Here is a 57,671-nt window from a genome sequence, read left to right as displayed (position 1 = left end):
GACATTCCTAATTGGTTTGACAGCAAGCATTTAACGGGTATGTTACGCGGTATCGAAAAAGAAGGTCTGCGCGTGAGGCCTGATGGTTACTTGGCTCAGACGCCGCATCCAGCCAAACTTGGCTCAAAGCTCACCCATCCGTTTATCACGACTGATTATTCAGAAAGCCTACTTGAGCTAATTACCGACCCTAAAACCTCACCAAAAGAGACGCTAAACATGCTGCGTCAGTTGCATGTATTGGTCTATCAAGCCATGCCTGAAGGTGAGCTGATGTGGCCACTGTCTATGCCTTGTATGCTGTCATCGAATGACGAAGACATCCCACTGGCTGATTATGGTAGCTCTAATACGGGCAAGCTCAAGACGCTATACCGTAGCGGGCTTGGTATCCGTTATGGTCGTCGCATGCAAACGATTGCAGGGTTACATTACAATTTATCTTTTGGTGATACGCTCTTTGAAACGTGGCAAGCGCAAGCCGCAACGGCACAAGAGCAGACGCTGACAGAATTCAAAAATGAAAAGTACTTAGGGCTTATCCGTAACTTTAAGCGCTTGACCAGCCTTGTGTTGTATTTATTGGGTGCCAGTCCAAGTGTATGCCCTTGTTTTGTTGCAGGGCGTGAGCATGATTTAGAACTGCTAAACGACTCAACCTATTATAAGCCTGCCGCCACCAGTCTACGTATGGGCAAGCTTGGCTATACCAATAGTGTGCAAGAACAGCTCGATATTCGTTATAACTATCTGCCAGAGTATGTCGATGGGCTGCGCCGTGCGATTCAGACACCGCACGAAAGCTTTGCAAAGCTTGGCTTAGATGATGCCGACGGCAATCCTATCCAAATCAATAATCATATTTTACAAATAGAAAATGAATACTATAGCCCTATCCGCCCAAAACAAATCGCGATGAGCGGTGAGACACCGACAGAAGCACTGGAGCGTCGCGGTATTGCTTATGTTGAGTTCCGTGCCATCGATCTAGACCCTTATAGCGATGTCGGTATTCGTCTATCTAGCGCTTGTTTCCTAGAGGTCATGGCGCTGTACTGTTTGCTGAGCGACTCACCTGATCTGCTACCTGAGGAAGAAGAAGCCCTAGCCATCAATCTTGAGCGTGTGGTAAACGAAGGTCGCCGCGAAGGCTTACACATTATAAACAACGGCGAAGAGCAACTGCTTGAGAGCTGGATGCTGATGCATTTAGAGCGTATGCAGCCATTGGCAGCGCTGCTTGATGCTCATTATGGTGGCAACGACTACCGTGCAGCAGTCGCTTTAATGCAAGGCAAAGCAGGACATTCTGAATCGACTATTTCAGCACAAGTCAACTCTGATAGTCAACGTTTAGGCAGCTTATGGCAGCTTGGCTTTACCTTGGCACAGCAGCATCGAGAGTCTTTATTACAGCAGACGCTTAGTCCGAACACCCAAGCCAAATACGAAGTATTGGCAGAAAAATCGATATTACAGCAAGCTGAGATTGAAAAAGCCGAAACTGAAGACTTTATGGAATTTTTACAGCAATATCGCTAAATTTTGCCCACTAAGTTCTTTCCGCCACTTAGTGTATAAATGACTATTTTATAAGAGTAACCGCCCGATGCTAAAGCTGACCACTTACCGCAATTTGCAAATATTTTTGGTGATAATAGCCGTAATAGGTATGAGTTTTGCGCTGTTTTTTTTACAGCGCTATATGGGTTTTTCGCCTTGCCCACTGTGTATTTTTCAGCGTATTGGTCTCATAATAATGGGCAGTTTTGCTTTGATAGCGGCGTTATTCAACCCTAAATCTAAAGCGGTTAGATTGGTATTGTGGCTTGGTAGCTTAGCGGGTATCGGATGGGCGACTGCAGTGGCCGGACGTCATGTTTGGCTACAGCATCTACCTGCCGACCAAGTACCTTCTTGTGGTCCAGGGTTGGATTATTGGTTAGATACGCTACCGATTTTACAAGTATTTAAAGAGGTTTTTGCAGGTTCTGGCGAATGTGCTTCTGTTGATTGGACATTTATGGGACTGAGCATTCCTGAACAATCTTTGATTCTATTTAGTCTACTATTGGTGGTACACGGATTAATATTATGGCGCATTTTACGACCTACTACCCCTAGCCATCTGGCTTAATAGCGAATTATCATTTACGTCGTCTTTTGCTATACCCTTTATCTAAAAGGACAGGCATATTTTTTAATAAACGTCTGTTTGTTAAAAAATACCATTAAGCAGCTTTGATAATTTTTATTCGTCATACCTATCAGTGTTAAAAAATTATGCTTAGATCGTGGCTAGACTAATCATAACAAAAAGGCCACAGAAATATCTTTAACCTTTGATATCTTGACACAGTTTATTTGCGTTTTTATTGGCTAAGATGCTTAATATCCGTGACTGATTGGCGATAGGCTACAGATAGCTTATTGTCGCCGCCAAATCTCAAATAGTGCGTATCATCTGGCAACTTTTGAGACATTGATAATTCTATACATCCTATTATCTTTCCTTTTTGACAACAGTATTGAGTTGCCGATAATATAGATAATCTTTCGAATGGCTATTTAAAAAATTGTTTTTTGGTGTGACCATGATATATTCTGTGCCTACTTGCTCTAGCACGCTAACCATCCTCAAACGTGGCGGTCATTGTTTGCTAGCGCTTCCCCTTTGTGTGCTGCTCATCGGCTGTGATAGTGCCTCGTCTAACCAAGATAAAGGATTGACGACTAAGATAGCCTCTATCGATTATGTAGAAGAGAACAGCTCACAAGTTGCCGCAGAGAACTTGGAAGAAATCAATCTGTTAAGTGCTGGTAGTAAGCTGGCAGTAGCAGAAGGACAATCGCTGATTGCGGCTGCCCAATCGAGCAATGATGCACATATACATCAATCGTTGACATACTCAAAGTCGCATAATAGTATTTTACAAGCCACGTTAATGGGCGACTATGGCGGCATGGTACCCTGCAATTCTTGCGACAGCACCGATATTACATTGAATTTATTTGCTGATGGTTCAGTGCTCAAAACCAGCATTTATAACAACCCTGAAATGCCTCGTCTGCCCCTAATTGAGTCTGGTGTTTATCGTCAAGACAATGATACGATTACGATTGTCTATGAAGAAAAAAACATTGAGGCCTATGATATTCAGGACAATCATCTTGTCTTAATGGATGAATATAAAAATCCTAACAACGACTATACTTTGTCGCGTAAATAACCAAGCGGCGGCATAAAGTATTAGATACTTTAAATCTAATGATGCCAAACACGCCAAACCATCTGTTGAACAACGCCTACTTACTGGGCGTTTTTTATTGGTCATCATGCGGTGTTTACTTTACAATAAGTGCTTGTTTTCGACGCTGCTACTTGGCGACCGTATGCTGTTTTTGTGACAGAATATAGGGTCGAAGCAGTTTAAAGTAAGGGTAAGGCAGCCGAGCGCAAATAGTACGTTTGGTACATAAAGCGCGGTTAACGCCGTAACCATTTATAATACTTTAACTATCGCCAAGACTGATGATCATTAGGTTGAGTGTATCCTAGAATAAGCCACGGTTAATATCGGTGACTTTTGGGATAATACTCCATTTTTATTCTTTTAATTTAAGCTCGTACGGAACGTCTATGCATATTCATATTCTTGGTATTTGTGGTACTTTTATGGGCTCACTGGCTCTATTGGCACGCGAGCTTGGACATACGGTCACGGGCTCAGATGCCAACGTTTATCCGCCGATGTCTACCCAACTTGAAAACGCGGGCGTGACCATTGAGCAAGGCTATCTGATAGAGCATTTACAACCAGCACCAGATTTAGTCGTCGTTGGTAATGCCATGAAGCGCGGTATGGATGTCATCGAATATATGCTGGACATAGGTCTACGCTATACCTCAGGGCCGCAGTTTTTATCTGAGCAAGTATTGCAATCGCGTCATGTGATAGCCGTTGCCGGTACTCACGGTAAAACCACAACGACGACCATGCTCGCTTGGATACTACATTATGCCGGTATCGATACTGGGTTTTTAATCGGCGGCGTGCCACTGGTTGATACCACTGATGCGCATTTGCAACAAGTCTTCGCTCACAGCAGTTATTTGGGTGCTGACAAAATTGATAATGACGATTCGACAAATACTGGCTATTTCGTTATCGAAGCGGATGAATACGATTCTGCGTTTTTTGATAAGCGCTCAAAGTTCGTTCATTACCGTCCGCGTACGGCTATTTTAAATAACCTTGAATTTGACCATGCGGATATTTTTAAGGATCTTGATGCTATTCAAACCCAATTCCATCATATGGTTCGCATGATTCCAAGCACTGGCAAAATCATTATGCCCACAGCGACTGCCAGCTTAGAGGAGACGTTAGCGAAAGGGGTTTGGACACCCGTTTGGCGGACAGCAGTACTGGACTCAGCGGCACATAATACCCATGCAACAGACGAGCATTTAAGAGATAGTAGCGATTGGCAAGCTGAACTTATCAGCGCAGATGGTGGTCAATTTGCGGTCAGTTTTGTGGCGGATACTGCTGACAAAGAAGCCACGGGAGTCGTCGATTGGTCGATGAGCGGCATTCACAATGTAAATAATGCCTTGGTTGCTATCGCAGCAGCTTATAACATCGGCGTCAGTGTTAAAACCGCTTGCGCGGCGTTATCAGCATTCGCTGGCATTAAACGTCGGATGGAGTTGATTGGCGATGTCAATGATATCTTAGTCTTTGATGATTTTGCCCATCACCCTACGGCTATTACTACTACCTTAGATGGTGCAAAGAAGAAACTGGCGGACAGACGCATTTGGGCCATTATTGAGCCACGTAGTAACACCATGAAAATGGGTGTTCATCAAGACAGCTTGGCTGAGTCCGCAGCTCTCGCCGATCATACCTTATGGTATGAGCCGACAGGACTAGAATGGGGTCTAAAAGAAGTCATTGAAAATGCCAATATCGCAAATCCTAACATGGGCAACCAACAGGTGCTCTCTAGTATCGATGCGATCATCGAGCATATCGACACGCATGCAAAAGCTGGTGACGCTATTGTGATTATGTCGAATGGGGGTTTTGAAGGTATTCATCAACGCCTGCTAACTGCACTACATAACAAAGCTACGTAATAAAGCTACGCAGCAAATGATTTAGCTGGTCTAGATCTGGTGTTGAACAAGAGCGTTGCTTGTCATAAATAAGCAACGTTTTTTTATGATCAAATTTTTTGATTACTATAGGGAATATCAGTATTAGGGAGCGTCGGTATTCAAAAACCATTTAATATATAAACGGCGTTTTCGACTTCACTACCTTTGTAACCTTTCATTTACCTATCCTACCTGCATATTAGCAAATCTACGGTTTTCCTCACATAGCTCATACACTGGTAACATTTCGCGCTTACCTTTGCGCCTATACAGTGCTTACAATGGACTTATCAAAATTAGCAAACCATTATAAATGATAATAAATTAGGAGAATAATATGAGCTTTATTTGGATGATTATTGTAGGTCTGGTTGCAGGTTTATTGGCACGAGCTATCAAGCCAGGTAGTGACCCGATGGGCTGGATAATGACGATTGTACTGGGTATCGTTGGTGCTTTAGTAGGTGGCTTCTTGGCTAGTCTTATCGGTATCAATGCTGATGGCGGATTTACTGGTTTGATCTTCTCAGTAATCGGTGCGATCATCCTCTTGTTTATCTATGAGATGATTATGAGCAAACGTGGCGTATAATCTTTCATTTTTGGTCAGACGCTTTAGTTGTACAAAGTGACTTTATTTATTCAAAAGTGACTCTATTTACCCGATTGAGACCACATACCATCTAGCTTATATAAATCGAAAAGCCTTGCGAATTGCAGGGCTTTTTTATGACTAGAATAAAAGCGACCACTTTTATTTTTTACGATGATAAAAAGCAATAATTGCTCGAAAGTATTGATAAGCATTACTTTTGTCCCCATTTATCTTATAATATCAACCCTATTTTATCCTTATCACTGAGGTGAGCATTATGGCTTTACTCCCTATTTTAAATTACCCAGACCCACGCCTGCGTACCATTGCTAAGCCTGTTAAGGAAGTGACTGCTGAAATCAAAACCTTAATCGCTGATATGATTGAGACAATGTATGATGCACAAGGCATCGGTTTGGCAGCGAGCCAAGTGGATCGCCATATTCAGCTCATCGTCATGGATCTGTCTGAAGATAAAAATAGCCCTAGAGTTTTTATCAACCCAAAGGTGACACCATTAGTAGAAGACAAACAGCCCTATGAAGAAGGTTGTTTGTCCGTACCTGAGGTCTATGACAGTGTTGAGCGCCCGAACAAAGTGCGCATTGAAGCCTTAGATGAGAATGGTCAAAAGATCGATGAAGAAGTAGAAGGCTTACTCGCGGTATGCATCCAACATGAAATGGATCATTTAAATGGGGTCATATTCGTCGATTATTTATCACGTCTCAAGCAGACTCGTGCGCGCGATAAAGTGCGTAAAGTTATTAAAATACGCGAAAAACAAGGCGAACAAACGGCGGATAAACAGCCGCAGCCCACCCATTCTTAGTCTACTCATCACCTAAGCTATTTTTACGTCATTTAGTCAGCATGAATATAAGATATTATCACCTGTGAGATGCGCGATGATAATGACGTGATGCGAGCATTTACTCTTTAACACATACTGTCTCTACTAAAGGTTTACTACCATGACCATGATCAAAATTGACCAATATTTTGACCCTGCCGGCTGGCAGAAATTCACCCAAGCTGCTGAAGGTCGCGAGACGCCATTTTTGGTCGTGGACCTTAGCCGTATCAAAACCAAATATCATGAAATGGTTGGGTTTTTTCCCAATGCAAAAATCCATTATGCAATGAAAGCCAGTCCTGCTGTTGAAGTGATTAACTTGCTTGCTGATCTTGGTTCAAACTTTGATTGTGCCTCCATCTATGAGCTTGATCGCGTACTAGACTGCGGCGTTGAGCCATCGCGTATCTCTTATGGCAATACCATCAAAAAAGCGGAGCATGTCAAATATGCCTTTGAAAAAGGTATTGACTTGTATGCGACCGACTCAGAAGCTGATTTAAAAAATATTGCCAAGCACGCCCCTGGTTCAAAAATCTTTGTGCGTATCTTAGTACAAGGGTCAGAGACTGCTGAATGGCCATTGTCTCGTAAGTTTGGTTGTCATCCTAATATGGCGATTGAGCTTTTGATTCAAGCTCGTGACTTGGGTCTAGTACCTTATGGCATCTCATTCCACGTCGGTAGTCAGCAAAAAGACGTTGCCGCTTGGGATGATGCGCTAGCAAAGGTCAAATACATGTTTGATTGGATGAAAAACGAAGAAGATATTAAGCTACAAATGATTAATTTGGGTGGCGGCTTTCCAGCCAACTATATCAGTGAAGTGAACCCTATAAAAGTCTACGCTGAAGAGATTACTCGTTATTTGACAGACGACTATAGTGAAGAAGACATGCCTGAGATTATCCTTGAGCCAGGTCGTTCATTGGTTGGCGGATCGGGCGTATTGGTCAGCGACGTGGTGCTTATTTCACGTAAGTCACACACAGATTTAACACGTTGGGTCTATACCGATGTGGGCTTATTTCAAGGCTTAATCGAGACGTTAGGAGAGGCCATCAAATATCCTGTGTATACGCCTAAAATGGAAACGTCAACCAGCGAAGGCACGGTAGTACTGGCAGGTCCCACATGTGATTCGACCGATATCATGTATGAAGAAGCGGGCTATCAGCTACCACAAGAGCTGGAGATTGGTGATAAAATCTTTTGGTTGACCACTGGTGCATATACTAATTCGTACTCATCTATTGAATTCAATGGTTTCCCACCGTTAGAAGTGATCTACGTTGACTAATCTGCAATAGATTATTGTCAATAAAAAGGCGCGATACTGCTCATCACAGTATCGCGCTTTTTTATACCAAAAATAATATGAGTCAATGCAAGGCTACTGCACCATTATCCAAATTGGTGTGTTTTTAGTGCTATCAATGGCACCATTGCTACCATAACTTGAGCGTTGATTTTGGCTATTTTGAGAGATTTGTCCGATAGTCACCCATTGTCCACGTGGGATAATAATGGTCGTGTCTAATCGCTGACCTTGAACAGCATGATTACTATTTTTCTGAGAAGTTGAATAGGAGCGTGCGAGTTTTTCTTCAACTTGGGACAATGTTACTTCGACTTGGCCAGTCGGTAATAGCCTTGGCGTAACGGCGATGCCTTGCGTCGTTGGTAGCAATACCTGCTGCTGAATGACAATCTGTGCTGACGGACGGTTATAATTTGTATAACTATTGGCATCAGAGGTTTGATTCAATGCGTAAAGCGTCCCTGTGCTGATACTGGCGGCACTACCTGACAAGGTTTGTACTTGATATAAATTATTTGTTTGCTGTTGGCTATTGCTCTGATGAATAATCCCTGATCCTTGAATACCACGATTGCTAATAATGACCTGCCCCTGCTGAATATTACCTTGGACGCTGCTATTATTGCCAACACGCACAGCGACCGTCAATGCCTGTGGCTGACGATCAATCTGAGTCAATAACTGCTGTACCGCCTGATAATTAGCAGCTGTCGTGTGCAACACTAACTTGTCTTGATAGGTAGTAACCGTACCGCCATCACGACTATTATTCAGTTGCTGACGAACGGCAGGTAATAATGCATCACCGCCATAAGTGTCGATGACGTAGGTTTGAAAAGTCGCAGCTTGTGCGACTATTGGCACTACCGTCAAACTTAGGGCAAATGCTATTTGGCTAGCGTAAAGCGTGCTTTTGCTAGGTTTGAGTGTCGTGACGCTGTTGGCAGCTTTGATACTTCTGGCAACCCTGACAACAGCCACAGCGCGACTAAAACTCGCTATTAGATTCTTGCTAAACTTATCCATGTCTAACTCCTAACAGTCATTCCGCTTTATCAATAAGCCATCCTCAGCAGCTACTAAACAACAAGCAAGAAACTTTAATCATTCAAATCTTACTCTCTCAAAAACTAGTCATTTAAACCCAACACATCTTGCATATTATATTGCCCGACTTCTTGTTTGATAACCCAAGTCGCGGCACGTACGGCACCCGCGGCAAAAGTCATACGCGCGCGGGCACGATGGGTAATTTCAACCACCTCACCATCGGCAATAAACATCACGGTATGATCGCCAATGATTTCACCACCGCGAATGGCATGAATACCAATAGTACCTGCTTTACGTTCCCCCGTTTGTCCTTCGCGGCCATAAACAGCAACGTCTTTTAGATTCTGTCCGCGAGCTTCTGCGACGGCTTCTGCCATCATATATGCTGTGCCTGATGGCGCATCGATTTTATGCTTATGGTGTGCTTCGATGACTTCTACATCGGCATCCTCACCAAAGGCCTTCGCTGCCATGCCGAGTAACTTTAATGACAGATTAACGCCTGTTGAATAGTTACCGGCATAGACAATTGCTATTTTCTCGCTGGCTTTTGCCAATACTTGCTCTTGCTGATCATTAAAACCTGTCGTACCAATAACCATCGCGACATTGTTTGCAGCGCAAATCTGCATATTTTGCTCAGTGGCATCAGGCAAGCTAAAGTCAATCAGTACATCGATGTCATTAATGACGGCTTTTAAATCATCGACAATTTGCACCTCTAAGCGACCGATAGCAGCAACTTCGCCAGCATCCGCGCCGACAAGGCTTGAGCCTTGACGTTCTATCGCGGCATTTAATATTGTTTGCGAGTTGTCTTGTACCGCCTCTATTAGCATACGCCCCATACGACCACCAGCACCAATCACACCAACTTTAATGGCTTGTTTTTTTGTTTCCTGACTCATATCTTTACCTTAAATGCTTTATATTTAGCGGGGTTATTTTTGGATGTCATTTATCGTAAGTTTAACAAATATCACTGCATGAGTGGTTTTTTATAAGTACAAGAAAAAGCCCAAAGGTTTCACATGAAACCTTTGGGCTTACTTTAAGTATAATTATTTAGCGATAGTCATTGTTAGTCAAACAAATCGCCAATCTTTTTAAAGAATGATTTTTTGTGTGGCGACTGCTGATGCTTACTATCACCGTCGAGCGTATCTTGGAACTGGCGCAACAGGTCTTTTTGCTCGCGAGTTAAGTTCACTGGGGTTTCGATAACCACACGGCAAATCAAATCACCTTTCATCGTGGTGCGTACTGGCGTCACACCTTTACCGCGCACACGCAGCAACTTACCACTTTGCGTGCCTTCTGCAACCTTGATTTTTACTTTACCATCTAAAGTTGGTATCTCTACTTCTTTACCCAATGCCGCATCAGTGATGCTAACGGGTACGTCCATATATAGATCAGCGCCTTGACGGGTAAAGACGTTATGCGGTTTCACGCGTACTTCAACGTATAAGTCGCCGTTTTGGACACCCGCGCCGCCCGCTTCACCTTCGCCTGCTAGACGGACGCGATCACCATCATCAACACCCGCTGGGATAGACACTTCTAGCGTACGTGATTTGTCTTTAACGCCATTACCATGACAGTCAGAGCACGGATTTTTGATTTGTTTACCAGTGCCGCCACAATGTGGGCAAGCCTGCTGAACAGCAAAGAAACCTTGCTGCATACGCACTTGACCTTGTCCATGACAGGTCTGACAAGTCACGATATCAGAGGCATTTTTTGCACCTTTACCATCACAGGTGTCACATGGAGCCGGAGCAGTAAAGCTGATTTCTTTTTTGCAGCCACGTACCGCTTCTTCTAATGTCAGCTCAATCACATAACGCAAATCTGAGCCACGGCGCGAACGTCCACCGCCGCCGCCGCGTGATTGACCAAAAATGTCGCCAAAGTTACCGAAAATGTCGCCGAAAATATCTTGGAAGTTGCCACCACCTGCACCGCCAAAGCCGCCGCCACCCATACCGTTTTCAAAGGCTGAATGACCCATGCGATCATAAGCAGAGCGCTTTTCTTCGCTGCTTAGTACTTCGTAAGCCATGGATGCTTCTTTGAATTTATCTTCAGCATCTGGATCATCAGAGTTACGGTCAGGGTGATATTTCATAGCCAGCTTGCGGTAAGCTCGCTTAATTTCTTTGCTTTCAGCGGTCTTGCTCACACCTAATACTTCATAAAAATCGCGCTTACTCATGGGCTCTCCTATCGTCTTTACAGTCCACCGGCCAGTCGATTCAGTAGTTCTAGTCAACCACCACCTTAATACGACTCACTATGGCACTTAAAGGTTTCACATGAAACATCATAAATAGTGAGAGAAAAGAGGTGATACTGCTATGAATCTTACAAGCGAATACGGCGGGATGCTGCTTAGCCAAATCAATTATTAAAAGTTTGCGCTATTTATGGAGATGCTATGGTGATTTATCAAGCGCTTAAGGAGGAAAGTATCCACTATAGTGCGCTTGGCCATACAAAAAGGTTTTATTAAGGAATGAACAAAGTTTTTCATACCTTAAAAAGGCTCAGCCATGCTAATATTTATCGCTATATTCTTGGGGGTTTAGATTTATACTCACCATTATTAAATTTGCCCATCATTAAGTTTTTGTTTTGCAATAAGGTATTGATTTTTATGAAAAAGCTGATTATTTTATTAATCATCATTGCAGTCGCTGTCTATGCAGGCTCGCCTTATTACAGCGCCTATCAGCTTAAAAATGCCTACGATGCCAAAGACGGCGCGACCATCGCAGCAGCGATCGACTATGAGCAAGTGCGACCCAGCATCCAAAACCAACTAACCAGTCAGTTTACGGCGACTATGGCCAATTATCCATTGGTCGCTGAGCTGGGCGGCGAACCATTGACCCAAGCTGCCAATAGTTTTATCACGCAGGCGGTGAATGGGGCTATAACGCCACAAAATATCGAAAAAGTCATTAATACCCAAGGTCAAGCCAACACCGCGACCAAAGAGCTGGCCGCCGCATGGGCAATCGCCAGTAATCAAGTCGATCTCAAAAATTTGATTCAAAATCTTATCATTCAGCGCGGTGATGTAGATGCAGTGGTCAAAAGCCAAATGCAGCAAATCATGAAAAAACAAGCTGCGGAATTGGAGCAACAGGTAGCGCAAGGGTCTGACAGTGATAAGCCAACATTGGGCTATTGCGGTATTAATTGCTTCAATATTAGCGGTCAGGTAAAAGGTTATCCGCTCACCATCGAGATGCAGCGTAACGGCTTAATTGATTGGAAAATCGTTGATATGGTGTTGCCACAATAGACTTGCTATCATTGACTTTTAGACACAATAAAAAAACCGCCCCATCAGTTATGTTCATAGGGCGGTTTTTTAATAGTCATTGATTATGCGTATATCATGTATATCTTACGTCATATAAATATCAAGGTTATACGGGTCAGGCGATAAAAACGTTAATAATCTACTCTACGCCCAAAAACTCTAAAAACTCTGGACTCTCAAAGCTTGCTTGATAAAGCACACCATCTTCACGGTAGATAGCAGGCGTTGCCATCACCGCAAGCCCTGCTGATTTTTCACGATTGGGCGTCACATGATCGACTTTACAGCTTGCTGGTGCAGGTGTCATCTCACCCTGCAGCATTGCTTTATCAAAAGCGTTGCGGCGGCTGTCCTCGTCACCTTGGCACCAGATGCCACGCATTTGCTCAGGGGACTGTTCGTATATCGGATAACCAATGGTTTTGACCGTCACACCTTTGGCATTAAGCATCGGTAGCTGCTGATGTAAGCGGCGGCAGTAAGGGCAATTAACATCATTGGCCACATAAATAACCGCTCTCTCAGGACTGGTCGCTGGATAATTAATCAGTTGGCTTTCATCTAAAGTCGCAAACACAGACTGATTTTTACGCTTTTCAAACTGCTCATCGAGTCCGATAAATTGACCATTTTCGATGACAGAGACCTCGCCATCAGTAATATATTGCGCATCATCCGATAGTAAAAAAGGCACGCCTTCTAACGTCGCACCCCAAATCACACCGGGTACTGCGGTATAAAAGAACGGCGTTTTAGCGCTCATGTTTTTCAGCGCATCCATATTTGCCAATATATCGGCTTTGACACTAGCACTGACAGGCTTGCCTGCCTGCGCACTGGTGCTACGCGCTGGTGTCTTGGTGACTACACGCTTGCTTGGATTCTTTTGTAGTTCGCCTTGAATAACATAGTTACCATCTTCAGTGATATGCAATGGCAACTGCCCCGCCAAATTGACTTGATACATATTGGGTAAGTTGGAAGGCACAATAGAGCTGATTTGTGTTTTGATACCTGCCTGAGTAAGCAATTGGCGCAAGCGACTGTCCACAGATTTGCTAACGCTGCCAGCAGCTTTTGTATTTTGCATACTTTGGCTGGCTTTTTGGTTAGTAGCGGCAGTATCACTAGACTGAGCACAGGCGGTGGTTGCCAATAACATAGCGCCAATTAAACTGGCAGATTTTAATAGAGATGAGTTCACAGAGACAGTCCTATATGATTTTAACAACGGCCGCTTTTAATAACAGCGATTTTCAGTAACCACAATTTTTAATAACTTTCTTTTTTAATAACTTTCTTTTTTGATAACCTTCATTTTTGATAATAGCCGCTTTTAATAAAGGTAACGATATTATGTAAAAAAATAGATTAAAAAAGACAGTCAGACTTTAGCATAAGGAAGACTCTTGCAAAGTAATAACGGTTCAATTTTGCAAAACTGCTACTGAGCTTTAAGAGATAGGCAACACAGTGTGCACGCAAGACATAACAGTCTAAAAGTAATAAATAAAAACTACGGCCAAAAAAAAGCAGCACACATGAAGTGGCTGCTAATTATTGTAGAACGCTATCTTTAAAGGTTTATTCTAATACTTAACAAAACGTAAATTTAGAATTTGGCGACTTCATCGGCAGTTAAGAAGCGACTATCGCCTTTTTCCAAACCGTCTAAATTAATGTGACCGATACTGGCGCGATGTAGCTCGGTGACTCGATTACCAAAATAACCCATCATACGTTTTACTTGATGATATTTACCTTGCTCCAAGGTCAGACGCGCATGCGTTTCATCGATGAACTCAAGAGTTGCAGGCTTGGTCTCTTCGTGATCACCTTCTAACAAGATGCCTTCAGCCACTTCTTTAATCGCGTTCGCCTGAGCGTCGCTATCCATCGCCTCTGCTAAGGTTAGCTCATAAACCTTGGCATGCTCATGTTTAGGACTGGTCACACGATGTAGCCAACCGCCATCATCACTGATAAGCAAAGCGCCAGTGGTATCGACATCAAGTCGTCCGGCGATGCGTAAACTGCCAAGCTCTGGTACGGCTATCAGCTCAGTGACAATTGGGTACTCTTTGGCTTTTAGCGTACACTCAAAGCCTTCAGGCTTATGCAATAAGATATAACGATTGCCCGTCGCGACCGACAGTGGCTCGCCACCCCACATCACCTCATCATTGACGATATCGACATGCAAACCTGGATCCTTGACGATCTGCTCGTTTACCATGATCTCACCGGCATGCATAATTTTTTTGGACTCTTTACGTGACAACTCAGTGGCTTTACTAATAAATTTATCTAGACGCATACTATTTACTACCATCCGTTTTATGATACCTACTTTACCGTAGCAGCTAACGACACCAGTACTCGCACTGAGCTTGTCCGCTATCTTCATGGGTCAGAAGTGGTACTATAATAAAAAATTAAATGAACACTGCGCCAAATACGGACGACAGTGAAAGTTAGACCAGTTTACCATATCCAACCTAGACCTGATGAAATATGAGCTATCAAACGCTAAAACGTGCTGTCACTGCGCGCTTAGAAATTAAAAAATCCGAGTTTATTGCTTACGCTTATCCTGTAACCTCACGTGAGCAGGCAATGTTTCACGTGGAACAACTACGCGAGCAATATGCCGATGCGCGGCACCACTGCTGGGCGTATATCGTTGGTGACCCCAATAACACCACCAGTGCTGGCTTTGATGATGATGGCGAGCCAAATGGTACGGCAGGTCGCCCGATATTAAATGTCCTGCAGCATAAATTAATCGGCAATGTCATTATCATCGTGGTGCGTTATTTTGGTGGTATCAAGCTGGGGGCTGGCGGTCTCACTCGTGCTTATGCAGGCGCAGCGCAAGCAGCAGTCGACCAGATGATATTGCTGCCTTATGTGCCGATGGTGCAAGTGCAGATATTGGCAGAGTTTGCCACCGAGGCACAATGCCGCTATGTGGTCGAAAGTTTAAATGGCAGTATCGATGATGTTGCTTATAGCAAACAAGTGACATTGACCGTGACGCTTGCTGAGGCAGATATCGATAGTTTAAAAGAGCGACTTGCGATGGATGGGCGGGTGTTAGCGTTGCCATAAATAACTTAAGTATTTTAAGTAACGTCATTTTAAGTAACGCTGTTTTGAGTAACGCTATTCTGGGTAACCATGCGTTCACTGATAATCATTGGTTTTGACCACTGCTAACGCTATGATAAGACATTACTTTTTAACTCTAATAAAATAAGACCTATCTATGTCATCTTCAAAACCGAACCAACCCTTCTCGCCAGCGCCTTTTAAACCGCCCTTTTGGCTGACCAATCCGCACTTGCAAAGCATCTTGCCTAAGTTTTTTGCCCCGAAAGCGCCTATTTATCGCCGTGTGGTCGAAAAAGACTCGTTGGATGAAAGTGATATTGCTTATGACTTTTATGATGCGCAGTTTGTCAACACAGCAGAAAATGGCGAGCTTGAGCAAACACCTTTAATCGTGCTATTCCATGGCATGGAAGGCAGTAGTGACAGTCATTATGCCCGTGCTTTGGCGCATCAGATGCACGCACAAGGCTGGCACTTTGTCGTCGCTCACTTTCGTAGCTGTGGCGGCATTCCTGCTAATGGTAGGGTTTTTTATAATGCGGGTGATACCGATGAAGTGCATCACGCGCTGCAAAACCTAAGTCAACAATACGCCAATATTTATGCGGTTGGGGTGTCACTGGGCGGTAATGCCTTGGCAAAATACATGGGCGAATATGGTGACAAAGCACTCTGCCAAGGCGCTGTGGTCATCTCCGCTCCCGTCGATATGTCATCGGCAGCGCTTAGTATGCACAGCTTTTTGAGCCATCGAATTTATACCCCTTATTTGCTCAACCCAATTATCAAAAAAGCCTTAGCTAATGACATTACTCAAGATGAGATCGACTCGATCAAAACCGTCAATCGCATCAGTGACTTTGATGATATCTTTACCGCGCCGCGTCACGGCTACCGCTCTAACAATCACTACTATCAAGCCTCATCAGCCCTGCCTTATTTGATAAAAGTGACAAAGCCTTTATTACTCATTAGTGCCAAAGACGATCCTTTCCTTGGTTTTACCGCCACGCCAAACGATGTGTCTAACAGTGTCACTATTTTAGACACTGAGCATGGTGGGCATGTGGGCTTTATTCGTTATCGCTCTGATAAAGACAAATCACCTCATCTTTATAAAAAATCAAGATTTGATATCAACTGGATACCCGAAACCGTCACTGCTTATTTTAACCATATTGGCGTACCATCTAACATCTAAAAACTGATAATTTTGCAAACGTTAACCCTAATATTTGACCTTTTGAGATTGCGCTTATGTATCCATTTATCCGTTATGCCAGTACCATCGCCCGTGCCGCGCTAGAAGTAAAAAAAGGCAATACATTGACGTTTAAGGATACCAGTGAGATTCAGTTTCGCTGTCGTCTGACAGACATTGATAATTTTCTGGAGATGAATAACGGTCGTGTATTCACGCTGTATGATTTGGGGCGTATGGATTTTGCGGTACGTAGCGGGCTTGGCAAGCAGCTGCTAAAACAGCGTTGGGGTTTGGTCATCGCTGGCAGTACCATCCAATACCGCAAGCGTATTCGTGCCTTTGAAAAGGTCACGCTAAAAACTAAAATCGTCGGTATCGATACGCGCTGGCTCTATATCGAGCAGTCAATGTGGGTCAAAGGTAAGCCCTGCTCATCTGCGCTACTGCGTACGGGTGTGACCAAGGGTGGTCGGGTGATCGACACGGCACAAGTACTGGCAGCATTGGGGCAGTCTGATTGGGAATTACCGCCAACTGGCTATGTCGCCGAATGGATAGAGAGCGACCGTGATCGTCCGTGGCCACCGCAAGGTTAGAATTTGTTATCTAACGTTATTCATAAGTCACAACCCAGCAACCTTATGGCTACTATTTACTAACAATACATTATATAAATAAATATAATAAATGTTAGGATAGTAGTGAGCATCATACTCAGCTCAACTAAATACTATCTAATTAAAATAGTCTTATAAGGAGAATAATATGGCTAACACGACGGATTATGCCGGTACGTTATTTGATAATAGTGAATCAAATCCAAGCAAAATCACCTTAGCATTTACTATGGCTGGCGTGGCACTTAAAAAAGGTCATTCTGCCTCAGTGATATTGATGGTGGACGCAGTACATTTAGCATTACCCAACGCATTAGATAAGGTCAATATTGGCGCGCCATTTGAACCTGCGGGCGAATTGTTAGAAGCCTTTATCGAGAACGGCGGTCAAGTATTGGTTTGCGGTGCGTGTATGAAGCACAACGGCGTGGAAGAATCAGACATCGACAAGCGCTTTGAAGTGATTAGCGGTGATGATGTGGTTGAGCTGCTGATGAATGCGAAAGGGTCGTTGCAGTTGAATTAAGTTTTTTTCATAGTTCTAACACTGAGTTAGTTCTCTTAGCTGTCTTTTTGACGGCTTTAGGGACTGACTCTTTTTTTTGAAAATTTAATAATATTTCATAAGATTCACTATAGTCAGTCCTAAATAAAAAAGATACGCATATGATCATGCAGTAATGGCATACATTTTCCTTGCTTGCTGTGCCTACGTAGACAGAGGCGGCGCAAAATGTACGCCAGTATTGCTGTATCTCTTTTACAGTGGATCTACTATAATTCATAAGCTTCACTAATTAGGTATATACAAGTTGCCGACCTTAGCTAGAACCTATGGTTATGAATGGGTAGAAAGTAGTAAAGTGATATGAGCTATAGTATATTTAGATTCCATTTTCTTAGGTTTTGGCCATATCTATAATGAAGATTAAATCAGCTAACGTTTTCCTTAGTTTTCTTTTACCCGCTATGCTTTTAACAGGGTGTTCAGAGCTTTCTACAAATACCAATGGATATATTACTAATGAAAATAACAAGCCTTTCTATTTGGAGTTTGATAGTAGTAAAGCAGATAGCCTTAATGTAATAAAATATAGTCAACTGACTACTGATACATTCAAACTATTTTGTGGGAGTGATGCTTTTACTACTTTACCTAATTGGTCAATATATGATGGCGAGCCTACGGAGTCGATTGCAAGTATCGATATCTCACATATATATTTAACCTTCGACGATAGAGAACGCTTACAAAGGCTACTTCTTGTGGAAACTGTCGATACTAAGGACGAACAAAAACAAGTATATGATAAAGCCAAAAAATATCTCGACCAAAACTATAATCAAACTAAATCACATCCATTACGCACACTAAACATGACTACTAATGAAGTGGTTAGAAGTGATAGAGATAACTCTTATACTGGTTGGGTCAGCTACGATGTTGTTTCTTATAAGACTAAAAATGGTTATATTAGTATAAATAAAGGTTCGGTAGGAGCTGTGGTACCTCCTTCAAATATACAACCAAGTACAAATGGACTATACAAAGAATATATTAGTCTTGGAAATAAGCTACCTAAGTGGGAAAACGATGATTCAGAGCTTTTAGATGTAAAAGTTAGATATTTTTCAAATTCGTTTTCAGATATGTATGACAAAAAATGTAGTTGATTCACTTAACTACAATTCCGTAGCCAAAATCCAATCCTTCTATTCAGCAACTAAATAAACACTATCCAACACGCGCACCGCCTACCTCTGCTACAGTAAGTCATGCAAATATCCTAATAAAAAGGAGCCATTCATGAGCTTACTCAATACGCTTAACCTAATCTATCCGATCATCCAAGCGCCAATGGCAGGCGGTGCTACCACCCCTGAGCTGATTGCAAGTGTCAGTAACTTTGGTGGACTGGGCTCATTAGGCGCTGGTATGACCGCGCCAGACGTTTTGGATAGCCAAATCAATACGATTAAAACCCTGACCGACCGTCCTTTTATGGTCAATCTGATGGTGTTATCTGAGCAGGAGTCGAGCAGCTTTGATACCGCCATGCCTACTTGGCTGAGTAATTATTACCAAGAGCAGAATATAGAATTTACGCTACCCGAACGTCCAGCACAGAGCTTTGCTGAGCAGTTGCAAGTCCTCTATGACAATCCTGTACCTGTCGCCAGTTTTACCTTTGGTATTATCAGCGCCGAGCAAGTTCAGCGTTTACAAAGTATCGGCACGCGAGTCATCGGTACGGCAAACCATCCATTAGAAGCCAAAGCATGGAGCGATATTGGTGCAGATGCGGTGTGTGTACAAGGGGTAGAAGCTGGCGGTCATCGTGGTGGTTGGTTGCCACAAAGTGAAACCGATCCATTGGGATTATTGACACTGATTAGTCAAACGCGTGCTTGCACCGATATTCCGTTAATTGCAGCGGGTGGCATTATGACGGGACAGGGTATCAAAGCGGTACAAGCAGCAGGTGCTGAGCTTGCGCAAATGGGAACGGCGTTTTTGACTACAGATCAGTGCGGTATCAATGATACGTATAAGCAAGCACTCATTGATGCCAGTCAAAGTAGACGCAGTACTGAGACGCGCTTAACGCGACTGTTTTCAGGCAAGCTTGCGCGTGGTTTATTAAACAATTATCTGCGTGATTTTGCCCAATTTGAGAGCGCAGATGCGCTACCGCCCTACCCGCAACTCAATGCCATGACCAAGTTTATGCGGGCGGATGCGACCAAGCATTTGGACGCCGAGCATCTATCACTATGGGCAGGACAAGGCGTCACGTTGGTCAGAGACGAAAGTACAGACGCCTTGCTAACGCGATTAATAAAAGATTTGTGAGTTACTGACCCTTAAGCGTTGCACGAAATTCTTTGTAATCACTGGCCGTCTCTTTTACTGCCTCGACCATCGGCACATGACCGACCTCAGACATCATAATCAGCTGTGCTTGCGGCATCAGTTTGGTCATGATGGCGGCAGTCTCAGGCTTAATAATTTTATCCTCAGTGCCCCAGACGACGAGCGTGGGTATATCGCGCTGCGCGATGACTTTGGCACGTGCTTCCACATTGTCTGCTGTAATCTGCTTGAGGATATTGGCGTGCAGATCTCGGTTGGCGATATTGGTCTGCGCAAAGACGGCTTGCACGGTTTTGGGAATATAAGGCGGCTTGTACATCACGAGATTATACAAAGCAAAATAATCCTCTGTGTTTTGGACCAACAGCGGGCTGTTGTCAAAGCTATCATCATCAAACCTGTCTTTTGGAAACCCTGCTGACCAAAAACCGCCACTGTCGAGTAGCCACAAGCTTTTGACGCTATCAGGATACATGGCGGCATAAGCAACACTGATGGCACCGCCCATTGAGTTACCACCGATATGAATATGAGACGCGACCCCTTTTGCCTGTAGCAGCTCATGTAAACGCTGCGCCTGAGCGTCGGTACGATAGTCAGCTTGCGGCGGTTTACTGGATTCACCAAAACCCAGTAAGTCTGGAATGATCAGATGATAATCGCTCAGCTCTCTCGCGATACGGGTAAAGTTGTCTTTGTTTGCCCCAAACCCATGGATGAGCAGTAACGGCTCGCCGTTGATATTGCCACCTTCTAGATAGGTCATGGTATCGCCAGAGGCCAGCGTCAATACCTTTTTTTCAAGCTTGGCTTTCTTTCGCTCGAACTGTATCAGCTTTTGAGTGGCATTCACCGCAAGCTTATTGAGTGCGGTGGTGCAGGCTATGATGGAAAGACTAAATAGGGCGACAAGGCTTAAACGTTTTAGTGTCATCGAAACATCCTTGTTAGAAATACAGCCAATCCATTATAAAAGCGTTACAGCGTTAACCTCGCTTGAAGTATGACATGTACATCTGAACTCGGCTGCCTTGTACCACTCTTACATTGGATCAACTATAGTATAAAAAGTATTTACGCTATGATTCTAACGATAAACGCTGCTTCATATTTATAAATCTATTACTTTGTAGTCAAATCAGCGTCATCCTTTTCAGGGTTTTTATAATAATCAGGATTTTATAATTAGTAGAAGCCGAGATAGCCTCACATAAGACCCAACATCAAAAGGAAAATAACAAAGTTAGTAACACATTTAGTACTAGGGCTTATGTCAGCACGTGGTTTGCTTACCGTTCTAATAAAAATGGCACGGGCATTGTCATTTATAATAAGCGTTTTTATTCCATGAATCCTAAGTCCGTTATCTAGCATCTTTATTAGGAAGCATTTTTATAATAAACCGAAGCCCACTTGAATGGTGCAAAAGGAAAGACATTGAGCAACACAAGTATTGCCACTGACAAAAGGCGTGACCTCACCGAAGGGTCGATTGCCAAAACGATGCTCCTATTTGCCTTGCCAACCCTTGGATCGTCAGCGCTACAGTCGTTGAACGGCTCCATCAATGCCGTCTGGGTGGGGCGATTTTTAGGAGAAGAGGCGCTCGCTGCGACAGCGAATGGCAACATTTTGATGTTTATACTCATCTCTTTCGTTTTCGGTTTTGGTATGGCTTCTACTATTTTGATTGGTCAGGCCATGGGCCGCCGTGATGAGGCTATGGTCAAAAAAACCATGGGAACAGCGCTTGGGAGCATTATTCCGATCAGTATATTGGTCTCGGCAGTAGGATGGATATTTGCCCCGATGCTACTTAATCTGCTAGGTACGCCGCCAAGCGCTGTAGACCTTGCACTAAGTTACCTGCGGATGATTTTTGTTGCGATGCCCGTCACACTCACGTTTACGCTGATAATGATGGCACTGCGCGGGACAGGCGATTCTACGACGCCGCTTTGGTTTATCATTATATCGGTGGCTCTTGATCTGATTTTGACACCGACACTGATTTTGGGTTTAGGACCCTTTCCCGAATGGGGCATATTTGGCGCAGCCTTCGCAACAGCCACCGCAAATACGCTAGCGCTTATTGGCATGGTCGTCACCATGTACCTACGTGGCTCGGTGCTAACACTTAAGCTGCCAGAGCTGCGCTTTTTGCGTGTAGACCGAGAAATACTAAAGTCGATGTTGTCAAAAGGGCTGCCGATGGGCCTTCAGATGATCGTCATTTCTTCGGCGGCATTGACAATGTTGTCGCTGATAAACCGCGAAGGTGTACAGACCACAGCTGCCTATAGCGCCACCCAGCAACTTTGGACATATGTGCAGATGCCTGCAATGGCGCTAAGTGCCGCAGCCAGCGCGATGGTCGCACAGAATATCGGTGCCAATCAATGGAGTAGAGTCTCAGGGATCACACGATGGGGACTCATCTTTAACGTGATATTGACAGGCGCAATTATCGGGATACTGACCATTTTTGATGGAACCATTCTGGGCTTGTTCCTTGGTAGTGACAGCGAAGCGTTGCCAATCGGACAACATATTCAGTCAATGGCGACATGGGGCTTTGTCTTTTTTGGGATAGCGCAAGTGCTGTTCGGCACCATGCGGGCGAATGGCTATGTGATTTGGCCGCTGATCGTCATGGTGATTTCGATGTACCCGGTGCGCCTTGGGTTTGCTTTTGGGCTTTACCCACTACTGGGAGAAGATGCGCTTTGGCTGTCGTTCCCAGCAGGCATGGTAGCCACCGCGCTGATGGGGGCAGGACTATATGTGCATGGCGGATGGCGCAAGGGTAAAAAATTGGTCGCAGAAGAGGCTGCTCAAGGGGCTGAGGGGTATCGCGCACATGGTGGTACCTCTGCATCGTGCCGTGATATTGCACCGACGACTGTGTGGAAACTGTTCCCTTTACGCCGTATTACAAGGTTACATCGACGACTTCGCAGACGACTTTATAGGCACCGCATGATCAAGAATAATAAAGGATAATAGCTTGGTTATATACGCTTAGCTTGATGGCTCTTGATCATTACGGCTTTTGTTAATCGGTATGGCGAATAAACTGTCCATAATACTTACTTATTACCGCATATACTAAATCCAGTGATAAGTAAGCCAGAGGTTGACATAACTTTGGCATATCAAAAAGCACCGTATGTAAAAATCTTTGCTGGGCTAAGCGTTGACTGGTAAAACATTACAACGTTGTATCAGCCAATAAAAAATCTACTGCGGCGGCGGCATGAATCGCTGTGGTATCAAATACAGAGATCGGGCTGTCTGCTTGCGTGATCAATAGACCAATCTCAGTACAGCCTAGTATCACGCCCTCTGCTCCTTGCTCAGCAAGTCCGTTGATGACATCGATATAATATTGGCGTGAGCTGTCTTTAAAATCACCGACGCACAGCTCTTTTTTGATGATACGGTGTACCTCTGCACGCTCGTCCTCGGCAGGTATCAACACTTCTAGCCCTGCATCAATCAGACGCTGCTTATAAAAATCTTGGGTCATCGTAAACTGCGTACCTAATAACGCTATTTTGCTGAGATTTTGTGTTTTGATGGCATCAATAGTGGCATCTGCAATATGAATCAACGGCAGGTCTGTGGCTGATTGTACATCGTCGAATAATTTGTGCATGGTGTTAGAAGCAATCATGAGCCCTTGTGCACCCGCAGCTTGCAAGCGTTTACCGCTACTCGCCATCATTATCCCTAATTCCTCCCAGCGGCCTTGCTCCTGCAACTCATTAATCAGCGCAAACTCCACGCTATGAATCAATAAATCCGCTGAATGTAATCCACCCAATTCAGCTTTGATGCCTTCGTTAATGATGCGATAGTAGCTTTCGGTACTCTCCCAACTCATACCACCGATGATGCCTAGTGTTCGCTGTGCTTGATATGCCATTTGATTTTCCTATTTATAGTTTAGTCTTGGTTATCATAGATTATCGTCGAAAAATAGACTATAAATAATGAACTATTTTTCATTATTATTTTTGAGGTAGCTTTTAAAACTGCCCTATCAAAACTACTCCTATATTATTCACTCTTTTGTTCACCAATATTCTATGCCTATTACACTACAAGGAAGTATTATGAAGACGATTCAGTCAACGCTGTATTCAAAGATTCATTTATCGACATTATTACCGATTGGCTTACTTGCATCCATAGTGGTTCTATTGCCTGCTTGCGGTGGTGGCGACTCAGATACAGATTCAAGCGCTTCAACGCCTCCTACCACTGCTGAACCAGCCACGCCCGCAACACCAAATATCCCAACACTGCCTGAAGCGGCGACGCCAATATCTAGTGGCCAAGCGTTTTATGATCGCAGCTCAGCCCTTGATGACTTAACGCTCGATGACAGTACGCGTAAACATATCTATGTGGCGACAACAGGTAGCGATAATGCTTCAGGTAGTGCGAACTCGCCAGTACTGACGCTACAAAGAGCGGCAGATCTCGCCACTGCTGGCACAACGGTACATATTGCCGCCGGTACTTATAAAGGGCCTGTCTATATTGAAAATTCTGGCACACTAGCGCAGCCTATTGTTTTTGAGCCAATGCCATCCGCAAAAGTTGTCGTTACAGGCACACCAAGCACTGACGATGAGCATTTGATTCATATCGAAAACCAAGCTTATGTGATCATTCGCGGTTTAGAATTTACCAAATTTTGGACGAGCAACGATCAGATTACACCCATTGCGATCTATGTCACTGGTAGTAGTCATAATATCCTCATCGAAAATAACTATATTCATAATCTAGGCACGCGCGCTGACACTGAGGATGGTAATGCGCATGGCATTGCGGTGTACGGTACTAAGCCTATTAAGGATATTCAGGTCAATAATAATCGAGTCGAAAACCTCAGCTTAGGTCGTAGTGAAGCGATCGTACTCAATGGGGATGTGACTAACTTTGAAGTGAACCGTAACCAAGTCAACAATAACAATAATATTGGTATCGACATCATTGGTTTTGAAGGGACAGCAGAGACCGATAATGACTATGCCAGACGAGGCGATATCATCGGCAATACAGTCACGCGCAATAGCATCGTTGGTAACCCCGGCTACAAAGGTGATGATCCTTCAGCGGGTGGTATTTATGTCGATGGTGGTAAACAAGTATTTATTCAGAACAATACCGTGACTGGTAATGATATTGGTATTGAAGTCGCCAGTGAAAACTTTCAAAAGTTGACAGAAGAAGTCTGGGTAGAAGGCAATACGGTCACCAATAGCAGCTATGCTGGTCTCGCAGTCGGTGGCTATGATGAGCAACGTGGCGGCGTCAGACAAATCACCCTTATTAATAATACGGTCACCAATAATGACCTTGGTAAACAACAAGGTGGTCAGCTGCTACTGCAATTTAATATTCAAAAATTAAGTGTTAAGAATAATACATTTACTAGCTCGCCCTCACGCTATATGATCGTTGCCAATCAGATTGATCGCGGTGAAGTCAGCTTTGACAATAACCGTTATCTCCCTCAAAACAGCAATTTATCGTTAATATGGGTACTCGGCAACAGAGAGTTTAGTAGTAGTACCGCTTTTGAGAACTGTGCAGTATTGCTACAATGCAAATAGCCTATCAATGTTTAATATGCCCTAACCTTTTATTACCGAAATAAGTAAAACTATGAGCAAAATACCCACCATCAGAATCCGCACTCGCCGCAAATACTATCGCCTTATCTTTACCGGTCTTATGGCACTGATGATGTCACTGATTATCTCGTCAGCATTGCTACTCGTCAAAGTAGGTTATGTCGACGGCTTCTTTACGGAGCTGATGCATTCGTGGGGACTGGCGTTTATTTTTGCGTGGCCGAGTGCTTATGTGTGTGCCTATATGGTGCAAGAGCATGTGCTTAGTAAGATTGAGTTTTATTAAGTAAGCATCTACAAACTTTAGTATACCCCTACCTCATAAAAAAGCTAAGATAAGCGATATCATCTTTTTATATAGAGGACGCTATGAGCCAACCACGGCGTACTATCGAGCATTTGCTTAAGCAAGGCATACTGCCATTAGAGCACGCCAACGATGCAGCGCTTCATTTGCAAGTCTATCCTAGTAGACGCTCATGGCTGGTCTTTTTTGATAAAACCCTACTGATTATCGGAGCAATCGCGCTGGTATTGTCCCTTGTGTTCTTTATCGCTTATAACTGGTTGCATATGGGCAAAATGGGCAAGTTCGCTTTGGTCGAAGGGGCGTTGGTTGTCACTATCGCCTTGTACGTTGCACTATCTTTTAGGCGACGGTTTCAGCTTATTCGTCAATTATTATTGCTCATTGCCAGCGTGATTACTGGTAGCTTGTTGGCTTTATTTGGGCAGGTGTATCAAACGGGTGCGGATACGTGGCAGCTGTTTTTTGGTTGGGCAGTATTGATTATTCCTTGGGTAATTATCGCCCACTTCCCTGCACTATGGCTGCTGTGGTTAGGGCTAATCAATGCCTGCTTAACCCTCTATTTGCCTCTCACAAACATTCAATTTAGTGATGATAGTTTGCAAAGCGTGTTTTATGTAGCAACCCTTGCGCTAGTGAATCTCGTTGCTCTGTATTCTTGGCTCATGAGTTTTGATGATAGACGCCCTGCTGCTAGCAAATTTTCTGGTTATATTACTGATAAACGACTCAGCTCAACCAATGTTATTGGTCACTCTAATACCAACCCTAGCCTGCACTGGAGCACTTATGTCGTTGGTCTATTAAGCACCATCTTCATGACTTATCTAGCGATTGTCACCGTTTTTGATAGTGTTAATATCTGGGCAATATTTATCTCTGTTACTGTGTGGTTAGGCTGGTGCGGCTTTATATATTGGCAGTTTCGTCAGCGCCGCATTGATTTGCTCATGCTCACTTACCTATCATTTTCTATCATTGTTGTGGTGATGTTTTGGCTAGGTAAATGGCTGTTAGATGGCTTTGACGCAGGCGGATTTTTGATTTTATCATTGGTGCTGATTGGGCTGAGCTCTACAGCGGTCATCTGGCTGCGCCACGTGTCACAGTTAGACAATGAACATCAAACTGGCACCATAAATAAAGGCGCTGACCATGAATAGTGATAAGCAGACGCTGATTGCCTTAAAAAACCTTGGTCTGATTGATGCCAAGGGGGGCAATATTGACACGGTTGACGAACATATTGCCACGGTAGATGGCGATGATCTCCGCCAAATAAATAACGATCACCCGTGGTTTTTACAAGTGTTTTTTGGGGTTAGTGGGATTTTAGCCAGTCTGTTCTTTGTTGGCTTTTTATCGTTGTTATTAGATAGCACTGGTGCGCTCGATAGTATGCCTGCTTTACTGATTATCGGGGCATCATTAAACGCTGCTGGTTTTGCGCTATTTAGAAACAAGCAAGGTGGTGATAATACCTTTATCAGCAGCTTGGCATTTGCCATCAGTATTGCGGGTCAAGCGTACATTGCTTTTGCCTTGTTAAGTAATGATTTACCGCAGCCTTTAGACGCTTGGTTGTTTTTACTGGCACAAGGCGTTATGACCTTTATCGTGCCCAACCGTGTCTATCGAATATTAGGTAGCCTAGTCACGCTAAGCCTCATGGTCTATTTGCTGAATTACTATCATCTGCCTGAGGTCAGTTTGGGACTATTGGCGATGATTGCGATCGTCACTAATTTACAACGCGATATGTTATTACAGCGAACCCCGACTCAATGGCGAGCGGGTAGTTTTGACATAATCAAGGCGATGGGTTACGCCAGCGCGCTCATGCTGTTATGCGTCTCTGTTTATTTTATCGCCGCTGAATATGGAAATAGCTTTAATGGTTATAATGCACCTTTCAGCTATCATTACTATTTGGCTCAAGGGCTGCTCATCCTTGCCAGCCTTTATGCCGCTTACCTTATTCTCAAACGCTATCGTGTCACACTGCTATCAACAGCAGGTGGTATCATTGTCTGCGCTATCATTGTATTAGGTATCACGTCGGTCTATATCTCAGGACTGCTCGCGACCAGTTTGATTATTATCATCGCAACGGCCAATAGCCAACGTGCGCTGTTGGGACTTGCTATCATCGCTTTAGTCAGCTATATATTTTGGTATTACTACCAGCTCGATACTTCATTACTAATCAAATCTCTCTCAATGCTCATCGTCGGACTGACCATGCTGATGGTGCGTTGGCTATTGATCAAACGCTATTTCGCAAACTCCCTTATCAACGATACTGATTTGACAATAAGCGCCAACGATCATCAGGAGCGCCTATCATGAAAAATAAGATTTTGACTAAGCGCTTGATTAATGACACGTCACCATCCACCCATTGGCTAAAAAAACGAGCCGTTACGATTACCATTGCCCTACTTGGATTAGCCTTGATATTGATTGTAATGACGATGAATATCATCAAATACGAAACCCATCTCACCACTGGCAAAACGGTATTATTAGCGCTCGCACCGATTGATCCCCGTGGCTTTATGCAAGGTGATTATATGGCGTTAAGTTATGCGCTGGAGCGCGATATTTTTGATGCCATGCGCTCAAAGCATCCTCATTCAACACCAGACGAATTAGATTCAGAACTAGATGTAGAATTAGACGATCTTGATGCAGATTTTCGTATTTATGAGCCAAGCGACGGTTATGTGATTGTGAGACTTGATGGCAATAATGTGGGGCATTTTGTGCGCCTAGCAGATAGCAATGACGGTGATAAATTGGCCGCTGATGAAATAGCCATTCATTACCGCGCCCGTAATGGCAACATACAGCTGGCTACCAACGCATTTTTCTTTCAAGAAGGCCATGCTAAGGCGTTTGAAGCGGCTGAATATGGTCTGTTTCGTGTGAATGACAAAGGCGAGCCATTACTCACGGATATGGTAGACGCTGATTTTACAGTCATCGTCGGCGACATAAGCCAAGAGGATAAAGCCTCTCATTAGACGTTCATAAGTTACTTCTTATTCGTTACTTCTTATTCATTATTAAGCACGATACGTGCAACGCATAACATTCCTTAACTAAAGTAACATTGAGGGTACTGAGACAAACTTGTTACTGTTGCTCACGACTTAAAAATAAATAAAGGAAATGATTATGCGTAGCGCAACTTATAGTACCTTCGGTAAACCATCTGACGTCCTCAGTTTAGGTGACACGCCTATTCCTGAACCAAAAGCCAATGAAGTCCGAGTCAAAACCATACTCGCCTCTATCCACAACCATGACTTATTAACCATTCGCGGTCAATATGGCTTCAAACCTGAGCTGCCAGCGATTGGTGGTAGCGAAGCGGTCGGCATTATCGATGCCGTCGGTCAGGATGTCAAAGACTTAAAAGTTGGTCAGCGCGTGGCGGCAGCGAGCGTACAAGCGACATGGGCAGAGTATTTTGTCGCCTCAAAGGACATGGTATTTGTCATGCCTGACAGCTTAGTTGACGAAATGGCGGCACAGCTCATTGCGATGCCACTTAGCGCGCTGATGCTGATTGAGTTTTTAGAACTAGAAAGCGGCCAGTGGGTGATCCATAATGCCGCCAATGGTGCGGTCGGCAAATCACTCGCCATGCTAGCCGCCGCGCGTGGTATTAATACTATTAATGTCGTGAGAAGTGGCGATGCTATCAAGGAATTAGAAGCACTGGGTATCAAGCATAATATCAGCACCTCAGATGATGACTGGAAAGACCAAGTAAAAGCCATCCTTGGTGATAAAAAAATCAGTGCCGCGGTTGATTCTATCGGTGGTGAGTCTAGTAATGATCTGCTAGCGTTACTGGGTCATGGTGGCACATTGGCCTCGTTTGGCATCATGTCAGGCAAACCCATGGTGCTAGATCCAACCCATATTATTTTTAAACAAGCGATAATTAAAGGCTTTTGGGGCAGTAAAATCAGTCAAGAGATGAGCGTTGAAAACAAACAGCGTTTGATTGATGAGCTGATCGAACGTGCTAACAATGGCAATTTAAAACTGCCCGTTGAAGCAACGTTTGATTTGGCGGATATCGTCAAGGCCGTCGATGGCAAATTGCAGGCAAGTAAGAATGGTAAGGTGTTGTTAAAAGCATGAATGACTGTCTTACATACCTCTATGTAATTGCAAATAAAGACGCACACCAAAAAACCTCATTAGGAATAATATTATGTCTAATAATAAAACCTTTAAAGCCTTAGTCGTCGAAGAAAATACCGACGGCACCTTTAGCAAAAGTATCCAAGAACGCAACGTCAGCGACTTGCCAGAAAATGACTTGTTGATAGAAGTGCATTATTCATCGCTCAATTATAAAGATGCCATGTCGGCATCGGGTAATAAGATGATTACCAAAAACTATCCGCATACTCCTGGTATCGATGCAGCAGGCGTCGTTGTCAGCGACAAATCAGGCACGTTTACCGCAGGGCAAGAAGTGTTGGTATTCGGCTATGATCTCGGTATGGATACGGATGGCGGTCTGGGTCAGATGATCTCTATACCTGCCGATTGGGCATTACCCTGCCCAGAAACGCTGACGTTAAAAGAAGCAATGACTTACGGTACGGGCGGCTTAACCGCAGCACTCAGTATCCAAAAACTAGAAAAAATGGGCGCAAAACCCAGTGATGGTCCAGTCGCGGTAACTGGTGCAACAGGCGGCGTCGGTACCATCAGCATCGCTATTTTGAGTCAGCTGGGTTATGAGGTGATTGCCTTCTCAGGTAAGCCAGATCAAAGCGAGCATTTAAAAGCATTGGGCGCGAGCGAAGTGCGTCATCGCGATACCATCAATGAAATCGGTAACAAGCCTATCGGCCGTGAGCTATGGGCAAACGCCATTGATACCATTGGCGGCGACTACTTACCCAACCTGCTAAAGCAAACCAAATCTGGCGGTGCGGTGACCAGTTGTGGTTTAGCAAGCGGCGCTGAGTTTTCGATGTCGGTGATACCTTTTATTACCCGCGCGGTGTCATTATTGGGTATCGATTCGGTGTATATTCCACTGGCTGATAAAGAAGCTATTTGGCAGCGTGTCGCGACTGATATGAAACTGCCTAATCTTGAAAGCTATGGCGAAGAGATTACGCTAGAGCAAACGCCAGAATACCTAGATCGCTTTATGTCTAGCAAAGTAGTTGGGCGTTATGTGGTAAATGTGAAGGGTTAGGTTTTGGTTTAGAAGCTAAACTATATTATCATCGGTGGTGTTCTTTATTTTGAAGAGCGCCGCTTTTTTATTTTAAAGAATAGTTGTAAGTTTTTTAGCCAAGGAATTATTATGTTTATAGTAAATATCGAATACCCAGGAACTTGGCTAGAATTGCCAAATAGAGAAGATGTATCTGAGCTAACAAGTATTATTTCATCGATGGAAACAACAATAATAGATATGGCTATTACCCTTACAATGTTCATGGATTGTCAGCAAAAATCTTATTTGGAACATACTTCAGATAATGTGGAGGATCCATGGGAGCGCGATAGGCAGTTACGCATGCATATAGAAAAAGATTATCGTGATGGATTAGACGATGAAAATGATTTTTATACTAATCATGAATATCATCGAGCTAAAACTGAAAAACTCTATAGACAGGAAAAGTTAAATTCGGGAGAAGTACCAAGAAGTTATAAGAACCGCTTTTCATTCATCCATGCCCATAGCTTCCTATCTTCAGCAGATACATTCTATAAATACTTGTCTGTTCTATCAAGAGAAAAAAACCTTAAAAATGTCAAAGTTATAAAACAGCAATTTGAAGATACTTTCCCCACACTTTCCAAAATACGTAATAGTGCTCAACATTCTGAGGATCGAATTAGAGGATATGGTAAGCCTGCAGATTTAAGAAAAAAGATTAAGATGGATTTGAAGCCAATTGACAATGGATTTATTAAAGCAGAAGGTGGGGTTCTAGCGCTTAGTAATTTGAATGGTAATCGACTTGGGTACACAATAGACGATGGATCTTATCAAGAGTTCGAGGTTAGTGAGATTACTCTTGGCAAAGTAGCGGATTTATTTCAGAGTTTAATTAATAGTTTTCAGTGGAGCGGTCCTACTAGCATTAGCCCGCATATATAACCCCCAGCATTGAACAGTTTTTAGATCAAAAAAAACACCCAACCAAGTTGAGTGTTTTTTATGGCGATACAGAATGAGTCTAACTGTCATAACTTTCTCAACAACTAGCCACACGCCCAGTCAAAATTATTATTCAGCAAATCAATTTGACCATTACCACCGCCCATATTGGCATCGCCAAGTGCTTCTTCAAACTCAATATAAAAAGGGCTAAATTCTGGCATTGCTTGAATAGGATTGGCTGTACCACCAAAGTGATTTTTTGCATGAAATCTATCAAGTTTTAATACGTCGCCTTTTGTAGAAAACATAGGAACATAAGCATTCTCATCGTCTTCATCTGCCCATTCAGTTAGCGCTTTACCAATATTAGGATCATCTGTTCGAGTAACTTGCTTAATGAACTGAGCGGGTTTATCTGTAATAAAACAGGTACTCCCCCACTCTTCTACTGCATAGTTTGGATGCACACTTTTATCTCTATCAGGCAGTGGTGTAGATTCACCATGGAACTCTGCTTCCGTTAGCCAAATTAACGCCCAGCCACCACCAATAATATCTTCAAGATATATTTCTTGAGGGTGACGATGGTTAGCATAGCGACTCAGTGACACCCAAAAATTCTCAGCGTCTGTATGATTCACCTCAGTGAGGTTCGTAATCAAATCTTCAACACCATCTATAGTGTCAGCAGTATGATCATCCGCTTGAAAGAATGAGATTGCCACAAAGTCCTGACCTTTTACGCGATACACTTCAGGTACTAATATCGTCCATAAGTGCGCCATCGGTAGACCGTTGCTCCTACTTCGTGGCCATTGATCAGTAGTAATACCAACAGGACGTCCAAAGGCCCAACCTTGTCCGTGATTGTTATCCGTTAGCTCCAAATCATATGCTTGTTTTAATGGTTCCATTGCTCTTGTCTCGCATCCTTAGATTAACCTTATTGATTAGACGTACTACACCAACCAAAACCAATCAGGGGCAAACAAGTAGGACATACCCATTGATAGTAAAACCGCCAATATACTACCCACAATTGCGCCAACCCATGACGTACCACCCTTTGCCGCTAGTTCCTGTTCAAGCATCGCTGGGTCTGCTGTGTTGCTCATGACTTTTTTTATATTTTTGACGCTATGATTAAAGTAAAAATAATTACCTAAAAGTCCTGTTAATACTGCCCATGCGATAAAAAAGCTGGTTTGACCTATCGAGCTATACATTTCCATACCGAGCAGATGCATTAAAATCAAATCGACCGTATTTATACCAACCACAATACACAAGGCTACTAGGTACATTTTACGATAGCATAACCACGATGTTCCCAATAGCAGTCCGGCAATATTAAAACTGTGAATGCTCGAACCATCATTATTGACTTCTAAACGTGGCTCACTGTCCTTAAACCATTTATTACGGTAGAAATCATCATACTTTTTACCAACGAAGGCCGCCAGTAAAGTATCAGCTGTCTCAGAGTCAGAGGATGATGTGTTTTTCGTGCTTTGCGCATCTTTAGAAATATTAACTGCCGTTAACGGTGGCGGTGTTTGTGCTTGAACGTCAGAGATCTGATGCCCACATTTTGAACAAACTCCTGCCTCACTTGAATTTTCTTGATTACAGTTATTACAAAGCATCTTATCCCTTAGTTTTACCAAACGGTTTGTGGTTTTATCGCAACTTCAATAATTAAAAGTCAATTAAAGTTTGCTATATTATAGATAATAAAGACAAATGTTCAATGAAAAATTAGAGGATTCTTAGCTACCCGTTTGTTTTAACCAAAAAAAACACCCAACCAAGTTGAGTGTTTTTTTATTTACGACAAGCTGTATATCAATTCAAAAAATTTGAGTAGCGAGGAAAACGAGTGATAGCACTACATCAAGTAGGCTGAACGAGTTTGACGATGCTAATCAGTTTTTTAGTTTGATAGCTTTTATTAAGTGTTATTCCCACTCAATCGTCGCTGGTGGCTTGCTCGACACATCATAAGTCACACGTGATACTTCCGCGATTTCATTCATAATGCGGTTCGATACCGTCTCAATCAAATCATAAGGCAGATGGGCAAAGCGTGCCGTCATAAAGTCTACGGTCTCAACAGCACGTAGCGCAATCACCCACGCATAGCGGCGACCATCACCGACCACGCCGACCGATTTGATTGGTTGGAATACCGCAAACGCTTGCGCGGTCTTTTCATACCAGCCTGATTTTTCTAACTCTTCCATAAAGATAGCATCAGCTGAGCGCAAGATATCAGCAAACTCTTTGGTGACTTCACCAAGGATACGCACGCCCAAACCCGGTCCTGGGAACGGATGGCGGTTGATCATTTTCGCTGGTAAACCAAGGGTGATACCCAATTTACGTACTTCATCTTTAAACAAATCACGTAACGGCTCAACCAATTCAAACGCCAAATCATCTGGCAAACCACCAACGTTGTGATGGCTCTTAATCACATGGGCTTTACCTTGATGCGACTTCGCTGATTCAATGACGTCTGGGTAAATCGTCCCTTGTGCCAAAAATTCAATCGTTTTACCATCGCTTTGCTCGCTGATTTCACGGGCACTGTTAGCAAAAACGTCAATAAAGGTTTTACCAATGATTTTGCGCTTGGCTTCAGGATCAGACTCGCCAGCCAATGCCGTTAAGAACAACTCTTCGGCATCGACACGAATGACTTTTACGCCCATATTTTCTGCAAAAATCTGCATCACTTGGTCGCCTTCATGCAGACGCAAGAGACCAGTATCAACAAATACACAAGTTAATTGGTCGCCAATCGCTTTATGCAATAATGCTGCGACGACCGAACTGTCGACACCACCTGAAAGACCGAGCAATACTTGCTTATCACCGATTTGCTTTTTGAGTTGTTCGATACGCATATCGATGATGTTGTCAGGCGTCCAGCTGCCAGCGCAATCACAGATTTCATGGACAAAACGTCCTAGTAATGCCTGACCTTGGGCGGTATGAGTCACTTCAGGATGGAACTGCAAACCATAATAATGGCGCGAATCGTCTGCCATAATCGCAATCGGACAGCTTGGCGTACTAGCGACGATATCGAAACCTTGTGGCGCTTCGATGACTTTGTCGCCATGGCTCATCCAGACATTCAGCTTACCGGCTGCGTCTTCGATGCCATTGATCAATGTAGAAGTACCATTGATATTGATAGTCGCTGCGCCAAACTCATGGATATCACTGGCATGAACCTGCCCGCCGAAACGATCTGCCATCGCTTGCATACCGTAGCAAATACCTAGTACTGGTACGCCTAAGTCAAATACAGCATCGTTGATACGCGGGCTGTTTTCAGCGTGCACGCTCTCAGGACCACCGGATAAGATAACGCCTTTTGCGCCAAAATCGATGATGCGCTGGGTGTCGATGTCATAAGGGAACATCTCACAAAACACCCCAGAATCGCGCACACGGCGAGCGATTAGCTGGCTGTATTGCGAGCCAAAATCAAGAATTAAGATGCGATCTTGCTTGATAGTAGGTATTGCAGGAGTGGCAGCGGCAGTGGTCATAAATCGATGTCCATCAATAGATAAATTGGTGCCCTATTTTAACAAGTTTCCGCACATTAATGGCTATAAAAATAATCTAATCTGCTAACTGGCATATAACTTTATAACTCATCAGTATAAACCCCTACTTTATTTCATTAATAAATGCATTTCTTCTATATTTTTCTATATCTAGGTAGCGATGATAAGGCACTGTAGAATAATGAACAGCATAAAAAAGCGGCTGATAGGTCTAGTACGTCAACTGATACTCTTGGCTATTAGGCTTTCTTCTCAGCCTGATACTTTTATGGGCAACGCCTAAATTATGGTGTAGACGTTATTACAAAGTAGCCATTGTACTTTTTTACATAGCATTCTATATAGAATACTTGCATCAGTGTCGCCTATGATTACCGTGTATTATTCGGCAACACATGTACTTCATCTGAAATCTTCTCAAGCTTAGTCTCACCGCATTGGTATTTTTATATGCTAGGGTTTATTGGTGTCATTTGGCACTACTTAGCGCATAGACTGATTGTGTTCGTGAGGAATAAAGACTTATAAAGTTGAGACAGTACACCAATCTTCGTTGACTAATGTATAGAAAACAGTTACTTATTATAGTCATAAATAATCATAATAAATTGACAGGTATGTCCCTATGAGCAAAATAAAATCCCTTATCCAAAAACGCCCTAAATCTGACCAATCCGAAGCTATTTCAGTAAATTCTGATAATCAGAATACCAATAAGACCAGTGTAGACGCCACCTCAAAAAGTCATACGTCCAATACCCCCATCGAGCAAACGCGCTGGAACGGTTGGGGCAATATCAATATTAATAAAAAAGTCTCACCGCACGGCGCAAAACTCATCAAATCACATATTGGCAAAACCAAAAAACTATCGTCGGTGAGCTTACAACAGGTACTAAAAACCGTCCCCACATCGCGCTTACCTACTGCCATTATCGATCTTGATATCGTCTCTATTGATAGTGAGATTAGGCTTAGACACGCTCGTGGGCAAAGCTTTCCAGACTGGATAGCCATGCATGGTGGTAACTTTGAAGTCTTCCCTGATGGCGTCGCTTTTCCTAAATCGACCGCTGATGTCGAAACCTTATTAAAGCTAGCAAGCGAACATGATCTTATCGTCATTCCGTTTGGTGGCGGTACTTCGGTAGTTGGTCATATCAATCCGCAAAAGGGTTCACGCCCTGTACTCACCGTCGCGATGAGCAAGATGGATCAGCTTATTGGTTTAGACAATGAGAGCCAAATCGCTACCTTTGGCGCAGGCACACAAGGGCCCGCCGTTGAAGCACAATTGGACGAGCATGGCTATAGATTGGGACATTATCCGCAGTCTTGGGAGCTATCGACGCTCGGCGGCTGGATTGCCGCGCGCTCTAGTGGGCAGCAGTCATTAGGCTACGGGCGTATCGAGCAGATGTTTGCCGGTGGTACATTAGTCACGCCGCAAGGCATACTCAATATCGCTGATATTCCTGCCTCATCAGCAGGGCCTGACCTGCGTGAGATGATGATGGGCACGGAAGGTCGAGCTGGTATTTTTACCGAAGTCAAAATGCGCGTGCAGCCACAACCGGAAGAAGAGTTGTTTAAAGTCGCCTTTTTACCCAATTGGGAAGCGGGTAAAGCCATACTCAGACAAGCCGTGCAGAGTAATATCCGCCTGTCTATGCTTCGTCTGAGCAATGCGGTCGAGACCGACGCGCACTTGCATCTGGGTACGACGCCTAGTCAGTTTTTAGCCATTAGCACTTATCTAAAAGCACGTGGACTGAGCTCAAACAAAGTCATGCTGACTTATGGCGTCTCAGGTGATGAAGCGCAGAATAAACTGGCACTTAAACAGTTCAAGCAGCTACTAAAACAGCAAGGCTGTGTCACGGGCAAGCTGACCGATATCATGGGCAAAATTTGGGCACACGGCCGCTTTAAATTCCCTTATTTGCGCGGGACACTGTGGGAAAAGGGCATCATGGTCGATACCTTTGAGACTGCAACCAATTGGCATAATATCGATGAGCAAATGGCGCAGATGCAAGCAGGCGTTCAAACGGCTTTGAGCGATGAAGGCGAAGCGGTGATGGCATTTACTCATATCTCGCACGTCTATAAGCAAGGTGCTAGCCTTTATACCACCTACTTCTTTAGAGCAGCACAAGACCACGCTAGCACTTTAAGCCGCTGGCAAAAAATCAAACTTGCCGCTAGTACCAGTTTGGCTAATGGCAAATCGACGATATCGCATCAGCATGGTGTTGGTCGCGATCACGCGCCATACCTTGCTGCTGAAAAAGGCGAGCTAGGTATTCAAGTGACCCGCGATATGCTCAAAAGCTTAGATCCCAAGCAGCATATGAATCCAGGCGTCTTAATCGAAGATTAAAAGGTCGCCTTAGCGTCACTAGTTGGCTTAAACAGGTTAAGTCGCTGATTAATTTGAGTATCATTTGAGATGAGTCGTTTATGAACCAAGCCAATCAACATCAGCAACGCCAGCAACGCCAGCAAGTATTAGCGCCTTTATTTCGTCGCTCGTCTCAAGTAGTACCGTGGGATATGCTCATCATCGGTGGCGGCATCACTGGTGCTGGGATCGCGCGCGAAGCGGCACGGCGTGGCTTGGCGGTGTTACTCATTGAGCAAAAAGACTTTGCGTGGGGCACCTCTAGCCGCTCTAGTAAAATGGTACATGGCGGGCTGCGCTATATTGCCTCAGGCGACTATAAAACGACTTTGCTTAGCGTGCGTGAACGTGAGCGTATGCTTAGTGAAGCAAGTGGTCTGGTTAATGAAATGCATTACGTCATGCCGCATTATAAAGGCAAGTTTCCACCGCCATGGATATTTAATACCCTACTTAGGGTATACGATAAACTGGCAGGGCAGCGCTACTTTAAATACTTTAAAAAAGACGCTTTTTTAAGTTCAAATCCTGGCATCAAACGAGAGAATTTCTTGGGTGCCAGCCAGTTTAGTGACGCAGTGACCGATGACTCACGGCTGGTGATGCGGGTGCTGGACGAAGCGATTCATGATGGCGCGCATGCGATTAATTACCTTAAAGCCGAATCATTAATGACTAATGAGCAAGGCTTGGTGGTGGGTGCGAGTCTAGTAGATACTGCTGCGCAAAATAGCGCCGCCACGTATGATATTTATGCCAAAGTGGTGGTCAGCGCGACGGGCGCTTGGGCGGATACTTTACGGATGCAAGCGAGCGCTCAGACGGAGCAAAACTTTCATAAACAAATTCGCCCATCGCGTGGCAGTCACTTGGTGGTCAGTCAAGAGCGTCTGCCGCTCAAGCAAGCCTATACCTTTTTGCATCCTGTCGATAAAAGAGCCATTTTTGTATTTCCATGGGAAAACCGTACGGTCCTTGGAACAACCGATCTGGATCATCCGCCCTTAGACGATAACGAAGTCGGTATCACCAATGCAGAGGTAGATTATCTATTGGCGGCAACCAATAATCTCTTTGACAAGGCTAATCTAAACCGAGAAGACGTCATCAGCACGTGGGCAGGTGTGCGTCCGCTGATATCTGAAGGCGGCGATGGCAAGCGCGTCAGCCCAAGTAAAGAAAAGCGCGACCATAGCATTTGGCTCGATAACAATTTAGTGACCGTCAGTGGTGGCAAGCTCACGACTTTTCGCCTGATAGCCCTCGATGTACTCAAAACCTGCCAAAAGGTGTTGGCACTTGATGGCGTCGCTATCCAAGACCATACTCACCATAACGACCAAGTCTTTAGCAAATTAGTACCAACCAACCCTAAATTTGCCACCTTGCCCGCATCGCTACAGCAGCGCTTAAAAGGGTTTTATGGTCGGCAACTTGATGCCTTGCTTGAGCTGGCGCATGACGATGATTTGGCTTATGTGACCAACAGCAATACCATTTGGGCGGAAATACGTTTTGCGGCGCATTACGAGCAAGTCATTCATTTGGACGATTTATTACTGCGACGCACGCGCTTAGGATTGATACTGCTGCATGGCGCGATGACGCGGCCGATTAGTGATAGGCTCAAACAAATATGTCAGCAGGAACTGGGCTGGGATGAGCAAAAATGGCAGCAAGAAGTTGACCGCTATCAAGAGTTATGGCAACGCTACTATCATCTGCCTGCGGCTTAAGCCTATTTTTATTACTGCTTATCACTACATAGTTAAGGATGACTATGACCAACAACTTTGATGCTCCTATTTATTTCTTAGCCATCGACAATGGTACGCAAAGCGTCAGAGCGCTGATATTTGATCAATTTGGCACTGAGATCGCCAAAGCCCGCGTCGCTATCGAGCCGTATTTTTCAACGCAGCCCAATTTTGCTGAGCAACATGCCGCCTACTATTGGCAAAAATTAAGCGAGGCCTGTCAGCAGTTGTGGCAAAATTGCGATATCACGCCAGCGCAAATTGCCGGCATCAGTCTCGCCACCCAGCGCTATACCATGATATGTTTGGACAAGGATAAACAACCGCTACGTCCCGCCATTGTGTGGATGGATTTGCGTCGCGGCGAAACCAACGATATCGGCTTTCTCAATCCACTCACCAAAGTCATCGGTATGGGTGAGCTGGTACAAGAGGCGCAGCAAAAAGCACGCTGTAATTGGCTTGCTCATCACGAACCAGAAATATGGGCAAAAACAGCCTATTATGTCAATTTATCAGCGTACCTCACCTATCAACTCACAGGCGAGATTGCCGATTCTACTGGTCATGCCTTAGGCTACCTGCCTTATGATTACAAAGCGCAAACTTGGTTTAAGCCAAACAATATCAAATGGCGACTGTTCAGTTGCCGACTAGAGCAAATGCCCAAACTCATGGCACCGGGGCAGCTACTTGGTCATATTACCGCTCACGCTGCCGCCGCTACTGGTATTCTGGAAGGCACACCAATGATCGCCGCCGCCAGTGATAAAGCTTGCGAAGCGTTGGGTTCCGCTGGACTCGCCGCTGATACCGCCTGCTTAAGCTTTGGCACTACTGCGACTATTAATACCACGTCGAGCCATTATCTTGAGATACTCAAGCACATGCCCGCCTATACCGCCGCCGCGCCGAATTACTACAATCATGAATATATGATTTATCGCGGCTTTTGGATGGTCAGCTGGTTTAAGGAGCAATTTGCCCAGTATGAAGAGCAACTGGCAAAAACTCAGGGTGTTGATACTGAAAAATTACTCGACAAGGCAGTCAAAGACATTCCAGCAGGCTGTATGGGTTTGATGATGCAGCCATATTGGTCGCCCGGTGTTCGTCATCCGGGTCTTGAAGGCAAAGGCGCGCTCATTGGTTTCGGCGATGTGCACACGCGAGCGCATGTTTATCGCGCTATTTTGGAAGGACTTGCCTACGAGCTAAAGCTTGGTTTTGATACTATTGAGAAGCGTACAGGCAAACCCATTAAACACCTGCGTGTGTCTGGTGGCGGCTCCCAAAGTGACTCCGCCATGCAGCTGACGGCAGATATCTTTGGTATGCCCGCTTATCGACCGCATACTTATGAAGCTTCAGGCTTAGGCGCTGCCATCAACTGTGCAGTGGGTCTTGGCGTTTATTCCGACCATTTAGCAGCTACTGAAGCAATGACCCATTTGGGTGATGAATTTGTACCCATTGACGTCAATGTCCAGCTCTACAAACGTCTTTATAATGAGGTTTATCTCAAAATGTATAAGCGCCTAAAGCCGTTATATCAAAGCATTCAAGATATTACGGGTTATCCTTCTAAATGATATTACTGTTTAAAACATCGCTATCTAATGCTGTGTGCATACGATTTAGCCCTTCTATCAGCAGCGCTTTAGGACACGCCACATTCAAACGCATTTTAAGATGCCCTTCCTCACCATATTTGATCCCAGCGTTTAGCTCCACTTTCGCCGCTCTTAACGTGTCATAAAGTACTTGGTCATCTTGACTATATGCCGAGCAATCCAGCCAAATTAGATAGGACGCTTCTGGACGCATGACCTTGACTTTAGGCAAGTGCTCAGCGAAAAACTGCACGGTTAAATCAATATTAGCCTCAATATACGTCAGCGCCTGTGCCAACCATTCATCGCCTTGCTCATACGCATGACGCATCGCAGTATACGCAAATAAATTCAGCTCATATTCGTCATTTAACTGCTGCTGTTGGCTAATTTTTTGGAGTAAACCTTCATCTTTAGCAAAGATCATCGAGCCTTTGATACCGGCGATGTTAAAGGTTTTGGTCATCGAGGTCAGGCTGACCACATTGTGCTCATAACCTGCTGCTAGCGTCAAAAACGGCGTAAAAGTGTGACCGCTCAAGGTTAAATCCTGATGAATCTCGTCACTGACAATCGCCACATTGTGCTTTTTGCAAATCGTCAGTAGCGCCTCAAGCTCATCCGCTGTCCACACGCGCCCGCCCGGATTGTGCGGATTGCAGAGTAAATACAGCTTCACATCATGCTCGATAATCTTAGCTTCGATATCAGCTAAATTTAAATGATATTTGCCCTCGCTCTCTTGTAATAACGAGGTGATGAGCGTGCGACCATTTTGCTCAACTTTACTCATAAATGGCGCATAGATAGGATCATTGACCAGTACCGCATCCCCTACTTCGGTAAAGACGTTCATCATCAGCGCTAGGCTTGGCACGACACCTGGCGAGAACAAGATATTTTCTTTAGCAAGCGGCAACTCATAGCGACTGCCATGCCAATCAATAATCGCGTCATACAGCGCCGCGGTAGGTTTGGTATAGCCCAATATGCCATGCTGCACGGCTTGCTCAATCGCGTTTAAGATAGGCGGCGCGGCCTTAAAATCCATATCCGCCACCCACAGCGGAATCGTGTCATCGCTATAGTGCCATTTGAGTGATCCTGTATCCCGTCTATCGATGACCTCGTCAAAGTTATACAACACCCGCATTCTCCTTTATTTAAAAATAATGGTTCAGGGTACAACATGAATAGCGTCATCAACAATCGCTTTATGCAGGATATATTAAGTCGCTAAATGATTATCAAAATCATGCCTATTTCGTCCCTTTTAAAACCTGATACTATTGGCTAATAGTGGTATACACTCAAAGCATCAATCAAGGAGACAGATGATGACGACACCAGACCAACAGCCGCGTAAGGACACGCAAGCATACGTCTTGACCAAATCCGATATCGATAGCACGCCTGAGACTAAGCATGTCCATCAGTTCAATGAGCAAGCCATTCGCCATACAGTGTCGCTCAGTGATATCGTTGGTCTGACGAAATTTGGCTTGCACCTCGTACGTGTAGAAGCGGGCGATGAGACGACGACGCATCACTATCATGAAGAGTCGGATGAGTTCATTTATGTGCTGTCAGGTGAGCTGTCGCTGCGCTATGGCGATGAGCAGTATGCGCTAAAGGCTGGCGACTTTGTCGGTTTCCCCGCACATGGCGCGCCACATTCGATGCGTAATGATAGCGATAGGGACGCCACCTATCTGATGGGCGGTAGCCGACCTGATATTGATATCTGCAACTATCCTGATATCGACCGCAGGATGTATAACATTCGCGGTCAAAAGGAATATGTGGATTTGGAGGATTTGGGGGAGGTTTGAAGGTAAATATTATCTTTAAGATAAAAGCTTTATATTAGTTTATGTCATAAAAGCATAGCTTTGTATAAGCTTCTAATCAAAAATAAAATCTTCCACATCATTTAGAGTATCGTTTCTATTAGTAAGGATTAGGTTTTTAATATATTCAATTAGTTCAAAACTCAACTTTCCATAACGTTCACCACCCATACGACAAACTAGATTTTTTTCAAAATCGTTTAACTCTTCGACCATCAATACTCTCTTATCATTTAATACTAATTCTAAAAAGTCGGTTTCTTCATAAGTAAAATCACGAGAGTGATACTTATCATTCAAAATATCAACGTGGTTTTGACAATCGTATTTTCGAACCAAATAATTAAGAAAGTAAGAATTTTCATTATGTGTAAATCCTATTTCCTGTTTTTCCCTACCACTTATTTCTTCAATTTGATTAAAGAAAACTGATAATAATTGTATTTTTTTATTTATATTTTCTGCACCTACTGGTTTCAAACCTAAAATTTTATTAATTTTTGGAAGTATCCAATTGTCCTCTATTATGTCTTTATTCATAGAAAATGCCATATCCACAACATTATCGAAATAATATTTTCCGCACACACGTTCAAAAACTTGTTGTTTGACTGCATGATGTACTATGTAATATGCGGTAAAATATTCTTGAAATGAACGATGAGTAAAACAATAATTTAAGCCATCTCGCATTAAGAGAGGCACATTATTTAACAACTCTAATTTCAAATCTTTGTAACTTACCTCAGATTTTAGATGTATTAGACACTTTCTTAATAACGTATTAATTTCATCTTCTGTGAACTCAAACATCTGTTTGCTATAAGTAAATAGACTAAATAAAGCAAAGATATCCCTTAACTCATACATATCTAAGTTTGTTGAACTTTTTCTTAAAAAACCCTGCTTAGATACATCATGTTTATTGAATAATGCCTGATAGGCTAAGTCATAAAATATATAAACTCTATCAGGTATACTTCCAAACTGCTCATAAGTTACAAGCATAATTGTGAGCAGGAGGGGATTACTAGAAAATCCCTCCTGCTTGTAAAAAAGACTATTTTGTAATGCTAATACAAATCTTGCTTTTACATCCTCATCGTAAACTAGCTTTTTTATTACCTCTATTGCTTGAGGCAAGACTAAAGGCTGAATATGAGCGACGTTATATAGCGACCAATCAGAGAATAGATTGTATTCTGGTCTTGATGAAACTAGGATAATAAGATTTGGATACTTATCTGCTAAGTTATTAATTTCTTTCGTGAACCTATCCTTTAAGTCATGGTTCACTTCATCAAAACCATCTAGAAATACTATTGTCCCCTCTCTATCAAGTAAATAGTTCAAATTATCTTTATTAAACTTTTCGTTATATATTGCTATATCTGTCCTGAGCGTTTCGAAAATAGAGTCGTTAGTCTCATTCACTTTTCTAAGTTCTAGGAATAAAGGGAGTAGATTACTCTTATCTCTTATTACACTTATGAACATACTCTTCAGAAGACAGGATTTTCCTGAGCCTGCTGTGGCACTAACTACCATTTTTTTATTTTGTAAGAGTGAATTAAAAAAACTTTCCTGTGAGCAGAGTTTGTTTCCTACATAAATGAACTGCGGGACATAAATTTCATCAAGTTCAACTACTTGTGAGGAAAAGAAAGCCATTTTGACTTTAGAAAGACTACTTCGCTTAGCTTCTAAGTAGTCACTCAAAGCAAAGTTGTATTTGGTAGCAAACTTTTGATAGTCCTTACCAATAAAGTTAGTAACAAACTGACTAACCTCTACAAAGACGTCTCTAATTTCTTTGACACTTCCTGTAGTTTCAATACCCATATCAACCTACCTATTCCAACTCTAATTATCTACCGAAATCTGTTTGTTAATATTAGAGTTTAATATTAGAAAAACCTATACTTAACGCCCCTTAAACTCAGCCTCACGTCTCTCAACCATCGCCATCACACCCTCTTTCGCATCCTCTGAATGAAAGAGCGGCGGCAGATAACTATGGATATTGGCCAGTGCCGTCGCGGCTCCATTGCGACTCGCATCTTGTGCGGAGGACAGCGCGCCTCTGACGCCCAGCGGCGCGGCTTTACAGATCTCTTGTGCCAGCGTCAATGCACGCTCGTATTCAGACCCATTTGCCACCACTTCACTGACCAAGTTCAGTCGATCAGCCGTTTGCGCATCGAATGCTTTACCCGTGAGCAAATACGGCATGGCTTTTTGCCAGCCTGCCGCCGCGACAAACCGTACCGTTGCTCCGCCAAATGGCATGATGCCGCGCTGGACTTCCATTTGCGCAAAGTTACAGTTATCACTGGCGATGACCACGTCACTATTTAGCATCAGCTCGATAGCCACGGTAAAGCACGTGCCTTTTACCGCCACCACCACAGGTTTGGTACGTAAGCGTCCGCTAATGCCCCACGGGTCAATTTGGTTGTCATCAAACTCAAACACACCATCGTTTAGCTTGTCTTGCAGTTCGACCAGATCAAGCCCAGCGGTGAAGTGATCGCCATGCGCAAAGATGAGCGCACAGCGTAAATGCTCATCGTTTTCATATTGGGTCAGTGCATCAGAGAGCTGGGTGATCATATGACTGTCAAAGGCATTGCGTTTATTGGCACGGTTTAGCCCAATCAGGCAGATATAGCCGTCCGTGTCATAAGTGATGCGCTTGTCTTGAGTATTATCCGTCGTCATGGTGCTGTCCTTGTCGAAGTAATTTTTTATGTAGTGAGTGATTATATCGTCGAGTCTTGATGGTTGAATCTTGATCGCTTATTTATAGAGGTTTATCGATAAACCTGCTTTTAATCCACCTTTTAATATAGACACCATATAGCGATAACACAAGCGATAGCAATGACTCGAATGGCGCGACAATAGATAAAAGTTGACCTCATTTACGATAAGTGCAACTATAATTCAGACTGGATAGGGTACAGAGGGTTTTATGGAGTTTTGGCACGGATTTTTGCTGATCACGAGCGTTCACTTGCTGGCCGCCGCCTCGCCAGGGCCTGACTTTGTGTTGGTCTCGCAGCAGACGTTAGCCAAAGGTCGACGTACTGGTTTGATTTGTAGTTTGGGTATTACCTTGGGTCTTGCCGTACACATTATCTACTCGGTGCTGGGACTAGCTACGCTGATTGCCCACTCGCAGCCATTATTAACCGCGATTAAATGGCTCGGTGGTAGCTATCTTATTTATCTGGGATGGCAAGGCATTCAAGCCAAACCTAAACAGCCAGCAGAATTAACAACGACAGAAAATACATCTGTTGATGTGTCAAAAACAGAGAACGGAGCAACCCTTTCTGCCATAAGCCCTTCCCCTAGAAAATTGTCTAAGAAAAGTGCATCTATTCACACCGAATCTATCTTTGCCACGTTGCGCCGTGGATTTTTTTGCAATGTCTTTAATCCCAAAGCGCCAGTATATTTCGTCGCGATATTTACCCTCGTACTATCACCCGATATACCACTGTGGCAACTGGCTATTTATGGCGTATGGATGATGGTCTTGCAGATGGCATGGTTTAGTACCGTGGTGATGTTACTGTCTATTCCTGCCATTCATCGTCGCTTTCAGCGCTTTGAACATTGGATCGACCGCGTATTGGGTACAGCGATGATAATATTGGGATTAAATCTGATTTTACGTAGTCGATAAGACGCTAGTGACTCGTGAAATCTGCTAAAATGGTGCATTATATTCAAACATCAAAGCCCGATACTATGACCAGTAAGCCTATGAACCGTCGCCCGACCGCCAATAATCACAGAAACCGATCGCCTGAGACCGCCAAAAAACTCGGTCAGCTACATCCGCGCAATCCGCACCAAGGTCGCTATGACTTTGTGGCATTGACTCGTGCCTTACCAGAGCTTGCCAAGCACACCATTACCAACCCTAAAGGTGAGTCGACGATTAATTTCTCGGATCATCAAGCGGTACGAGTGCTCAATCAGGCACTACTAGCGAATTATTATGGCGTGAAATTTTGGGACATTCCTGAAGGCTATCTCTGCCCGCCGATCCCTGGTCGTGCCGACTATATCCATTATATTGCCGATTTGCTTGCGCAAACCACGCATGTTAATAAAGACAATACACCGCCAACTGGCAAAGAAATTCATGCCCTAGATATCGGTACAGGTGCCAGTGCGATTTATCCTATTATTGGTAGTCAAAGCTACGGTTGGCGCTTTACCGGCACTGATATCGATCCTATTTCGGTCAATACCGCCGCGCTGATTTGTGAAACCAACCCAAAGCTAAAAAGTGCGGTTAAAGTCAAACTACAGACCGAACCTAAATTTATCTTTAAAAACATCATCGGTCGCCAAGACTACTTTGACGTGGTGGTGTGCAACCCGCCATTCCATGCCTCATTAGAAGAAGCGATGGAAGCCAATAGTCGTAAGCAGCATAATTTACAACGACATCGCGGTAAGAATGAAAACGAACAAATCAGTCGACACTCAACCAAGGCTGGTAATGCCTCGCAAAACCTAAACTTTGGCGGCCAGCATAAAGAGCTATGGTCTGAGGGCGGTGAGATTGCCTTTTTGACCAAGATGATGAAAGAGAGTCAAGACTTTGCCGAGCACGTGGGCTGGTTTACTACTTTAGTTTCTAAGTCTGAAAACGTGAAACCGTTACAACTGTTATTGAAGCAGCTTGATGTCGCGCAGATGCGTATCATCGAGATGAGCCAAGGTCAAAAGAATACGCGTGTACTAGCTTGGCGTTTTGATACTGATGAAGAATAACCTATAGATATATTAGTTAATTTAAGTTTCACGTGAAACAAAAAAGCACCGCTTTGATATTCAAGGCGGTACTTTTTATTAGAAAATAGCTTGAAGTAAATTGAATGATTAGCCAAAAAACATGACTTTTATGCCAATCGCTATCAGTACCACGCCGCCCAATACTTCTGCTTTTTCTTCTAACCATGTGCCTGAGCGACGTCCCAAATAGACCCCGAGCCAGCCAAACACAGCGGTGACTACCGCGATAATTAAGCATGCTAGCCATGCGTTCAAGGCCAATAAATTTAGCGTAAATCCGGCTGCCATCGCATCGATACTGGTGGCAATCGCTAGCGTAAGCATAGTGCGATGATTGATATGTCCATGATTGCTACTAGCGACTACTCCTGTTTCACCATCAGTGCTAATCGCATCATCATTGACATCTAACTCATCACTATCCGCATCTGATTCGTCAGCAGCAAACACTTCGTAAAGCATTTTGCCACCCAGAGCAATCAATATAATCCCGCCAATCCAAGGCGCCGCCGCCGCCAACCAACCCAAAAGTGCCGCACCCAATAGGTAGCCAATGAGCGGCATCACACCTTGAGCAATACCAAAGTAAAGCGCAGCATAAATAGCCAAGCGCCGTACGTACTGATGGCTGTATTTTTGAGCCTTAGCACCCAGTCCTATTGAGACAGCAAACGCATCCATCGCAAGAGCAATGGCCAGTAATATGACTTCAATCATCTTGTTTTCGCTTATTATTGTGAGTTTCACATGAAACAACTCTAACATTAAAAAACCACCGCCTTGATTGCCAAAGCGGCGGTTTCTTTCATCTATTAATAATTATTTAGCAACTTTTTATGTCCAATCTAGATATCTAAATTAGACACCGTCAATGCATTTTCTTCAATGAAAATACGACGTGGCTCTACATGATCACCCATCAAGCAGGTAAACATATGATCAGCAGCAATCACATCTTCAATCGTCACCCGTAACATACGACGGTTTTCAGGATCCATCGTGGTATCCCACAGCTGATCTGCGTTCATCTCACCCAGCCCTTTATAGCGCTGAATGGCCAAACCACGACGCGCATCAAGCATCATCTGCTGCCAGAGATAATCAAAATCGCGTACTGGGATATCTTTGGTGGTTCCCGCTGTTGCTTCACGGCGAATAAAGGCATCCTCTGCAAGCAAGGTATTCCACTCAGCAGACAAACGCAGCAACTTGCTATATTCGCTCGAATTGATAAAACTCGCATCTAGAAGGTAATGATGTGCTAACTGGTGTACATAAACCGTAATGCGTGGTAACCATTGTGCTTTGGCAGATAACACTTCGCTATCAGACGCCTCTCCATCTATAGTTTCTACAGCAGGCTTCATACCCAGTAAATCAGCGGCAGCAGCGTCCATATTTTTTGGCTGTGGCGCATGGATATTAACCAGTTCAATCTCAGGACTCAAATCACTACCGAAATGATCAAGCTGCGTTTGCATAGCGTCTTTCCAAGCTTGCATCGCAGGCAAATCATAAGTCATATCAGTGCTAAGCTTCGGTGTATGCGTCAGTGCATCCAATAACACCGCTGGGAAACGAATTTGCAAACGGGCTTTGATCAGCTGCGTTTGGTTATAGTCATTTAGTAGTGTTTCTAGCGCTTGTCCCGTAATAGCAGGGGCATCCGCACTGATATGCAGCTTAGTGTTATCAATCGTTGAGGACAATAAATACGCTTTAAGTGCTTCGTCGTCTTTTAGGTATAGCTCTTGACGACCTTTTTTCACTTTGTATAGCGGTGGCTGGGCGATATAAATATAACCACGTTCAATCAGCTCAGGCGTTTGACGGAAGAAGAAGGTCAATAGCAAGGTACGAATGTGTGAACCATCAACGTCCGCATCGGTCATGATGATGATTTTATGATAGCGTACTTTGTCCGGATTATATTCGTCTGGACCAATGCCGCAACCAAGCGCAGTAATGAGGTTACCAACTTCAGCAGAAGACAGCATTTTGTCAAAACGCGCACGCTCAACGTTAAGAATTTTGCCTTTTAATGGCAAGATCGCTTGGGTTTTGCGACTACGACCCTGCTTCGCTGAACCACCTGCAGAGTCACCCTCCACGATATAAAGCTCTGACAATGCCGGATCTTTTTCTTGGCAATCTGCTAACTTACCGGGCAGACCAGCGATATCTAACGTGGTCTTGCGACGGGTCATTTCACGAGCTTTACGCGCCGCATCACGGGCACGCGCCGCATCGATGATCTTATTGGCAATAGCTTTACCAGCACTTGGATTTTCTAATAGATAATCATTAAACTTATCATGCATCGCTGATTCAACAGCAGATTTCACTTCGCTCGAAACCAGTTTATCTTTAGTTTGACTAGAGAATTTTGGATCAGGTACTTTTACCGACACAATCGCGGTCAAACCTTCACGAGCATCATCGCCAGTTGCGACTACTTTTTCTTTTTTGAATAAATTTTCACGATCCATATAGCTGTTTAGGCCACGTGTGAGTGCTGAGCGGAAACCAGATAAATGCGTCCCACCATCACGCTGCGGGATATTATTGGTAAAGCACAATACTTTTTCGTTATACGTATCTGTCCACTGCAATGCCACTTCGACACTGATGCCGTCATCTTGCTCACTCACAAAATGAAAGACTTCATTGATGCCATCTTTACCAGCATTGATATAACTAACAAATTCTGACAAGCCGCCTTTGTGTTCAAACTCATGACGCTTATCAATACGCTCATCAGTTAAAACAATGCGTACACCTGAGTTTAAAAATGATAGTTCACGCAAACGCTTAGCTAAAATATCGTACTCAAAGATGGTACCAGTAAACACATCACTGCTTGGATAAAAGCGAATTTGCGTACCGGTCTTGTCGGTTGGCTCCATCTGCTGAATGTCAGCATCAGGCACCCCATCGGTATAGGTTTGATGATAGTGATAGCCTTCACGCCAGATATTCATTTCAAGCTTTTTAGATAGTGCATTAACGACCGAGACACCAACACCATGTAAGCCGCCTGATACTTTATAGCTATTATCATCGAACTTACCACCTGCATGCAATACAGTCATAATGACCTGCGCTGCAGACACACCCTCTTCTGGATGGATGTCGACAGGTACGCCGCGACCATTATCCATGACGCTCACAGATTCATCTTCGTGGATAATGATATCGATTTGATCACAATGACCCGCCAGAGCCTCATCGATAGAGTTATCCACCACCTCAAAGACCATATGATGTAAGCCCGTACCATCATCAGTATCACCGATGTACATACCAGGACGGACGCGTACCGCTTCTAACCCGCGCAATACACGAATATCTTTGGAGCTATAATCAGAAGGTAAACTTTCAGGAACCACCGCTGGTGCCGTAGTTTCAGCAATGCTGTCTGACGTCAGTTGCTCGTGGTCGGTAGGTAATGAATCACTCATGTGCATTCCTTAATCTAGCCATAATCAGCCGTTTGTTATTAGCGCACCACTACGATGACGCCTCATAACGTTATTTTAGACTTAGTTTTTATAGTCAAAACTTTTGATAAGCATCATCAGCTAAAACAGGATTAGCTAAAAATTCTTGAGTGTTGATAGCGACTTAAAAAGAGTTTCAAATCAGCGCTTCATTTTTCTAATATCGGCTTCTTTTTTTAAACATTATAAAAAACCAGTAGAGCAAACAAAACATATATTTATCAAATACTTAGAAATTTACAGACACTAAAAAATGCCTATATAACGTCATCAAACAACTTGCTGAGAATAGGACAAAAATAAAGCCCTATTTTAGCATTTTTTTGCCTCTAAGTCACTGTTTACTGAGCGTTTTATACTTATAAAACCAGCTTTGAAAGATAAGTCTATATCATCAAAAAGTGGCAGGTAGATAAGGATAAATATGAAGTACCACAGAAAAATAGAAAATAGTAATATAAGGGAGATTATGTAGTAATTAGAATTTGACCTTCTTTCACATGAAACGTATTGGGTTTTGACCAATATTGATAGACCAAAGGTAAAATATCGTCGGTCAAGCTAGTCATAAATACCTGACATGGCAGCTGTGCTAAAGTCGATAATAAAATCTCAATCGCCCTATCATCCAGCTCTGCTGTAATATCATCTAGCAATACCACTGGTGTCACCTGAGCATGAGCGCTATCATTTGATAGATCATTAGTCTTTTGAGTGTTTAGCAGTAATGGCAGTTGCGATAAACGCAGTGCCGTGATTAATAGCTTTTTTTCACCACGTGACAACACATTGGCTGCCTGCTCTTTTAGAACAGGTACTTTGAGGTTAGTGTCCGCTTCACATCTTGTATCTGAGAGCTTGTTATTCGACGCTGTTGAGTCATTAGAGCGCCAATGCACATGAATATCAGCACGGTGATTACCGATACGAGTATATCCCAGCTGCAAATCCTGCTCTAAGCGCTCATTAAGCTGTATATCCAGCGCAACATTAGTATCATAACCAGCGTTATAGCTAAGGCTTAATTGCTCTGCATAAGCGGGCAATAACTGCGCGATACTTTCAGCAAAATAAGGCTGCCACTCTAGGAATATCCGTTCGCGATAATGATGAATAAGTGCCGCATGATTGCTAAGTCCTTTATCCCACGATTTTAGTTCAGCGAGCTGCACTTGAGTCAAATGACGTGTCTTTTTTAGTAAACTATTGCGCTGTTTTAATAGGCGCTGATAGGCGAGCCATTGCGGATAAAAACCTTGTTTCATGTGAAACACCAGCCAATCTAGTAGCTGGCGACGACTAGCACTACCCTGCTCTAACATATCCATCGTCGATGGATCTATCAGTAGCGTTGGCAACTGCTCAGTTAAGATGCTTTGGTTATATACAGTGGTTTGATTCAAACGTAGAATTGTAGTCGCGTCAGCTTGTTTTTGGATAGCTAAGGTACTGCTATCATTGAGATTGGCATACACAGTCACTGTATTTTGATAGTGCTGAATATAGCGTTTTGGCTGGTGATGACGAAAGCTTTTTCCTCTTGATAGCAGAAATATGGCTTCAAGTAATGAGGTCTTTCCGCTACCATTTGCACCAACAATGACATTGCAAGCTGTTGCGTGTAGATTGACTTGCGTCAGGTTGCGTAAGTTGGATATTTGTAGACGTTCAATCATAATACCGACAGCCGCCTATTGAATCTACCTATAAAAATAGGCAAAAGTTTAATAATTTTTGAATTTAAAATACTGGATTCTAATCAAAGAAACCCTGTTTACCTTAATATTTAAGTGCAAACTGAGTTTCTTTAGTACTCGCTCTTAAGGCTGTCAAAGACCTGTAGAAACTATATACGCATTGGCATGATGACATACTGATGGAACTCATCATTCAGCTGATTGACTAGCACCGACGCGTTTGATTGACTCATGTGCATTTGCAAGTCACCTTGAATAACGCCAAGCACATCTTGTAAATAAGCAGCGTTAAAGGACAGCTCCATTGGCTCACCTTGATACTTCGCCTGTATCATCTCCACCGCTTCATCTTGCTCTGCATTATTAGCACGCACCTCTACCATGCCATCGCTGGCAAAATTAAACACCACACCGCGAGATTTTTCATTGCTTAAAATCGCGACACGACGCAATACGTCCGTCATTTTTTCTTGATTGAATAAAGCCAGTTTATCCGTATTACTTGGCATCACTCGGCGATAATCAGGGAATTTCCCATCAATCAGGCGCGCAGTGAAAGTAACCATCAGGTTTTGATTGACCTGTCCTGCACTATCAACGTCACCAAACGGTAAGCTCACTTGCAAAAACTCACGACCAAAGCTCAAGGTGACCTGATTGTCTTGCTCACCAAGCATTTTTCCTAGCTCAGAGGCTAGGCGCTCCAGCTCAATCACAGCTTTACGGGGCAAAATAGCCTGCATATTTAAATCAGCACTGACATCGATAACACTGCGTGCCAAAGCCAATCGGTGCCCATCGGTTGCAACCGTCGTCAGCTGCTGTTGCGACACGTCAAACAACATACCAGTGAGATAATAACGAACATCTTGAATCGCCATCGCAAACTGCGTTTTATGAATCAAATCGATAAGACGATTGCGACTGATGGTCAATGGTGTGATATTTTCGGGATTGCCCAAACTCGGATAATCTTCGCTAGGCAATGTCCCTAAGGTAAAGCGACTCTTGCCGCTGGTTAGCAGACAGCGCTCATTCGCTTGAGTCGCTAGATTGACTTGAGCTTGTGCCGGCAATGATTTACAGATATCTTTTAACTTTGTTGCAGGTAAAGTCGTTGTACCAGCTTCAACACAAGCACCAGCAGGCAATTTCAAAGTCGATGTCAGCTCTACTTCTAAATCAGAAGCTGTCAAAATAAGCGCTGACTCGGATAGCTGTAGCTTGATATTGCCCAAAATAACCATATTGTGCCGTTTATCAGCAGCCTTGGCGATCAAATTAATGGCTTTTAGTAACGACTCTCGATTAATCGATAATTGCATGCTTGGTTACTCTTATTTAAATGATTTTTATTATAAAACTTAACAATAATGGCTTAATCATACCCTGTCTATTGACTATAATCCATTCGCTGTCTGTCTACTCGTATTTTTAATATTATAAACCATACCAATCCACTAAAACATAGTGATACCGTGACCTGCTAACCCGCTTGCAACATCAACGCCAGTGTCTTGTAATCCTTATCAAAGGCAGGATCTGCGGCTCGTAGCTCATTAACTTTATCGCAAGCATGCATCACCGTTGTATGATCGCGACCACCGAATGATTGACCAATCTCAGGAAAGCTATCACCAGTCAACTCACGCGATAATGCCATCGCTATTTGACGCGGTCTAGCAATACTGCGCGTGCGTTTACGACCCATCATATCTTTGATAGTCACATCATAGTACTCAGCGACCACTTTGCGAATATTATCCATATTCACAGCTTGCACACGCATCGCAACAATGTCTTTTAGCGCATATTGCACCATTTCAAGGGTAATCTGTGCGCCCGTCAAGTTAGCATTAGCAAAGACTTGATTTAGAGCACCTTCTAAACGCCTAACATTTGAAACCACATTTTGAGCGATGAATAATGCGCATTCTTTAGGCAGTGTCATACCATATGAAGCTGCCTTTTTTTGCAAAATTTGTACACGAGTATCAATTTCAGGTGGATCAACTGCTACGGTTAACCCCCAAGAAAATCGCGATCTAAAACGTTCATCGAATTCGGTCATTTGCGAGGGGTGACGATCTGAAGCCAAAATCAGTTGTTTATCGCCACTGGTAAAATCTGCAAATAATGTCAAAAACTCATTACTACTTTTGGTCTTTCCTGCTAACACATGAATATCATCTACAATCAACAAATCTACTTTTTTAATTTTCTTTTTAAAATCTTCTATTTTATTATTTCTTAATGAATAAACTAATTGATTAATAAATTTTTCAGAAGTGAAATAATAAAAACTTTGATTATTCTTTAAATAGCGATGTGCTACAGAATGCATTAAATGCGTTTTTCCCAAACCAGAAGGTCCATATATAAATAAAGGATTGTGTCGATTTTTTGATTGACGCTTACCAAGCTCATAACACGCTTTATAGGCCAGATTGTTAGATTTACCAGTGACAAAAGTTTCAAAAGTAAAGTCAGGGTTTAGATAACTTAACGATTTGGCATCGGCAGAATCAACCAATTCTGCGTGACGCATATTGGCATCAATATCTGCTTTTGCATTGTTATGATGAATGGTTTCAAACTTATGATCTGCAGGGGGAGGGGAGGGCTTATCTTCTTCAAACAAAGACCCTGATTGCAATTGGCGGTTGTCTTCGTTATCGCGGCCAGCGTTATCAACACGCACAACAACCTCTTCGATACTTCCCTGACTGTGCTTAGCAACCAGCTGTTGTATCTCTTGCAAATGGTTTTTTTTGATATAAGTCACAAAATAATCATTAGGAGCAAGTATAGTCAGCGTTTGCGCCTCTTGATGAGCTGACAATGGTCTCAACCACATAGTAAATACGTTGTCTTTGACGTTATACCGTAGGTCATTTAGACATTTATCCCAAATACTTGCTGTGTCTATCATGAAAAATACTAACCCTATAATTTGAAATAATCTTTGTGTTTTAACAGTGTGATCTGTTGCGCAGGTCTTAATATTGCTCGAAATTATTGCCGTCAAAAGTCACATTGGTAAACTATACGAAGCCACATATTAAGTAGAGGCTAATCTAACACAAATACCCTGTGGATAAAACCTTGTTTTTTGGGGATAAGGCTGTGGATAGTTTTGTGGATAACTCAAAAAGGTGAGTTATCCATATTTAACCCACAGGTTATCCACAGGTTTACCCATAGCATAATACGTTGATAATAAAAACAAAAATATACTTAGGCACAGATAATTAAGCCCCCAATAACAACAATATTTATATATATTAATAGTTAATTATTATAGAGTTCGAAACAAACTGTGGATAACTTTTAAAAATTCATTGCTGAACGGATCATCTGAGCAGTTAATTTTTAGTTATAAATATTAATTTTATAGAAGATGAATCATTTAAAATGACATTCTCTCTGTCAAAATACCTGTCTGCATAGACATAGATTAAATTAGTTCATTGACCAAGATTCTATGCGGTGGTATAATCCTCCGTTATTACGAATTTAGTCCATTATTTTGATAGGTGAGTTATGAAACGTACATTCCAACCAAGCGTGATCAAGCGTAAACGTACTCACGGTTTCCGTGCTCGTATGGCAACTAAAAAAGGCCGTCAGGTCTTAGCTCGTCGCCGCGCTAAAGGACGTCATCGCCTTACTGTATAATCAGTAGATTGCGATAAGCATGGCTTATAGTGCTTGTTGTGTTTCTATTATTTATAGATTGCGATAGTCAATCACCACAACTGACACTTAGCCATATATTAAAAGCGCCCACATCGGCGCTTTTTTTGTCTCTGTACTTTGTTGTTATTTCTGCTATCGTTATTAGCTCTTATACTAGGTTGTACTATGTCCAATACTGTTTCAGTGGCAGCTAATGCCCGCTTCACCAAAGAGCAGCGCCTGCTCACGCCTGCAGCCTTCCGTGAGGTTTTTGATGCGCCTGAGCGTAAGCTTCATCAGAGCCATCTAATGGCGTTTGTGCGTACCAATAATCACGAGCAGCCACGAGTCGGTATGGCTATTACCAAGCGTAAGGTTCCTACTGCTGTCGCGCGAAATTTAATCAAACGTCAAATACGTGAGCAGTTCCGTGTCAAGGCTAGTTTTTTAGAAAACAAAGATATCGTTTTTATTGTTAAAAAATCTATAAAAGATATAGATAATAAAGAATTAAAA

At 43.3% G+C, this 57,671-nt stretch carries 49 protein-coding genes (1 of these 49 running past the window's edge); 31 read left to right on the top strand and 18 right to left on the bottom strand.

Annotation, left to right across the window (positions count from 1 at the left end):
- The 7 genes from gshA to JMX93_RS10120 form a co-directional block, all read left to right on the top strand.
- A protein-coding gene (gene gshA / locus JMX93_RS10150) for a glutamate--cysteine ligase (RefSeq protein ID WP_499204629.1) crosses the window boundary here: on the top strand, nt 1-1,542 show its 3' portion. It extends 33 nt beyond the left edge of the window; 1,542 of the gene's 1,575 nt are visible here — the last part of the coding sequence; its start codon lies beyond the left edge, outside the window; the stop codon is at nt 1,540-1,542.
- A gap of 67 nt (nt 1,543-1,609) precedes the next feature.
- Nucleotides 1,610-2,137 carry a disulfide bond formation protein B gene (locus tag JMX93_RS10145; RefSeq protein WP_193012584.1) on the top strand — a complete coding sequence of 176 codons (528 nt, stop codon included), beginning with the start codon at nt 1,610-1,612 and terminating at the stop codon, nt 2,135-2,137.
- 457 nt (nt 2,138-2,594) lie between these two features.
- Nucleotides 2,595-3,230: a copper resistance protein NlpE N-terminal domain-containing protein gene (locus JMX93_RS10140; protein ID WP_499204628.1), complete on the top strand. Its 636-nt coding sequence runs from the start codon at nt 2,595-2,597 to the stop codon at nt 3,228-3,230.
- A 410-nt stretch (nt 3,231-3,640) separates the two neighbouring features.
- Nucleotides 3,641-5,146 (top strand): UDP-N-acetylmuramate:L-alanyl-gamma-D-glutamyl-meso-diaminopimelate ligase, encoded by a 1,506-nt coding sequence (gene mpl, locus JMX93_RS10135; RefSeq protein WP_499204627.1) that lies wholly within the window; start codon nt 3,641-3,643, stop codon nt 5,144-5,146.
- Nucleotides 5,147-5,504: 358 nt separating this feature from the next.
- A complete protein-coding gene (locus JMX93_RS10130; protein ID WP_198332712.1) occupies nt 5,505-5,759 on the top strand; it encodes a GlsB/YeaQ/YmgE family stress response membrane protein in 255 nt (84 codons plus the stop codon).
- Nucleotides 5,760-6,039: 280 nt separating this feature from the next.
- Complete coding sequence (gene def / locus JMX93_RS10125; RefSeq protein ID WP_193012580.1) at nt 6,040-6,594, top strand: peptide deformylase; 555 nt, start codon at nt 6,040-6,042, stop codon at nt 6,592-6,594.
- 148 nt (nt 6,595-6,742) lie between these two features.
- Entirely contained in the window at nt 6,743-7,918 is a 1,176-nt protein-coding gene (locus JMX93_RS10120) for a type III PLP-dependent enzyme (protein ID WP_193012654.1), read from the top strand.
- Nucleotides 7,919-8,011: 93 nt separating this feature from the next.
- On the opposite strand, the gene JMX93_RS10115 is transcribed toward JMX93_RS10120, so the two are convergent.
- From JMX93_RS10115 to dnaJ, 3 genes are all read right to left on the bottom strand, one after another.
- A complete protein-coding gene (locus tag JMX93_RS10115) occupies nt 8,012-8,965 on the bottom strand; it encodes a secretin GspD/PilQ domain-containing protein (RefSeq protein WP_499204626.1) in 954 nt (317 codons plus the stop codon).
- A 104-nt stretch (nt 8,966-9,069) separates the two neighbouring features.
- The gene (gene dapB / locus JMX93_RS10110; protein WP_499204625.1) at nt 9,070-9,900 is read right to left on the bottom strand and encodes a 4-hydroxy-tetrahydrodipicolinate reductase; all 831 of its coding nucleotides are present in this window, start codon (nt 9,898-9,900) and stop codon (nt 9,070-9,072) included.
- Between the two features lie 173 nt (nt 9,901-10,073).
- Complete coding sequence (dnaJ, locus tag JMX93_RS10105) at nt 10,074-11,210, bottom strand: molecular chaperone DnaJ (protein ID WP_193012577.1); 1,137 nt, start codon at nt 11,208-11,210, stop codon at nt 10,074-10,076.
- 441 nt (nt 11,211-11,651) lie between these two features.
- Here dnaJ and JMX93_RS10100 point away from each other — a divergent pair, with 441 nt between their 5' ends.
- Nucleotides 11,652-12,305 (top strand): DUF2939 domain-containing protein, encoded by a 654-nt coding sequence (locus JMX93_RS10100; protein ID WP_499204624.1) that lies wholly within the window; start codon nt 11,652-11,654, stop codon nt 12,303-12,305.
- Between the two features lie 160 nt (nt 12,306-12,465).
- On the opposite strand, the gene JMX93_RS10095 is transcribed toward JMX93_RS10100, so the two are convergent.
- Together JMX93_RS10095 and JMX93_RS10090 are read right to left on the bottom strand one after the other, a co-directional pair.
- On the bottom strand, nt 12,466-13,530 hold the full coding sequence (locus tag JMX93_RS10095) for a disulfide isomerase DsbC N-terminal domain-containing protein (RefSeq protein ID WP_499204623.1): 1,065 nt from the start codon (nt 13,528-13,530) through the stop codon (nt 12,466-12,468).
- Nucleotides 13,531-13,938: 408 nt separating this feature from the next.
- Nucleotides 13,939-14,643, bottom strand: a complete 705-nt coding sequence (locus tag JMX93_RS10090) for a pseudouridine synthase (protein ID WP_193012653.1) — start codon at nt 14,641-14,643, stop codon at nt 13,939-13,941.
- Nucleotides 14,644-14,840: 197 nt separating this feature from the next.
- Between JMX93_RS10090 and JMX93_RS10085 the strand changes: the two genes are divergently transcribed.
- From JMX93_RS10085 to JMX93_RS10060, 6 genes are all read left to right on the top strand, one after another.
- Nucleotides 14,841-15,437, top strand: a complete 597-nt coding sequence (locus tag JMX93_RS10085; protein WP_499204622.1) for a YigZ family protein — start codon at nt 14,841-14,843, stop codon at nt 15,435-15,437.
- Between the two features lie 157 nt (nt 15,438-15,594).
- Nucleotides 15,595-16,641 (top strand): YheT family hydrolase, encoded by a 1,047-nt coding sequence (locus JMX93_RS10080; RefSeq protein ID WP_198332706.1) that lies wholly within the window; start codon nt 15,595-15,597, stop codon nt 16,639-16,641.
- A gap of 56 nt (nt 16,642-16,697) precedes the next feature.
- The gene (locus JMX93_RS10075; RefSeq protein ID WP_193012572.1) at nt 16,698-17,240 is read left to right on the top strand and encodes an acyl-CoA thioesterase; all 543 of its coding nucleotides are present in this window, start codon (nt 16,698-16,700) and stop codon (nt 17,238-17,240) included.
- Between the two features lie 169 nt (nt 17,241-17,409).
- Nucleotides 17,410-17,787 (top strand): DsrE family protein, encoded by a 378-nt coding sequence (locus tag JMX93_RS10070; protein ID WP_499204621.1) that lies wholly within the window; start codon nt 17,410-17,412, stop codon nt 17,785-17,787.
- Between the two features lie 395 nt (nt 17,788-18,182).
- Nucleotides 18,183-18,935, top strand: coding sequence for a hypothetical protein (locus tag JMX93_RS10065; RefSeq protein WP_198332704.1), 753 nt, complete (start codon nt 18,183-18,185; stop codon nt 18,933-18,935).
- Nucleotides 18,936-19,068: 133 nt separating this feature from the next.
- The gene (locus JMX93_RS10060) at nt 19,069-20,115 is read left to right on the top strand and encodes an NAD(P)H-dependent flavin oxidoreductase (protein ID WP_198332703.1); all 1,047 of its coding nucleotides are present in this window, start codon (nt 19,069-19,071) and stop codon (nt 20,113-20,115) included.
- A 1-nt stretch (nt 20,116) separates the two neighbouring features.
- On the opposite strand, the gene JMX93_RS10055 is transcribed toward JMX93_RS10060, so the two are convergent.
- Nucleotides 20,117-21,070, bottom strand: a complete 954-nt coding sequence (locus JMX93_RS10055) for an alpha/beta fold hydrolase (RefSeq protein ID WP_198332702.1) — start codon at nt 21,068-21,070, stop codon at nt 20,117-20,119.
- Nucleotides 21,071-21,573: 503 nt separating this feature from the next.
- Here JMX93_RS10055 and JMX93_RS10050 point away from each other — a divergent pair.
- Nucleotides 21,574-23,139 (top strand): MATE family efflux transporter, encoded by a 1,566-nt coding sequence (locus tag JMX93_RS10050; RefSeq protein ID WP_198332701.1) that lies wholly within the window; start codon nt 21,574-21,576, stop codon nt 23,137-23,139.
- 208 nt (nt 23,140-23,347) lie between these two features.
- On the opposite strand, the gene JMX93_RS10045 is transcribed toward JMX93_RS10050, so the two are convergent.
- Entirely contained in the window at nt 23,348-24,064 is a 717-nt protein-coding gene (locus JMX93_RS10045) for an aspartate/glutamate racemase family protein (RefSeq protein ID WP_499204620.1), read from the bottom strand.
- A 190-nt stretch (nt 24,065-24,254) separates the two neighbouring features.
- Here JMX93_RS10045 and JMX93_RS10040 point away from each other — a divergent pair, with 190 nt between their 5' ends.
- From JMX93_RS10040 to JMX93_RS10005, 8 genes are all read left to right on the top strand, one after another.
- The gene (locus JMX93_RS10040; protein ID WP_499204619.1) at nt 24,255-25,766 is read left to right on the top strand and encodes a right-handed parallel beta-helix repeat-containing protein; all 1,512 of its coding nucleotides are present in this window, start codon (nt 24,255-24,257) and stop codon (nt 25,764-25,766) included.
- A 52-nt stretch (nt 25,767-25,818) separates the two neighbouring features.
- Nucleotides 25,819-26,073: a DUF2798 domain-containing protein gene (locus JMX93_RS10035; protein ID WP_443214666.1), complete on the top strand. Its 255-nt coding sequence runs from the start codon at nt 25,819-25,821 to the stop codon at nt 26,071-26,073.
- Between the two features lie 83 nt (nt 26,074-26,156).
- Nucleotides 26,157-27,260, top strand: a complete 1,104-nt coding sequence (locus JMX93_RS10030; RefSeq protein WP_499204618.1) for a DUF2157 domain-containing protein — start codon at nt 26,157-26,159, stop codon at nt 27,258-27,260.
- The gene (locus JMX93_RS10025; RefSeq protein WP_499204617.1) at nt 27,253-28,446 is read left to right on the top strand and encodes a DUF4401 domain-containing protein; all 1,194 of its coding nucleotides are present in this window, start codon (nt 27,253-27,255) and stop codon (nt 28,444-28,446) included. Before JMX93_RS10030 ends, JMX93_RS10025 begins: the two co-directional genes overlap by 8 nt.
- Complete coding sequence (locus JMX93_RS10020) at nt 28,443-29,123, top strand: GDYXXLXY domain-containing protein (RefSeq protein ID WP_499204616.1); 681 nt, start codon at nt 28,443-28,445, stop codon at nt 29,121-29,123. The genes JMX93_RS10025 and JMX93_RS10020 overlap by 4 nt, the downstream gene beginning before the upstream one ends.
- A gap of 154 nt (nt 29,124-29,277) precedes the next feature.
- Nucleotides 29,278-30,255: a zinc-binding dehydrogenase gene (locus JMX93_RS10015; RefSeq protein WP_499204615.1), complete on the top strand. Its 978-nt coding sequence runs from the start codon at nt 29,278-29,280 to the stop codon at nt 30,253-30,255.
- A 73-nt stretch (nt 30,256-30,328) separates the two neighbouring features.
- Nucleotides 30,329-31,333: a YhdH/YhfP family quinone oxidoreductase gene (locus tag JMX93_RS10010; protein ID WP_499204614.1), complete on the top strand. Its 1,005-nt coding sequence runs from the start codon at nt 30,329-30,331 to the stop codon at nt 31,331-31,333.
- 111 nt (nt 31,334-31,444) lie between these two features.
- Nucleotides 31,445-32,251: a hypothetical protein gene (locus tag JMX93_RS10005; protein WP_499204613.1), complete on the top strand. Its 807-nt coding sequence runs from the start codon at nt 31,445-31,447 to the stop codon at nt 32,249-32,251.
- A gap of 104 nt (nt 32,252-32,355) precedes the next feature.
- Here the strand turns inward: JMX93_RS10005 and JMX93_RS10000 are convergent, their stop codons facing one another.
- From JMX93_RS10000 to guaA, 3 genes are all read right to left on the bottom strand, one after another.
- Complete coding sequence (locus JMX93_RS10000; protein WP_499204612.1) at nt 32,356-33,168, bottom strand: hypothetical protein; 813 nt, start codon at nt 33,166-33,168, stop codon at nt 32,356-32,358.
- Nucleotides 33,169-33,213: 45 nt separating this feature from the next.
- Complete coding sequence (locus JMX93_RS09995) at nt 33,214-33,900, bottom strand: DUF2628 domain-containing protein (protein ID WP_499204611.1); 687 nt, start codon at nt 33,898-33,900, stop codon at nt 33,214-33,216.
- Nucleotides 33,901-34,212: 312 nt separating this feature from the next.
- Nucleotides 34,213-35,817 carry a glutamine-hydrolyzing GMP synthase gene (gene guaA, locus JMX93_RS09990; protein WP_499204610.1) on the bottom strand — a complete coding sequence of 535 codons (1,605 nt, stop codon included), beginning with the start codon at nt 35,815-35,817 and terminating at the stop codon, nt 34,213-34,215.
- Between the two features lie 646 nt (nt 35,818-36,463).
- On the opposite strand from guaA, the gene JMX93_RS09985 reads away from it, so the two are divergent.
- From JMX93_RS09985 to JMX93_RS09975, 3 genes are all read left to right on the top strand, one after another.
- Nucleotides 36,464-38,221: an FAD-binding oxidoreductase gene (locus JMX93_RS09985; protein WP_499204609.1), complete on the top strand. Its 1,758-nt coding sequence runs from the start codon at nt 36,464-36,466 to the stop codon at nt 38,219-38,221.
- A gap of 80 nt (nt 38,222-38,301) precedes the next feature.
- Nucleotides 38,302-39,978, top strand: a complete 1,677-nt coding sequence (locus JMX93_RS09980) for a glycerol-3-phosphate dehydrogenase/oxidase (protein WP_499204608.1) — start codon at nt 38,302-38,304, stop codon at nt 39,976-39,978.
- A 44-nt stretch (nt 39,979-40,022) separates the two neighbouring features.
- Nucleotides 40,023-41,591 carry an FGGY-family carbohydrate kinase gene (locus JMX93_RS09975; protein WP_499204607.1) on the top strand — a complete coding sequence of 523 codons (1,569 nt, stop codon included), beginning with the start codon at nt 40,023-40,025 and terminating at the stop codon, nt 41,589-41,591.
- Here JMX93_RS09975 and JMX93_RS09970 read toward each other — a convergent pair.
- Nucleotides 41,584-42,765: a MalY/PatB family protein gene (locus JMX93_RS09970; protein ID WP_499204606.1), complete on the bottom strand. Its 1,182-nt coding sequence runs from the start codon at nt 42,763-42,765 to the stop codon at nt 41,584-41,586. The genes JMX93_RS09975 and JMX93_RS09970 overlap by 8 nt on opposite strands.
- A 181-nt stretch (nt 42,766-42,946) precedes the next feature.
- Between JMX93_RS09970 and JMX93_RS09965 the strand changes: the two genes are divergently transcribed.
- The gene (locus JMX93_RS09965; RefSeq protein ID WP_499204605.1) at nt 42,947-43,444 is read left to right on the top strand and encodes a cupin domain-containing protein; all 498 of its coding nucleotides are present in this window, start codon (nt 42,947-42,949) and stop codon (nt 43,442-43,444) included.
- A 72-nt stretch (nt 43,445-43,516) separates the two neighbouring features.
- Here JMX93_RS09965 and JMX93_RS09960 read toward each other — a convergent pair whose 3' ends face one another.
- The gene (locus JMX93_RS09960; RefSeq protein WP_499204604.1) at nt 43,517-45,304 is read right to left on the bottom strand and encodes an NACHT domain-containing protein; all 1,788 of its coding nucleotides are present in this window, start codon (nt 45,302-45,304) and stop codon (nt 43,517-43,519) included.
- Between the two features lie 81 nt (nt 45,305-45,385).
- On the bottom strand, nt 45,386-46,183 hold the full coding sequence (locus JMX93_RS09955) for a crotonase/enoyl-CoA hydratase family protein (RefSeq protein ID WP_499204603.1): 798 nt from the start codon (nt 46,181-46,183) through the stop codon (nt 45,386-45,388).
- A gap of 253 nt (nt 46,184-46,436) precedes the next feature.
- Here JMX93_RS09955 and JMX93_RS09950 point away from each other — a divergent pair, with 253 nt between their 5' ends.
- Both JMX93_RS09950 and rlmF read left to right on the top strand, forming a co-directional pair.
- Nucleotides 46,437-47,156 (top strand): LysE family translocator, encoded by a 720-nt coding sequence (locus JMX93_RS09950; protein ID WP_499204602.1) that lies wholly within the window; start codon nt 46,437-46,439, stop codon nt 47,154-47,156.
- A 65-nt stretch (nt 47,157-47,221) separates the two neighbouring features.
- Nucleotides 47,222-48,259 (top strand): 23S rRNA (adenine(1618)-N(6))-methyltransferase RlmF, encoded by a 1,038-nt coding sequence (gene rlmF, locus JMX93_RS09945; RefSeq protein ID WP_499204601.1) that lies wholly within the window; start codon nt 47,222-47,224, stop codon nt 48,257-48,259.
- A 108-nt stretch (nt 48,260-48,367) separates the two neighbouring features.
- On the opposite strand, the gene JMX93_RS09940 is transcribed toward rlmF, so the two are convergent.
- The 5 genes from JMX93_RS09940 to dnaA form a co-directional block, all read right to left on the bottom strand.
- The gene (locus JMX93_RS09940; protein ID WP_443510639.1) at nt 48,368-48,997 is read right to left on the bottom strand and encodes a manganese efflux pump MntP; all 630 of its coding nucleotides are present in this window, start codon (nt 48,995-48,997) and stop codon (nt 48,368-48,370) included.
- A gap of 128 nt (nt 48,998-49,125) precedes the next feature.
- Nucleotides 49,126-51,741: a DNA topoisomerase (ATP-hydrolyzing) subunit B gene (gene gyrB, locus JMX93_RS09935; RefSeq protein WP_499204600.1), complete on the bottom strand. Its 2,616-nt coding sequence runs from the start codon at nt 51,739-51,741 to the stop codon at nt 49,126-49,128.
- A 506-nt stretch (nt 51,742-52,247) separates the two neighbouring features.
- Nucleotides 52,248-53,456: a DNA replication/repair protein RecF gene (gene recF / locus JMX93_RS09930; RefSeq protein WP_198333442.1), complete on the bottom strand. Its 1,209-nt coding sequence runs from the start codon at nt 53,454-53,456 to the stop codon at nt 52,248-52,250.
- A gap of 170 nt (nt 53,457-53,626) precedes the next feature.
- Nucleotides 53,627-54,802 (bottom strand): DNA polymerase III subunit beta, encoded by a 1,176-nt coding sequence (gene dnaN, locus JMX93_RS09925; RefSeq protein WP_443510606.1) that lies wholly within the window; start codon nt 54,800-54,802, stop codon nt 53,627-53,629.
- A gap of 161 nt (nt 54,803-54,963) precedes the next feature.
- Nucleotides 54,964-56,409, bottom strand: coding sequence for a chromosomal replication initiator protein DnaA (gene dnaA / locus JMX93_RS09920; protein ID WP_198333444.1), 1,446 nt, complete (start codon nt 56,407-56,409; stop codon nt 54,964-54,966).
- Between the two features lie 611 nt (nt 56,410-57,020).
- On the opposite strand from dnaA, the gene rpmH reads away from it, so the two are divergent.
- Both rpmH and rnpA read left to right on the top strand, forming a co-directional pair.
- Complete coding sequence (gene rpmH / locus JMX93_RS09915) at nt 57,021-57,155, top strand: 50S ribosomal protein L34 (RefSeq protein WP_007394757.1); 135 nt, start codon at nt 57,021-57,023, stop codon at nt 57,153-57,155.
- A 186-nt stretch (nt 57,156-57,341) separates the two neighbouring features.
- A partial coding sequence (gene rnpA, locus JMX93_RS09910) for a ribonuclease P protein component (protein ID WP_499204599.1) occupies nt 57,342-57,671 on the top strand: 330 nt, incomplete at its 3' end.

The organism is Psychrobacter muriicola 2pS, assembly GCF_904846535.1.
Classification (GTDB): Bacteria; Pseudomonadota; Gammaproteobacteria; order Pseudomonadales; family Moraxellaceae; genus Psychrobacter; species Psychrobacter aquimaris.
This window is presented reverse-complemented; position numbering and strand designations above follow the sequence as displayed.

Excerpts from the sequence above, each read along its gene's own strand:
- rpmH (WP_007394757.1), top strand. The coding sequence starts at position 57,021 with ATGAAACGTACATTCCAACCAAGCGTGATCAAGCGTAAACGTACTCAC.
- JMX93_RS10075 (WP_193012572.1), top strand. The coding sequence starts at position 16,698 with ATGTATCCATTTATCCGTTATGCCAGTACCATCGCCCGTGCCGCGCTA.
- JMX93_RS10040 (WP_499204619.1), top strand. The coding sequence starts at position 24,255 with ATGAAGACGATTCAGTCAACGCTGTATTCAAAGATTCATTTATCGACA.
- JMX93_RS09975 (WP_499204607.1), top strand. The coding sequence starts at position 40,023 with ATGACCAACAACTTTGATGCTCCTATTTATTTCTTAGCCATCGACAAT.
- recF (WP_198333442.1), bottom strand. The coding sequence starts at position 53,456 with ATGATTGAACGTCTACAAATATCCAACTTACGCAACCTGACGCAAGTC.
- JMX93_RS09980 (WP_499204608.1), top strand. The coding sequence starts at position 38,302 with ATGAACCAAGCCAATCAACATCAGCAACGCCAGCAACGCCAGCAAGTA.
- JMX93_RS10140 (WP_499204628.1), top strand. The coding sequence starts at position 2,595 with ATGATATATTCTGTGCCTACTTGCTCTAGCACGCTAACCATCCTCAAA.
- gyrB (WP_499204600.1), bottom strand. The coding sequence starts at position 51,741 with ATGAGTGATTCATTACCTACCGACCACGAGCAACTGACGTCAGACAGC.
- JMX93_RS09965 (WP_499204605.1), top strand. The coding sequence starts at position 42,947 with ATGATGACGACACCAGACCAACAGCCGCGTAAGGACACGCAAGCATAC.
- JMX93_RS10045 (WP_499204620.1), bottom strand. The coding sequence starts at position 24,064 with ATGGCATATCAAGCACAGCGAACACTAGGCATCATCGGTGGTATGAGT.
- dnaJ (WP_193012577.1), bottom strand. The coding sequence starts at position 11,210 with ATGAGTAAGCGCGATTTTTATGAAGTATTAGGTGTGAGCAAGACCGCT.
- JMX93_RS10010 (WP_499204614.1), top strand. The coding sequence starts at position 30,329 with ATGTCTAATAATAAAACCTTTAAAGCCTTAGTCGTCGAAGAAAATACC.
- JMX93_RS10060 (WP_198332703.1), top strand. The coding sequence starts at position 19,069 with ATGAGCTTACTCAATACGCTTAACCTAATCTATCCGATCATCCAAGCG.
- JMX93_RS09985 (WP_499204609.1), top strand. The coding sequence starts at position 36,464 with ATGAGCAAAATAAAATCCCTTATCCAAAAACGCCCTAAATCTGACCAA.
- JMX93_RS09955 (WP_499204603.1), bottom strand. The coding sequence starts at position 46,183 with ATGACGACGGATAATACTCAAGACAAGCGCATCACTTATGACACGGAC.
- JMX93_RS10130 (WP_198332712.1), top strand. The coding sequence starts at position 5,505 with ATGAGCTTTATTTGGATGATTATTGTAGGTCTGGTTGCAGGTTTATTG.
- JMX93_RS09940 (WP_443510639.1), bottom strand. The coding sequence starts at position 48,997 with ATGATTGAAGTCATATTACTGGCCATTGCTCTTGCGATGGATGCGTTT.
- JMX93_RS10030 (WP_499204618.1), top strand. The coding sequence starts at position 26,157 with ATGAGCCAACCACGGCGTACTATCGAGCATTTGCTTAAGCAAGGCATA.
- JMX93_RS10145 (WP_193012584.1), top strand. The coding sequence starts at position 1,610 with ATGCTAAAGCTGACCACTTACCGCAATTTGCAAATATTTTTGGTGATA.
- JMX93_RS10085 (WP_499204622.1), top strand. The coding sequence starts at position 14,841 with ATGAGCTATCAAACGCTAAAACGTGCTGTCACTGCGCGCTTAGAAATT.
- JMX93_RS10065 (WP_198332704.1), top strand. The coding sequence starts at position 18,183 with ATGAAGATTAAATCAGCTAACGTTTTCCTTAGTTTTCTTTTACCCGCT.
- dapB (WP_499204625.1), bottom strand. The coding sequence starts at position 9,900 with ATGAGTCAGGAAACAAAAAAACAAGCCATTAAAGTTGGTGTGATTGGT.
- JMX93_RS10090 (WP_193012653.1), bottom strand. The coding sequence starts at position 14,643 with ATGCGTCTAGATAAATTTATTAGTAAAGCCACTGAGTTGTCACGTAAA.
- JMX93_RS10120 (WP_193012654.1), top strand. The coding sequence starts at position 6,743 with ATGATCAAAATTGACCAATATTTTGACCCTGCCGGCTGGCAGAAATTC.
- JMX93_RS09995 (WP_499204611.1), bottom strand. The coding sequence starts at position 33,900 with ATGCTTTGTAATAACTGTAATCAAGAAAATTCAAGTGAGGCAGGAGTT.
- JMX93_RS10015 (WP_499204615.1), top strand. The coding sequence starts at position 29,278 with ATGCGTAGCGCAACTTATAGTACCTTCGGTAAACCATCTGACGTCCTC.
- JMX93_RS10080 (WP_198332706.1), top strand. The coding sequence starts at position 15,595 with ATGTCATCTTCAAAACCGAACCAACCCTTCTCGCCAGCGCCTTTTAAA.
- mpl (WP_499204627.1), top strand. The coding sequence starts at position 3,641 with ATGCATATTCATATTCTTGGTATTTGTGGTACTTTTATGGGCTCACTG.
- JMX93_RS10020 (WP_499204616.1), top strand. The coding sequence starts at position 28,443 with ATGAAAAATAAGATTTTGACTAAGCGCTTGATTAATGACACGTCACCA.
- guaA (WP_499204610.1), bottom strand. The coding sequence starts at position 35,817 with ATGACCACTGCCGCTGCCACTCCTGCAATACCTACTATCAAGCAAGAT.
- rlmF (WP_499204601.1), top strand. The coding sequence starts at position 47,222 with ATGACCAGTAAGCCTATGAACCGTCGCCCGACCGCCAATAATCACAGA.
- dnaA (WP_198333444.1), bottom strand. The coding sequence starts at position 56,409 with ATGATAGACACAGCAAGTATTTGGGATAAATGTCTAAATGACCTACGG.
- JMX93_RS10100 (WP_499204624.1), top strand. The coding sequence starts at position 11,652 with ATGAAAAAGCTGATTATTTTATTAATCATCATTGCAGTCGCTGTCTAT.
- JMX93_RS10000 (WP_499204612.1), bottom strand. The coding sequence starts at position 33,168 with ATGGAACCATTAAAACAAGCATATGATTTGGAGCTAACGGATAACAAT.
- JMX93_RS10055 (WP_198332702.1), bottom strand. The coding sequence starts at position 21,070 with ATGACACTAAAACGTTTAAGCCTTGTCGCCCTATTTAGTCTTTCCATC.
- JMX93_RS09970 (WP_499204606.1), bottom strand. The coding sequence starts at position 42,765 with ATGCGGGTGTTGTATAACTTTGACGAGGTCATCGATAGACGGGATACA.
- JMX93_RS09950 (WP_499204602.1), top strand. The coding sequence starts at position 46,437 with ATGGAGTTTTGGCACGGATTTTTGCTGATCACGAGCGTTCACTTGCTG.
- JMX93_RS10035 (WP_443214666.1), top strand. The coding sequence starts at position 25,819 with ATGAGCAAAATACCCACCATCAGAATCCGCACTCGCCGCAAATACTAT.
- JMX93_RS10005 (WP_499204613.1), top strand. The coding sequence starts at position 31,445 with ATGTTTATAGTAAATATCGAATACCCAGGAACTTGGCTAGAATTGCCA.
- dnaN (WP_443510606.1), bottom strand. The coding sequence starts at position 54,802 with ATGCAATTATCGATTAATCGAGAGTCGTTACTAAAAGCCATTAATTTG.
- def (WP_193012580.1), top strand. The coding sequence starts at position 6,040 with ATGGCTTTACTCCCTATTTTAAATTACCCAGACCCACGCCTGCGTACC.
- JMX93_RS10025 (WP_499204617.1), top strand. The coding sequence starts at position 27,253 with ATGAATAGTGATAAGCAGACGCTGATTGCCTTAAAAAACCTTGGTCTG.
- JMX93_RS10070 (WP_499204621.1), top strand. The coding sequence starts at position 17,410 with ATGGCTAACACGACGGATTATGCCGGTACGTTATTTGATAATAGTGAA.
- JMX93_RS09960 (WP_499204604.1), bottom strand. The coding sequence starts at position 45,304 with ATGGGTATTGAAACTACAGGAAGTGTCAAAGAAATTAGAGACGTCTTT.
- JMX93_RS10115 (WP_499204626.1), bottom strand. The coding sequence starts at position 8,965 with ATGGATAAGTTTAGCAAGAATCTAATAGCGAGTTTTAGTCGCGCTGTG.